Here is a 41,936-nt window from a genome sequence, read left to right as displayed (position 1 = left end):
CCATGCCGAACTCAGAAGTGAAACGCAATCGCGCCGATGGTAGTGTGGGAGTTCCCATGTGAGAGTAGGTCACCGCCAAGCGCTTATTCAGAATTGAGCCCATCCTAACGGATGGGCTTTTTTCGTTGGTGCTTGGTACCGGCACGCAATTGCACCAGCAGTGGTGGACAAGGCAAGTGCACCTTGGGCGGCGCTAAGTGGCACCGTGGTAAAGAGACTGAGATCAAGGCCCATCTTAACAGATGGGCCTTTTTCGTTGCTGGTCGACCGTGGCGATGATGTGCGCTGAGTCGTCCATCGGGCGAGCGGGCAGATGGGCTCTGTCCGCACTAGAAGTGATAGGTGATCCCAAGATTAAAGCCGCTGAGCTCGATGCCGCCCTTATCGACCATCTGCAGGTATTCGAGACTGACTTTGGTCTGTTCGTTGGCATTAAGGCTGATCCCGGCGCCGTAGCTGAAGTCACTGTCTGAGGATGAGCTGCTTTGGTTTGGGATCTTCATGGTGAGCTTGGCTGAGGTGATCCCGGCCAATGCGTAGACACGCACCCAGTCAGAGAGGGGGATCCCGGCGTTGAGGTAGGCACCGTAATGGTTTTTGACCTTGATATCGGCCTCGCCGATGCTGTCTTCATTGACGCCAGATCCGGCTCTGATCTCTGCGCCGACAAAGTCACTGAATTGGTAGCCTAGTTGGACAGCCACGGAGAGGGGTTTGGCGTCTGCGCTGCTAAAGTCGACCGTATGGTAGTTGAGTTGGCCTCCGATGTAGGCCTGTCCGGTATTGGCGCTGGCGATGGGGCAAAGCAGGGGGGCGGCGAGCGCCAGCGGTAGAATGATCCGTTTCATCACGTCCTCACTTGGTTGGCAAAAAGGGGTCCTCAGCGCTATTGTGTCCCGTGTGGCGGCGGTCGGCCAGCGTTAATGCTAAGGCGCGAAGCTGCCGCCAATAAAGAGATTAGAAATCATAACGAATGCCGATGTTCAGGCCGCTGACGTCGAAGCGGCCTTTGTCGATCCAACGGATCACTTCAAAGGTCATGCTCATCTGCTCTGTGGCATAAAGTTGGAGCCCGGCGCCGTAGCTGAAGTCGGTGGCGTTGTCGTTGCGCACTTGGCCAAATTGAGCGGGATCGAGTGGGCGATCATTGAACTCCATCGAGATATTGAGGATCCCGGCGAGGGCATAAAGCTGCACCCAGTCACTCATGGCCAATCGGCCGGTGAGGTAGAGGCCGTAATAGGTATCGAGTTGTACGGTTAACCCTTCGCTGAAACTGTCATCGTTCAGCCCGCTGCCGATCCGGCTTTCCACTCCGATGTGGTCATTAAATTGATAGCCCCCCAGAATGTGTAGGCTGGCTGGATTGGCGGTGCCGGTTTCCCCTTTGACGCGGCTGTAGCCCAGCTGCGCTCCAGCATACCAATGCCCCGTCCAGCTCTGATCCAGCTCCCAATTCGCGTGGGCATGTCCTAACCATATCAGCGGCAGTAACATCAATATACGTCGCATAGAGCGGTCCCTATCGGATGGATGTCCGTTAAGCGTGGCAGGTTTTGAGGTGAGTGCCAGTGGGGCTCTGCGGAGCTGCTTGCTTGATGTCGTTCGTCGGGCGGAGAAAAATATTGTGGTGGGGATCAAGTTTGGCCAAGGCGTGGTCGATCTAATTAACTGTATCGCGGGCCGGGCACGGAGGCTCAGCTCGATTTATCGGGCCAGTGTCCGCGATACCCTATCGGCTTGTTATTCCTGATATGATCGCCGGTCCCGTCCACGCCCTTGACCCACGAGGGCGTCTTTTGCGTTGGCTCGAGATCCCCGATCGCCATGATGATACGACGAGTCATGGCCTGAGCCCGCCGCCTGCCGACGCACTACTCCTTTGGCCCCTCGCCTAATACGTAATGCTCAAACCAAGCCAGATCCCACTGCATCTTAGTCAACTTGTGTTGGTAGCGGCTGAGGCCGTGACCTTCGTCCGGATAGATCAGCAACTCGGTGGGCACATTCAGATATTGCCGTAGTGCCCGATAGAGGCCCTTGGCGTGCGGTGCCGGTACGCGGGCATCGTTTTCTCCCATGTGGATCAAGGTCGGTGTCTGGATCTGATCGGCCCGGCTCAGGCTCGAGCCATGCTGATACGCCTCGGGCTGTTCCCAAGGGAGGCCCTGCATAAAGTTTACGACGTGACCCGGTGTATCTTCCAGCAACCATTGCAAGCGTTGATCCCAGACGCCGGCGCCGGAGCTTGCCGCGCGATATCGTGTCGTGGTGCTGATCAGCGCATTGGTTAGATAGCCGCCGTTACTCCAACCCATGACCGCTAAGCGGTCGGGATCGGCGATCCCATCGGCGATCAAGCGGTCGACGCCGGCCTCAATATCCTTTACCTCAATGTCGTGCTCGCGCCCCACCAAGTCGACTAGGAAGCGGTCGCCGTAGCCGGTGGAGCCGCGGTAGTTGGGCGAGAATAGGGCCCAGCCTTTGGCAGCAAAGGTGCTGCGGCCGTAGGTCCGGTGTTGCAGTGCGTATGGGGTGGCCGAGGTTGGGCCGCCATGCAGTTGCACGACCAAAGGCAGCGGGCCGTCACCGCGACGGTAGTCGTGGGGAAGCTCGAGGATCCCCTCGACACGCTGACCATCCGGTGCGGTCCAGTGGACGATCTCGATCTGGGGCAGCTGCCACTGGGCGGTGTGTGGATTGAGCCAGGTGCGGCGCGCCGGCGTTTTGCCGATCTTACCGCTGTAGAGCTCATCGAAATGGTCCAAGCCATTGTGGATCATGCCGATCTGCTTGCCGTTGGCGGCAAAGCTGAACTGCTTGATGACATAGTCGCCTTGAGTCAGGGCTCGGACCGAGCCGGGCTGATCGCCGCGCAACTCGGTGCAGTACACGCGGATCCGGCCGTGCTCGCTGCCGCGATAGCAGATCTCATGACTGTTGGGGCGCCAGGCCAGGTTGTCGCCATACAGGGTGACGTCCCCTTGTCGCGCCAGATCAAGCACGCTGCCGGGGCGTCCATCGTGATCAAATGGGACCGCCAGCAATTGGCCCGGATAGCCGTCGTAATCGATGCGGAAGGCCAAATGCCGACCATCCTGGCTCCAGCGGGGTTGCATGAGCCAGCCGTACGGCGACGGCGCTTCGGCTCGCCAGCGTTGATCATCGAGGATCTGATGATGATCCCGTTGGCGATCGTAGATCGCCACGTCAGACCAACCTTCGAGCTGAACCAAGCCATTCTCGGCGGTGATGATCCGGGCGATCCGCTGATCATCGGGACTGATATCAAAGGCCCAGACCACCTGATCGTCGTCGATGATGGTCTCGCGCCGGTAGGTGGCGAGATCCAGCCGATACAGCGGATTGGTTTTCACCTGACCATGGCCATATTCCGGCTTATCGTGGCGCTTGCGCAACGCCGCAAAGGGATCGTCGCTGTGATGGGTGTTGATCCCGGTATACCAAAGTGCCTGGCCATTCGCACTGAGCTGGAATGCCTTGATCCCTTCGCCTTCCCTTGTCAGCGGCACCACCTCGCCGCTGGCTAAGGTCAACCGGAAGATCTGACGTTTGCCCTTGTGGGGCGCCTGTTCATGCTTGCCTGCCGATCCCGCTTTGCTGAAATAGAGAAAGCGTCCATCTGGGCTGAATTGAGGGTGGGCTTCGTCCTCTTCGGTGAAGGTCAATCGCTCTGGTGTGCCCTTGGGCAGGGCGATCCGCCACAGATCCTTGCGCTGTTTATCCGCGGCCTTATCCCAGTATGACTGCACCCAGGCGGCTTGTTTGCCATCGTGGCTGAGGCTGAGCTGGGCGATCCCCTCTAGGGAGAAAAAGTCCTCCGGGGTGATCGGGTGGGTGCGCGGGGGCTCGCTGGCCTGAACGGCCCCGCTCAGGGCAAGCAGGAGCAAAATGGGGGCAAGGGATCTTAGGGGCATCACGAAATTCCTTCTCGTTTTGCTCAGCAGGGTAACCGATAGTCAGAGAAGGAAAAACCACACAAGAGAAAACCTGACATTGGGCTTTTAAGTCACAAGGAAGGGTTATTTATCCCTGTTGAGCTCCTGCAAGAAAGCCAATTCTTCTGAATTGAGGAGGGCTTCACTGCTGCGCCGCGGCGGGTGGATCTCTGGACTGGGTTGCTCACGCCGATACCAGGCAGCCAGGCTGATCTGACGCAGGCCGACCAGCCAACTGACGATCATCAACAGCAATACGGTGCCACGCAATGCCAGTTGCCAGGTCGCGGGTAATGGCTCGCTCAGCAAAAGCTGATAGAAGGTGTCCAGCAGTCGCAGCAGCCAGATCAGCATGGCACAGAGCGTGAGGCTGAGTAACCAGCGCAGGCGTAGATCGCGGCCACTGGCGCTGTGCTGTCGGCGCGACAGCGGGGCACTGCGCCACAGCCGAATACCGAGGCTGACGTAGCCCAGTAATTGCAGCAGGGCCAGCAGCCAGAGGATGAAGTAGATCCCGTGATGCGCTTGCTGCAATGGCAGCCAGACTGCGGCAAACGCCTGTAATGCCACTAAAGGGCAGGCCAGCAGCAGGTGGCGCCCCGGTCGAACAAAACGCTGCTCTATCTGACAGCGCAGATGCAGATACAGGCTGGGCAGTGCAAAAAAGTGGAGCGCGCTCAGTAGAGGGATCAGCCAGATCGGGAGTAACCAAGCGCTGATCTCATAGAAAAAGTAGAGTGCCATCAGCACAAACCAGAGTGCCAGATAGCGCTGTGACTGGTAGGGATCGCGGTACAGGTAGCCTAAAAAGAGGGCGAGCAGCAGGCAGTTCAAGCCACCAAACAGGGCGATGGTGAGGTGCAGCAGCGTGGTGATATCGAGCAGCTGTTGCACCATAGGCGGTTACTCCGTTTTGCTGCGGCGTCGGTTAGACCGCATCGGCGGTTTTTTCGGCACGGCTTTGCGGTCGTCGATCAGGTGCCGGATCGCTGCTATCGGATGGCGCAGCAGCATACGCGGACCGGCGTAGCGCATGGCGATGCGGACCTGCTCGCGGGGCTCGGGTTTGTAGCAGTGGATCGGGCATTTGGCGCAGGTGGGTTTCTCCTCGCCATAAGGGCAGCGATCCAGCTTCTTTTCGGCGTATTCCAGCAGCGACTGGCAATCCTTGCATAAGCCTTGCTCTCGGTGGAGCTGGCCACAATTGTCTCGACAATAGATCGCCATCATCTTGCCTAAGGTTTGGTACTCCCGGCTCAGGCGTCCGGTCAGGTGGATCCCTGTCATGTGATAACCTAGTGCATCAGTCGGATATTGTTGCCATCATAGCCAGCGATAAAGAAACGGATAAAGTGTGATCAGCAAGATCCGTGAGCGAGATCAAATGCAGTCGTCAGTGTAGATGATGGGCCAGCCATAAGGAGCGGATGTGAGTCAGAGGATAGAGCCAGGTATTGAAACCCGCTTGCCCTGGTTGGGAAGTCCGATCACGGCGCAGCCGTTAGACGCGCCGCGTTGGCTGGGCTGGAGTGCCTCGTTGGCCGAGGAGCTGGGGATCGACCGTACGCCCGAGTTGCTGGCGCTGCTGGCCGGGCAAACCCGGCAGGCGCATCCGGGGTTTGCCCAAGTGTACAGTGGCCATCAATTTGGTGGCTACACCCCAAGGTTGGGGGATGGCCGCGGCATGCTGTTGGGTCAGCTCGACGGCTGGGAGCTGTTCGTGAAGGGCAGCGGCACGACGCCATACAGTCGGGGCGGCGATGGACGGGCGGTGTTGCGCAGTGCGGTGCGCGAGTTTCTGGCCTCGGAGGCGCTACACCATCTGGGGATCGCCAGTAGCCGTGCCTTAGCCGTATTGGGCTCGGACACCCCGGTGTGGCGTGAGCAACAGGAAACCGCCGCCATCACAGTTCGCGTGACCCGCTCCCATCTGCGCTTCGGTCATTTCGAGTATTTCTTTTATAGCCAACAGCCGCAGCGGCTGGAGGCGTTGATAGCCGACTGTATCGAAACCCAATTTGCCCATCTGCATGGCTGTGCCGATCAAACCTTGGCCTGGTTTATTGAGGTGATCGAGCGGACCGCGACGACGGTGGCGGACTGGCAGGCATTTGGCTTTTGTCATGGGGTGCTCAATACCGACAACATGTCGGTCCTGGGCGAAACCTTCGACTATGGGCCGTTTGCTTTTATGAACCGGTTTGAGGCGGGCTATATCTGTAACCATTCCGATATCCATGGCCGCTATGCGTTCGATCAGCAGCCGGGGATCGGCCTATGGAACCTGAATAAGCTGGCGTTGACGCTGACGCCGTTCCTCAGCCAAGAGCAGCTGCAGATGGCTCTGGCTCGCTATGAGCCCGCTTTGGTGGCCCGCTACTTGGCGCGAATGGGCCGTCGTCTGGGGCTCGAGCACGTCGGGGAGGGAGATCTGGGGCTGATCGGCGAGTTGTTTCACCTGATGCAGCAAGCGAAGCTGGACATGCACCTGACGCTGCGTACCTTGGGCCGGTGCGATCCCAATGGCGATGATACCCCTCTACACGCGCTGTTGGGCGCACAGCCGGACTTTGCTGCCTGGTGGCAGCGCTATCGCAGCCGATTGGGCGGTGTGGCTAGGCTGGGCGCCTGGCAGGCTCTGCGGGATCAGGCCAATCCCGCCGTGGTGTTGCGTACCCATCTGGCGCAACGGGCCATCGCTGCGGCGGAGGCGGGTAACATTGCTCCGCTGATGCGCTTGCACCGAGCCCTGACTCGCCCCTATGATCCGCGGGCACAGGATCACCCCTTTATCGAGGAAGCCCCCGAATGGAGTCAGTCGCTCACGCTCTCTTGCTCAAGCTAGCGCCACCGCATCACGATCCACAACGGGCACAACTGCTCTGGTCCTGCCCACTGAGTCAGGAGCAGGTGACGGCATTGGTGCCGCTGCTGTGCGCCCGGCTGGATTGCCAGTTGGGTGGCGGTGAGATCGCCGCAGATAGGCTGTTTTGGCCGCTGCGATTCGAGGAGAGTGAATTGACCCTGCATTTTGAGGCGATGTGCGAAACCCTTTGGATCCAAGCGGAAAGCGGCGATCCGGAAGGGGCACAGGTGATCGCCTATCTCGCGACTTTGGCCCAGGAGATCTGCCCTTGAGCGCAGCCCAATTTGATTTTCAATCCCTTAGCCCAGATCTGGTGCTCGATGCTGTTGAGTCCCTCGGGGTCTATCCCGACACCGGTTTGTTGGCGCTGAACAGTTACGAGAACCGGGTCTACCAGTTTCGGGCCGAGGACGGTGGCCGTTATGTCACGAAATTTTATCGGCCGCAGCGTTGGAGCGATCGACAGATCCGTGAAGAGCATGAGTTTGCCCTGGAGTTGGCGGGCGCAGAGGTGCCCGTGGCGGCGCCCATCGTGCTGGACGGCGAGACCCTGTTTGAGCATCAGGGCTATCGTTTTGCCTTGTGGCACAGCGTCGGTGGCCGGGAATTCGAGGTCGATAACCTGGATCAGCTCGAAGGGGTGGGCCGTTTTCTTGGCCGACTGCATCAAGAGGGGCGCAAAAAGCCGTTTTTGCATCGACCTGAGCTGGGGATCCAAGAGTTTGGGTTCGAGGCGCGCGCCATTTTGCAGCAGCAGGCACAGCTCAGTGGCTACATCGAAAACAACTTTTTCCTGCTGGTGGATCAGCTGCTGGATGCCATTGCTGAGCCATTGAGGGGGAACTACCAACGACTGCGTCTGCACGGTGACATGCATCCGAGTAATATCTTATGGCGCGATGACAGTCCGAGCTTTGTTGATCTCGACGATGCGCGTTCGGGCCCTGCCATTCAAGATCTGTGGATGATGCTGAGTGGTGACCGGCCTAACCGGCTGTTGCAATTGGATGTTTTGATGGAAGGTTATGAGACCTTTGCGACGCTGGATAACAAAGAATTGGCCCTGATCGAGCCATTGCGTGCCTTACGGATGATTAATTATCTGGCATGGCTGACCAAACGTTGGCAAGATCCAGCCTTTCCAAGGAACTTTCCGTGGTTTGGTACGGACAAATTCTGGGAAGAGCAGATCCTGGCATTGAAAGAGCAACTCGCGGCTTTGGATGAAGCCCCTTTGAGTCTGATCCCGGGCGCCTTCGGGTGAGCCCAATCTGCCGCTGGGATCTTAGGCATCCATTATTCGACGAACATAAATAAATCGAGAAAATACCATGAAAAAGCTGCTGTCCATCGCTTTCGCCCTGGCTCTGGCCCCCCTCAGTGTGTTTGCTGCGGACTTCAAGGAAGGCGAGCACTACACCACATTTAATCAGGCGCCAAGCAACGGTACCCCTCAGGTTACCGAGTTTTTCTCCTTCTACTGCCCGGCTTGCTACAGCTTTGAAAACACCTTCGTTGGCCCGATCAAAGACGGCTTGGCGCAAGGGGTGAAGTTTGAGCAATACCATGTTGATTTCATGGGTGGGCCAATGGGCACTGAGATGAGCCGTGCTCTGGCCGTGGCCAAGGTGCTTAAGGTGGATGACCGCATTAAGCAGGCCATGTTCAGTGCCATTCACGATGCCAACCGCACCTTCGCCACCGCTCGCGACGTGAAGCAACTGTTTGCTGACAATGGCGTATCCGAAGTGGATTACGACAAAGCGGCCGCCAGCTTCATGGTGAACAGTCAGATGAAGCTGTGGAAGCGCGCCCAGATCGACAGCGGTGTTCGCGGTGTGCCGGCACTGATGGTGAACAACAAGTATCTGGTGGATACCAATTCCGTTGATAGCTTGGACGAGCTGCACGGTCTACTGAACTATCTGGCTGCCAAATAACATGGTTGGCGTTGCATCGACGACCCGTCGGTGCGGCGTCATCCCGAATTGATCATCGCAATGATCCCATCAAGGCTGTTACGGCGTTATGCCATCGTAGGATCGAGCGAATTGTGAGAATAACGAAAGGTGAACTATTGTGTCTGACTTCAGGGACGAAGCAGAGTTATCTAAGGATGTGGCTGTGAGAAACTTTCCGCTTTTTGCGCCGAAGATCATCGCCAAACATGCACGGATCCTGCGGGACGGTGTGGTGGAGGTGAAGGATCTCGGTCAGTTGGAGTTTCGAAACGGACGCTTCCTCATGCCGCGCCATTGCGGGCCGAATATTCGCCAAGCGATCGTCGAACTCAATGAGCTGTTGCGTCCTCCGGTGGCGCCGGTATAACGGGACATTGTTAAAAAGGTGGGCTTTGCCCACCTTTTTTGTCGCTGCTCGCCGTGAAATTACTCGGCAAGTTTACCCAACAGACCTTCCACCTTGCGGTTCCAATCGGCCAGCTGCTGCTTCAATTGCTCGTTTTCGCGGGTCAGGTTGTCGCGCTCTTGCGCCAGCTCAGTACCGCGCAGTTTTTCTTCTTCCAGCTCGAGCTGCATCAGCTCCATGGTTTCCAGGGCACCGTGTACTCGGGATTCCAGTTTTTCTAATAACTCAAGGCTCATAGGTCAGTCCTTACTTTCGTCTTTCAGCCGATTCTAGCAACCTCTTCGGGGTCAAGATATGGCTGTTGTATGCCTTTTCGCTGGATCGAACAAGCTTTCGCCAATGCGTTTGAACCGGCGCATTGGTTGGGTTTGGTTATAGTTAACCCATCCTCTCACCAGACGAGTCGTTATGACCCCGGAGATAAGTCAACGGATCGCCGCGCTGCGCTGGGTGTTGATCAGCGGATTGGTCTATGTCCATTTTGGCCGTTTGCCCGGCTCTGACGCCAACCCGTTTCGAGGCGTATCGGGTTGGGAGTCGGTGATCCCGCAGCTCGCCAACAGTGCGACCTTGTATCTATTCTTCAGTGCCGTACCCATGCTCAGCGTGCTTTCCGGCTATCTGATGTTCCAGTCTCGCCCTTGGCGGGCGGGCGCAGCGGTGAGCAAACGGCTCTCTACCGTGCTGCTGCCGTCGTTGCTCTGGTTGGCACTTTGGTGGGGCGTGGGCGCCTTACTGGTCGATGCGATGGGGGTGCCGTCCGAGCGATTTTGGGCGTTCTTTCAGGCTGATTACGATCTCAACCACGCGGTCATCGCCCTGACGGGATTTGATCTGGCCGCCGTTGGCCCCTTGCTGGCCAGCGATGGCTTGAAGGCGGCATACCATCAGGCCCAGAAGTTAACGTCGGTTCCAGTGGCCCAGCAGTTCTGGTTTATTCATGATCTGATGCTGACGGTGTTGCTTAGCCCGCTGCTGCACCGATTGATCACGCGGCTGCGTTGGGCTTGGGGGTTGCTGCTGTTGCCACTGTGGCTGTATGGCATCGTGCCCCCGGGATTTTTCCGATTGAATGTGCTGTTGTTTTTTAGTGTTGGCGCCAGCATCGCCTTGTTGGGTGCGCCCCCAGGCTGGCGGGCGCTGTTCCGATCGCCGCTGTGGTTGTGGGGTGGGATCCTCTTGGTGTTGATCGGGATCCGGGTGGTGGTGCCGGCCTTTCAGGCGCCGATCGGCGCGATGCCATGGGAGCATCAACTGGAGTGTGGGATCCGAGCGGTCGGGGTGCTCTGTTTTTGGCGTTGGAGCCATTGGGTGTGGGTGGCCCACCCAGGCCTGATCCGTCAATGGGGTCGTTGGTCGACCGGCTCCTTCTTTTTGTTTGCATTTCATTACCCCAGCGTGGTGTTGTTGAAGGGCTGGGTGGCGTCCTATGAGATCAGCCAGACGGTCTGGGGTCAGGCGGTGTGCTGGCTGCTGGTGCCGCTGCTCACCATTGGCCTGGCCTGGCAACTGGCGCTGCAGTTGGATCGCTGGGCGCCGACACTGCTGCTTTGGCTCAATGGCCAGCGACGCTTGGGGCGCGTGCCACTGGGGCGGCCGGTCACGGTCACGTCAATTTGAGGTCGGGCTAGGCATCGCTCCAGCGTCACGGTACGCTGCTGCTAGGCACCTAAGGAGGGGCGTATGGCACGAGCCCAGTTACGATTGTTGTTGATGCAGATCCGGGAAAACCCAACAACCCGAGATGAAGAGTGGCGCAGCTTCGCCCGTTTTTGTGGCTTGCAGCCGGAGCAGATCGAGATCCTTAATCTGTTTGATACGCCGGAATTCGGCCCGCACGTGCTCGACGGTTTTGATGCGATGCTGGTGGGCGGCTCCTCTGAGGCGAGCGTGTTGGAGCCTGAGCGTTACCCCTTTATTCACCCTGCCATGGCGCTGCTGCGTCACTGTATCGCGGTTCGGCTCCCGGTTTTCTGCTCTTGCTTTGGCCATCAATTGGCGGTGAAGGCACTGGGGGGTGTGGTGATCCGCGATGAGGGCGAATTTGAGATGGGGACGCTGCCGATCTCGCTGACCGCCGCCGCGCGACAGGATCCGCTGTATCAGGATATGCCCGATGGCTTTGCCGCGGTCAGTGTGCACCGTGAGCGGGCGACGGCGGTGCCGCCCGGCTGCACCCTATTGGCCTACACTGAGCCCTGCACTCATAGCTTTAAAGTCGATGCGGCGCCGTTTTGGACCACGCAATTTCATCCCGAGGTGGATAAGCCGGTGTTGATCCAGCGGCTGACTCAGTTCGCATCGCACTACACCGATGGGGCCGAGCACCTGCACGCCGTCCTCGATAGCGCCGTGGATACGCCATGGTCGAATGCGCTGCTGCGCCGTTTTGTTGATCGGGTGCTACTGCACGGGTAAAAACCATGTTGCTACATTGTGGTGTTGCTATCGCTTTTCTGTGTTGTTGTTGAGCGCCATTTTGTGGCACCTTGAGACTCTGACAGGATTGTAATGATAGGGATGTATCGACATGAAGTTGCGCAAGTTGGGGCTGGGCCTCCTGTTTTTGTCGCTGTTTTCGGCCTCAGTGTGGGCTGAGGTTTTTGAAGAGGGTGTGCATTACACCCAATTTGCGGGGGGAGTGAAGCCGGCAGAGCCGACGGTGACCGAATTCTTCTCTTTTACCTGCCCGCATTGTTATCGGTTTGAATCCCAGGTGCCGACCCTTAAGGCGCAGTTGGCGCAGGGCGTTGCATTCGAGCAGTATCATGTCGACTTCGGCCGCCCGATCGACACCGAGTTGGCTCGCTCTTTGGTGATCGCCCAGCAATTGAATGTCTCCTCGGTGATCAAACCCGCCCTGTTTGCTGCCATTCATGAAACCAAGAGCCTGCGCCGGGCTGAGGATCTGCGTCAGTTGTTTCTCGACAACGGTGTGAGTGCTGAGCAATTTGATAAGGCCAGCAGCAGTTTTGTGGTGCAAACGACATTGGGGCGCTGGAAGCAGGCGCAGCAAGCCAGTGGCTTGCGTGGCGTGCCAGCCATAGTGGTCAATCAGCAATATCTGGTGGATCGCGGCAGTGTCAAAACAGTGGAAGAGCTTGCGGCGCTATTGAACTATCTGGCAAACAAAGGGTGAATGTGCCGTCTTAGGCTTTGATATGCAGTGTGAAAATACGCATTTTGCACGAATGGTGTTCGTGATCTAGCTTCAGGTTTTCTCCTGAAATTATTTAAGGTCGAACCATGGTTAAATCTCTTGTTATTGCGTTGTTTTGTACTGTTGCTGCGGCAGGGGCTGTGGCATCGGAATTTATCGAAGGCCAACATTATCATCAGTATCACGATGAGATGGTGGCGGTTGCCCCGTCGGTGACCGAGTTCTTCTCGTTCACCTGTGGCCATTGTTATCGGTTTGAACAGGTGCTGCCTGAGTTGCGTCAGGGCTTGGGTGAGCAGGTTGGGTTTCGGCAGGTACATGTCGACTTTGGCCGTGCTTTTGACCCCGAGTTGTCTCGTACGTTATTGATTGCTGATGTGTTGTCGATCAAAGAAGAGATCAAACAAGCCGTGTTTGAGGGGATCCACGAGACCGGCAGTGTTAGCGGCATCGACGATCTGCATCAGTTGTTTTTGGATCGCGGGATCAGCGCCGGTGAATTGGCTCAGCTGACTCAAGAGCACAAAGTGGACGAGACCATCAGTCAATGGAAGGCCTATCAGGAGCAAACGGGTCTGAACTGGGTGCCGGCCCTGGTGGTGAACGACAAATACCTTGTGGATCATACGTCAGTGACGGATCAGCAAGAACTGATGTCTTTGCTCAATTATTTGCTGAATAAGGATGTCCTCTGAGGAGTGCGACGGTAGGTAGCGCCGTCCATCATACGGGCAGTCCGGAACGATAGGTAATGAAAGGATGACGCTCGCGAAACGTATCGTTTGGGTATTACTCTTGATGGCCATTGCGGCGACGTTGGTGGATTGGTCACGCCAGGATTGGCCGGGACTGACGGCGCATTTTGCCCTGTTTTTGATCCTCTATTGGTTTGCCCATAATCTGGACTGGCTGCTGATGGATGAAGAGCGTGGGGCAAAAGACTGGCTCAACTCCGAGCAACGCTGGGTTGGGGCGATGGGTCTGGTGATGTTGGTCGGCAGTCTGGGGATCAGCTTGCCCTAGTGGCATGAATACCCAGGCAGCGCCTCGGCGCACTCGAGGCCTCTGACCCTGTTATTCACAACGCCGCCATTCGGGCGGCGTTGTAGTGCTTAATGGAAACGGCAATGCGCTTACTCGAGTGAGCATACACGGATGACAGAGAAGGGAATGGTATCGCATGACGAACATCCGGCAGGTTGGTGATATTCAGGTTCACCTGGACGGCGAGGGGGCGGAAACCATCGTGATGATCCACGGCTGGCCGGATACCCACCGGTTGTGGGATCCGCAAGTGGTTTTATTGAAGGATCGCTATCGCTGTGCCCGTTTTTCGCTGCCGGGTTTTGAGTTAGGCGACCGACGGCAGGGACGCGATCTGGCTCAGATGATCGAGGTGATCGATCAGGTGGTGACAGTGGTGAGCGATGGCAAGCCGGTGATCTTGATGCTGCATGATTGGGGCAGCTTTTATGGCTATCAATACTACATGCGGCACAAGGCTTCGGTGAGCCGGATCGTCAGTGTCGATATTGGCTGCACCGATCCGCGTCATTACACACTCAGTGCAAAGGCGATGGCCTTCGGTTGGTTCTACCAGAACTGGTTGATGTGGGCCTGGATGATCGGCGGCTCCGTCGGCGATAGGATGACCCGATTTATGGCCCGGCGGGTGCATGCCCCGGCGGCGACAGAGACGATCCACGCGGGCATGAACTACCCCTATCACTGGCTGTGGAGCCACCGTTATCGCCGACGTTCGACCGGCATGAAGCGCTTGGATATCACCTGTCCCTTGCTGTTTATCTATGGCAGCGACAAGCCCTTTCTGTTTCATAGCCAGGTCTGGGCGCAGCAGATGGCCAGCAAAGACGGCAATCAAGTGGTCGCCCTGCCCACCGGACATTGGGTGATGTTGGAGCAGCCGGACGCGTTCAATCAAACCGTGAAGACCTGGTTGGCGTCTGCCACCTAATGCTCGGTGGGTTGCTGTCTCCTGACCAGAGGCCTAGGTATCATTTGTTACAACTTGGCTGGCGCCTGCAGTGGATTTCCGCTTGGCGCAGTGGATGGCTATCGATACGCTGGTGAGGGTATTACGCAGCAGACAGGGATGTTCCGCATGATGGTGATCCGTTGTGAAGGGCTAGAAAAGTACTACGGTGGGGCGTTGAGGCTGAAAGCGGATCTCACCATTAACGCCAAGCGTACCTATTTGACCGGGGAAAATGGCAGCGGGAAATCGACGCTATTGCGCTTGCTCGCCGGGATCGAGCAACCGGATCGTGGCGTCAGTCACCACTCTCAGGCGTCGGCCCGGATCGTGCTGTCGTCGGATTCCGTGGTGATCCCCGAGGTGCTCAACGGTTGGGAATTGGTGGAGTTATTTGAACGGCATCGCCAGCTGGATAGATTGGGCTTTGAGCGCCATGCCGACGCCTTGGGGTTGAAGGAGCATTTAAGCAAACCTTTTGGCGCGTTATCGACCGGCAACCAACGTAAACTCAATGTCTTGCTGGCACTGTGTTGCCCGGCGGATCTGTATGCACTGGATGAACCTTTTAATGGGCTGGATAGCGCCAGTTTGGATTATATAAAGGGGTTACTCTTTGGGTTGGAGGCGCCGCTGTTATTGGTGGATCACACCCGAGCGTTAGCGGCGGAGTGCGATGAGATCCAGTTGGAGACCGTGGGTGCATGAAGGCGGTGGTGAGCACCCTGATCCAGCGCCGGATGCTGGCTGTTAAGCAAGCCAATCTTGGACTCTATAAACTGCTGACGGCGCTGTTTTTCCTCCTGTCGCCGATCTTCGTGATATTTCTACCTCTACCCGGCTATCTGTTGATCGACAGTCCATTGTTGTCCCAAGGGCAGGTGATCGGCGGGGCCACGTTTCTGCTGCTGGCTTGTTTGACCGGGTGGCTATTCCAGGCACTCATTACCCGCAATGACCGGCTTTGGCTGACATACGTCAATGGCGGCAAATACCCCTGGCAGGCGCTGTCGTTCCATTTAGGGCAATTCGCCAGCGGGTATCTGCTGCTGGCGGTCGGCCCGGGATTACGCTGGCAAAATTGGTCCTTGTCGGCGGTCGTGCTCTATGTCGTCGGGTTGATAGTTTTGTTTGCGGCCGGACTTTGGCTCTCGTTGTGGTTGAACCACTGCCGAGCCCAGCTGAGTAACTATTGGCAGCGACGCGCCACCGCATCCGAGAAGCTTGGCTTGGCTGTGTTGCAAAACAGTTGGAAGCAAGTCTCGGTAACCTTAGTGTTCTTCCTGATCGCCTTGGCGTTTGCTTTAGCGCCCGTTTCTGGCGCGGTCTTTAGTGGGTATTTTGTGTTGTTGGCGCTGTTGTTTGGCTATGGACTCCGTACCGTATGGCAGGCGTTACAGGCCCACTTGGCGCAGCATCAACGCTTCTTTAGCTGGGTATCTCCGCAATGGAATGTTTCGCTGCAGATACGTTTGCGACGCGGCCTGATGGCAGCCATCGTCGCGTTCGCTCTGTTGCCGCTGGTGTGGTTGGGCGCATCGGCCCGTCACCCACAACGGGCGCTACCCGTTGCTGTATTTGATGACGCGGTTTTCGCTGGAGCGGGGCAAACGCCGAACCCAGACAAACAAGCCCAAAATGATCACTTTAGTCACGCCACTGACGGTGGCGAGCACCGCGAGCGGCCAGCCGGTTTGCCAGCCCATGGCGCAAACGAACAGCAGGGTGGAGCCGTCCATCGCCAGAATGAGTTGGCTTATGCGAATGTTGATGGCGCCGGTGCTGCGGGCGCGGAGGATCAACAGAATTTGATGGGCGTAACCTTGCGCCAGCAAAGCGGTGATCACCGAGATCAATCCCGTTGAGAGCAGGCGGCCTTGGTCGCTAGGCAGCGCGAGGTGCTAAGAGCAGGGCGTAATACTCTCCGCGAGGGCTGAGCTTATTGTTTGAATGCTTTAACCGGTGATGCCGGTAGGTTACGCCGCTGCGGGGCTAACCAACCCTACGAAGTGCAATATGTCCCACGGCTTTGGCTTTTGAACTTGGGCCGACTCTGAGGCGCCGAACGAAGTGGATTGAAGCAAGGCCGAGGGCATGGATGTCCGAGAGGCCCACGGAGGCAGGATGCCGACTTGGGCCGCTGCGGCAGCGCAGATCCGCGAGAGTGAGGAAACGCGCCGAAGCCGGAGGCATTGGGGGAGTGGGGAGGGGCAACGCCCCTCTCCTTGCCGTCGCCAGCGCGACCAAATGCTTATGCGGGCACCCGCACAAACCCTTCCATCAAGACTCGCGCACTGCGACTCATGATGGCTTTCTTGGCGAGCCACTGGCCATCTATTTGCTCCGCTTCGGCGCCCACTTTCAGCGTGCCGGAGGGGTGACCGAAGCGCACCTCTTGGCGAGTGCCACCCCCCGCTGCAAGGTTCACCAAGGTGCCGGGAATGGCGGCAGCGGTGGCGATGGCCACGGCGGCGGTGCCCATCATGGCGTGGTGCAGTTTGCCCATGGAGAGGGCGCGCACGTTGAGATCGATCTCGCTGGCGGCAATGGTTTTGCCGCTGGAGGCGGTGTAGTCCTGCGCTTTGCTGACAAAGGCGATCTTCGGGGTGTGACCCCGGGTGGCGGCCTCGCTGATGTCTGAGATCAGCCCCATCTTTAACGCGCCATAGGCACGGATGGTTTCCAGTTTGGCCAGCGCGGCTTCGTCGTTATTGATCTCGTCCTGCAGCTCGGTGCCTGAGTAACCCAGCTCCTCGGCATTGACGAAGACGGTGGGAATGCCGGCGTTGATCAGGGTGGCATTGAGGGTGCCGCTTTCGACAACGTCGGTGGGAACGTCGAGATCGTCCACCAGATTGCCGGTGGGGAACATGGCGGCATCGCCGGCAGCGGGATCGAGAAATTCGATCTTCACTTCGGCGGCGGGGAAGGTGACGCCATCGAGCTCAAAGTCGCCGGTTTCCTGCACTTCGCCGTTGGTGATGGGCACGTGGGCGATGATGGTCTTGTGGATGTTGGCTTGCCAAATGCGCACCACGCAGACGCCGTTGTCGGGAATGCGGGACGGATCGACCAGGCCATTGCTGATGGCGAACGCGCCGACGGCGGCGGTTTGGTTGCCGCAGTTGCCGCTCCAGTCGACTACCGGCTTGTCGATGGCGACTTGGCCGAACAGGTAGTCGACGTCGTGATCGGGCTCGGTGCTTTTGCTGAGGATCACCGCCTTGCTGGTGCTGGAGGTGGCGCTGCCCATGCCGTCGGTGTGCTTGCCGTAGGGATCCGGACTGCCGATCACCCGCAGCAGCAGGTTATCGCGGGCCGGGCCGGGGACTTGGGCGGCGACCGGTAAGTCGGTCAGATTGAAGAACACGCCCTTGCTGGTGCCGCCACGCATGTAGGTGGCGGGGACCCGGATCTGGGGTTTGAAAGTCATAGAAAACTCCGTTTTCAGGTGACTAGGTGCTAGGGCGGGCTGCGCCCTGCTAGGTACTAGGAAAAGCACGCACTACTCTCCCTAGTACCTAGGCTCTTCCTAGAACCTAGAACCTAGAACCTAGTTACCTTAATTCTGCGCCAAGAAGTCCTTGGCGAAGCGCTGCAATACGCCACCGGCTTCGTACACCAAGACTTCATCGGCGGTGTCGAGACGGCAGGTGACCGGCACATCCAGGGTTTCGCCATTGGCGCGATGGATGATCAGGGTCAGCGTCGCCCGAGGGGTGCGCTCACCGATCACGTCATAGGTCTCGGTGCCATCCAGCCCCAGCGTCTTGCGGGTGGTGCCGGGCTTAAACTCCAGCGGCAGCGTGCCCATGCCGACCAAATTGGTGCGGTGGATGCGCTCAAAGCCTTCGGCCACGATCGCTTCCACCCCGGCCAGACGCACGCCTTTGGCGGCCCAGTCACGGGAGCTGCCCTGGCCGTAATCGGCACCGGCGATGATTATCAGCGGTTGCTTGCGATCCATGTAGGTCTCGATCGCTTCCCACATGCGGATCACCTTGCCTTCCGGCTCAAGCCGCGCCAGTGAGCCTTGCTTCACCTCGCCGTTGTCATCCAACACCATTTCGTTGAACAGCTTGGGGTTGGCAAAGGTCGCCCGTTGGGCAGTCAGGTGATCGCCGCGATGGGTGGCGTAGGAGTTGAAGTCCACTTCCGGCACGCCCATCTTGGCCAGGTATTCGCCGGCGGCAGAGCTGGCCAGGATGGCGTTGGAGGGCGACAGGTGGTCGGTGGTGATGTTGTCACCCAATACTGCCAGCGGACGCATCCCCTTGAGCGTGCGCTCGCCCGCCAATGCCCCTTCCCAGTAGGGGGGGCGGCGGATGTAGGTGGTTTGTGGACGCCAGTCGTACAAGGGGCTGATGTCGTCCCCGTAGTCGACGGAGAGATCAAACATCGGCGTGTACACGCTGCGGAACTGCTCTGGCTTGACGCTTTGGGCGATCACCGCATCGATGGCTTCATCGGAGGGCCACAGATCTTTCAGGGTGACGTCGTTGCCGCTGTGATCCTGCCCCAGCACGTCCTGCTCGATATCAAAGCGCATGGTGCCCGCTAAGGCATAGGCCACCACCAGCGGCGGCGAGGCCAAAAACGCCTGTTTGGCGTAGGGGTGGATCCGGCCATCGAAGTTACGGTTACCGGACAGCACGGCGGTGCTGTACAGATCGCGGTCGATGATCTCCTGCTGGATCTTGGGATCCAGCGCGCCGCTCATGCCGTTACAGGTGGTACAGGCAAAGCCGACGATGCCAAAGCCCAGTTGCTCCAGCTCCGGCAGCAGGTTGGACTCTTCCAGATACAGCTGTGCCACTTTCGAGCCGGGGGCGAAGGAGGTTTTGACCCAGGGCTTGCGCGCCAAACCCAGTTCATTGGCTTTCTTGGCCAGCAATGCCGCCGCGATGACGTTGCGTGGGTTACTGGTGTTGGTGCAGCTGGTGATGGCGGCAATAATGACGGCGCCGTCGGGCATTTGCCCGTCCGCTTCCTGCGCCTTGGCGTTGTCCAGATCTTTGGCGATGCCGCGCTCGGCCAACGCTGAGGTGGGCAGGCGACGGTGCGGATTGGAGGGACCGGCCATGTTACGACCGACGCTGGACAGATCAAACCTCAGGGTGCGCTCGTACTGCGCCTCGGCCAGATCGTCGGCCCACAGGCCGGTGGTCTTGGCGTAGTTCTCCACCAGGGCGATCTGCTCGGGCTCGCGGCCGGTGATCTTCAGGTACTCGATGGTCTGCTCATCGATGTAGAACATGCCCGCCGAGGCGCCGTACTCCGGCGTCATGTTGGCGATGGTGGCGCGGTCGCCGATGGACAGGCTGCGGGCACCTTCGCCGAAAAACTCCAGATAGGCGGAGACCACTTTCTCGTTGCGCAGGAATTCGGTGATGGCCAGGACGATGTCGGTGGCAGTAATGCCCGGTTGGCGCTGGCCCACCAGCTCGACACCGACGATGTCCGGCAGGCGCATCATGGAGGGGCGGCCCAGCATTACGGTTTCCGCTTCCAGGCCACCGACGCCGATGGCGATCACGCCCAGCGCATCCACGTGCGGGGTGTGGCTGTCGGTGCCGACACAGGTGTCCGGGAAGGCCACACCCTTGCCATTCTCATCTGGGCGGGCCTGAATGACCGGTGACATCTTCTCCAGGTTGATCTGGTGCATGATGCCGTTGCCAGCGGGAATGACGTCGACGTTCTTAAACGCGGTTTTGGTCCACTCGATAAAGTGGAAGCGATCCTCGTTGCGACGATCCTCGATGGCGCGGTTTTTTTCAAACGCGTCGGGATCGAAGCCGCCGTGCTCGACGGCCAGGGAGTGATCGACGATCAGCTGGGTGGGGACGACCGGATTCACTTTGGACGGATCGCCGCCTTGCTCGGCGATGGCGTCCCGCAGACCGGCCAGATCCACCAGGGCGGTCTGGCCGAGGATGTCGTGGCAGACCACGCGGGCGGGATACCAGGGGAAATCCAGATCGCGCTTGCGCTCGATCAACTGTTTGAGCGAAGCGGTCAGCGTCTCGGGATCGCAGCGGCGGACCAGCTGCTCGGCTAGGACGCGGGCCGTGTAGGGCAGGGTGGCGTAGCTGCCGGGCTGGATCGCTTCCACCGCGGCGCGGGTGTCGAAGTAGTCCAGGGTGGTGCCGGCGAGGGCTTTGCGGTATTGCGTGTTCATAACTTCAGAACCCATCAGTTGGGGCGAAGCGGGGCGGGGTGGCCGCGACGGGAAGGTGTCGCGGCCTGCGCCCCGGTTCAGCGAGGCTTAACGCTCTTGCAGAGCGGTCACGGTGCGTGGCTCAGGACCGGTGTAATCCGCGCTGGGGCGGATAATGCGGTTGTTGGCACGCTGCTCGAAGACGTGTGCGGCCCAGCCGGTGAGGCGGGAGCAGACGAAGATCGGCGTGAACAACTTGGTCGGAATGCCCATGTAGTGATAGGTCGAGGCGTGGAAGAAGTCGGCGTTACAGAACAGCTTCTTCTCTTCCCACATCAGCGTCTCACACGCCACGGAGACCTTGTACAAACGGTCGTCGCCGTATTCGGCGGCCAGCTTCTCGGACCAGCCCTTGATCACCACGTTACGCGGATCGGACTCGCGGTAGATGGCGTGGCCGAAGCCCATGATCTTGTCTTTGTTGGCCAGTTTCTGCTTCAGGGTCGCGACCGCATCGGCTTCGTCCTTCATGTCCTGAATAAGCTCCATCGCCGCTTCGTTGGCGCCGCCATGCAGCGGGCCCCGCAGGGAGCCGATGGCGCCGGTGACGCAGGAGTGCAGATCACTCAGGGTGGAGGCACAGACCCGGGCGGTGAAGGTGGAGGCGTTAAACTCATGCTCGGCGTAGAGAATGAGGGAGACGTCCATCACCTTGGCGTGCAGCTCGGACGGCGCCTTGTCGTGCAGCAGGTGGAGAAAGTGGGCGCCGATCTGTTCATCTTCGGTTTCGGTGTGAATGCGCACGCCGTCGTGGCTGTAGCGATACCAGTAACAGATGATGGAGGGGAAAGCGGCCAGCAGGCGATCGGTTTTTTCACCCTGCTCGGCGAAATCCGCTTCGGTTTCCAGGTTGCCCAGCATGGAGCAACCGGTGCGCATCACATCCATCGGATGGGCGTCGGCGGGGATCTGCTCCAGCACGGTCTTCAGCGCCTGGGGCAGGCCGCGCATGCTCTTGAGTTTGGTGCGATAGGCAATCAGTTGCGCCTCATTGGGCAGTTCGCCCTTGAGCAGCAGGTAGGCCACTTCCTCGAAGGTCACCTTCTCCGCCAGCTCGGCGACGTCGTAGCCGCGATAGGTCAGGCCGGAGCCGGATTTGCCGACGGTACACAGGGCGGTTTCACCGGCGCTTTGACCCCGTAGGCCGGCGCCACCAATAGGCTTAGTCATCAGATCTTCCTTATCCAAAGTTAATGCGATTTAGTTTTTGCTTTGGGCAAACAGGGTGTCCAGCTTGTCTTCATAGCTGTGGTAGTTGAGGAAGTCATACAGCTCCTTACGGGTCTGCATGTTGTCCACTTGGGCGCGCTGATGACCGTCGGTCATCATCGCTTGATACACCTTCAATGCAGCGGCGTTGGCGGCGCGGAAGGCACCCAGCGGGTACAGCACCATGTCGGCACCGGCCTCAAACAGCGCTTCCTTATCGAACAGCTCGGTCTTGCCGAATTCGGTCATGTTGGCCAGGATCGGCGCGTTGACTTTGGCCTTGAACTGACGGTAGTGATCCAGCTCGGTCAGGGCTTCGGCGAAGATCATATCGGCCCCGGCTTCCAGATAGGCCTGTGAGCGCTCGATGCCGGACTCAATGCCTTCACCGGCCACCGCATCGGTGCGGGCCATGATCACGAAGCTCTCATCGGTGCGGGCGTCGACGGCGGCCTTGATCCGATCGCACATCTCCTCAATCGACACCACGGCCTTATTGGGGCGGTGACCACAGCGTTTCTGCGCCACCTGATCTTCCATGTGCACCGCAGCCACACCGGCTTTTTCCATCTCCTTGATGGTGCGGGCGATGTTAAAGGCGCCGCCCCAACCGGTATCGATGTCCACCAGCAGCGGCACGTCGGTGGCCGAGGTGATGCGACCGGCGTCGATCAGCACGTCATTCAATGAGGTCATGCCCAGATCGGGCAGGCCGTAGGAGGCGTTCGCGACGCCCGCTCCGGACAGATAGAGGGCGCGGTGGCCGACGCGTTCGGCCATCAAGGCAAAGTAGGCGTTGACGGTACCGACAATTTGCAGCGGCTGGCTTTCGGCCAGCGCGGTGCGGAAACGTTGACCTGCGGTTGTGTGACTCATCCTGAATACTCCTCCATTTTTTGCCGAAGCACCCGCTGGGTATGGCGGGCTCCGGCTTCGATATGACGCCGCATCAGCAAGGCGGCCAGTTCACCGTCGCCATTTTGGATGGCGGCGAGGATCTGGCGGTGTTGGGCCAACGCCTCAAGGGGGCGGCGACCGCTGCTGCACTGATAGCGATACATCTGTAACTGGTGATAAAGATCGCCGGTGAGGGTGGCGATCAGGGTTTGGTTGTTGCTGGCTTGAATAATGCCGAAGTGGAAGTCGATGTCGCCCTGAAACTCGGTGATGGGCTGCTGCGAGAACACCGCTTGTTGGCGATCGAGCAGTTGATGCAGGGCGTCGAGCTGGTCCGGCTTGATCTGGACGGCGGCCAGACGGCAGGCCATCGCTTCCAACTCGGCGCGAACTTGATAGAGATCCGCCAGCTTGGCTTCGGTTAAACTCACCACCCGGGCGCCGACATGGGGAATGCGCTCGACCAACTTGCGCTGCTCTAAGCGTTGCAGGGCTTCACGCAGCGGGCCGCGGCTGATCCCGAAACGGGCTGCGATGGCCTGTTCATTGATCTTGCTGCCGGGCTCCAGCTCGCCGCCGATAATGGCGTGCTGCAGCTGGATCAGCGTGCGGTCGGCGAGGGTGGCTTGCTTGGCTTCCATGGGATGGTTTACACCAATTGGTTAATGATCGAACATTTGCTGAATAATGTGCGCGCCATCACACCCATTGTCAACAAAATGTTAACGCAAACGTTGGTCGTAAAAACTCGCAAGTTGCGCTGAAACTGCCGGCTGGTGGGTTTTTGATGGTATTTTAGGAAACTTGATTCAGATCAAAAAAGAGGTAATTTTGACCGATTGTCGACAATACAAGCGTGTTCGCGTCCTCGTCAGTGCCTGCTTACTGGGGGATCCCGTGCGCTATGATGGGGCAACAAAGGGGCTGGCGGATCACCGGATCGGACTATGGCAGCAGCGCGGTTGGCTGCTAGGGAGCTGTCCCGAAGTGTCCGGTGGCTTGTCGGTGCCCCGGCCCCCGGCAGAGCTGCGCCAGGGTAAGGTGATCACGGCGGCGGGAGAGGACGTCAGTCTGGCGTTTTACCGGGGCGCAGAAACGGCGCTGGCGCTGGTGCAACGCTACGACTTGAAATTTGCCCTGCTTAAGGCCAACAGCCCCAGCTGTGGCAACGAACGTGTCTACAACGGTCGTTTCGAGGGCAAACTGGTGACCGGCGAAGGCGTGACCGCGTCCTTGCTGCGCCAGCACGGCGTGCAGGTATTTAATGAAAATCAGCTGGATGAGTTAGAGCAGGTGCTGGCGGCCGAGGGATAGGGGCCAAGGTGCCTGCAAAGGCACAAAGCCAGATCAGCCGGCTTGTGAGAAGCGCGCTCTAGGTACGTGCTTCTCGCGCCGAGAGCTGAGCGCTAAGCGATCCGAACAGGGTCGGCGAGTTTGTCGTACACCGGCGCAGGATGGGATTGCTCGGCCAAGATGGCGGCGATGGTGTCATCCTTCTCGCGCCACAGGCCGTTGAGCCACTGCTGAAACTCAACCCGAAACGCCTTATCCGAGTCGTAATTGCCCTGGGGCACCTCACGGATGGGCAGGGTGCGCACCGCCACTTCGATGCTGCTGAGTTGGCCGGATAGGACACCGTACATGATGTTCTGTGGTGCATCCGGGTAGACGATGGTGACGTCCAGCAGTTGGTCAAACTGGCTGCCGAGGGTATTGAGCGCAAAGGCGATGCCGCCAGCTTTGGGTTTCATCAGGTAGCGATAAGGGCTGCGTTGGCGTTGGTGCTTGGCCAGGGTCAGGCGCGAGCCTTCGACGAAGTTGATGACGCAGGTGGGCAGATCCTTGAATTTCTCGCAGCTGCGGCGGGTGGTTTCGATGTCTTTGCCTTTGAGCTTGGGGTTGTTGACGATCTGGCTCTTGGTAAAGCGGCGCATAAAGGGCATGTCCAGCGCCCAGCAGGCCAGACCCATCACAGGAACGTAGAGCAGTTGCTGTTTCATGAAGAACTTAAGCATGGGGACCTGATCGCGCAGCACGGCGGTCACCACAAAGATATCGGCCCAACTGAGGTGATTGGCCAGCACCAGATACCAGCCTTGGCGATCCAACTGGGCTTGCTCCAAGCCGCGCACGTTCCAGCGAGTGCCTGTGGTGAGTTGCAGGATCCAGCGATTGAGTGCCACCCAGCCCGACATACAAGCGTTGCAGGCTGCGCTGAGCTTGAGGCGGACTTTCCGGAAGGGGAGCAGTGCCTTAAACAGGGCCAGGATCAGGATCAGGCAGCCCCAGAACAGAATATTCAGGCTGGCCAGCAGGCCATTGATAACGGCCTTCAGCGGCTTGGGCACAAATGACATGTTATTGAGGTCTCACTAAATCTCAGGTGTCTGTTTTACGGTGAAGCGATCCTAGCTGCGCAAGCTTACCCGCTTTATGGTGCCAGATCTGGTTTAACCAGCTCTGATAGGCGGTTTTGCCATCACGATCCTGATAATTGAGCTGATTGACCGCTTCGAGACAATGTTGCTCGACGTGCAGTTCAACCCGATCGACCCGACCGCACAGGAAGTCCCAGAATGAGGGGATCCCGCCGGGGTAGTAGATGGTGACGTCCAACAGGGTGTTCAGCTTGCCGTCCATGGCGTCCAATGACAGGGCTACCCCACCCACCTTGGGCTTAAGTAGTTGTTTATATGGGCTTTTTTGCCGCTGTTGCTTGTCGATGGTAAAGCGCGTGCCCTCGACGAAATTCATCACGCTGACTGGCTTATTGTGGAATTTGGCGCAGGCCTTACGAGTGGTTTCCTGATCTTTGCCCTTGAGGTGTGGGTGTTTCTTCAAGAAGCTTTTGCTGTAGCGGCGCATAAAGGGAAAATCCAGCGCCCACCAAGCAAGGCCCAGGAACGGCACGTAGATCAGCTCCCACTTCAGAAAGAACTTGAGGAAGGGGATCTTGCGATTGAACAGATGCTGCAGCATCAGGATATCGACCCAAGACTGGTGATTTGCGACCACCAGATACCATTGTTGAGCGCTCAGTTGTGGCAATGAATGGGTGATCATCTTGGTCCGACTGAACAGCCGTTGGTTGGCATTGTTGATGCTGATCCACCAGGTGGCGATGGTATCGATCAACACAGTGCAGCCGTGTTGGAGTGGGGCAAACGGGAGCAGCTTGACCAATCCCAACAGCATGACCAGTGGCGTCCACAGCAGGGTATTGATCAGATAGCCACTGAACGACAGGGCGCCTCGCAACCTCGATAGCATGAAAGTTCCTTTTTCTAGAGTGATGGCTCAATAGGGTAATCAGCCCTTTGGGGTGGTGGCAAGTTCGGGGTGAACATGACTTGGGATCCCGCCGGGCAGGCGCTTGGGGGAGGCAGGCGGGTTAAAAGGTCCAGCCCAGCGCCAGGACCATGCGCGAATCGCTGAACCCATCGTGACCGGTGCGGCTGTTCTGTTGGTAGCCTGCCCGGATCAGGCCGCCGTGATCGGAGCGCCATTGCCAGCCGCCGCCAAAGGTTAAGGCCAGGCCGTCCTCTTCCCGGTGCCAATACCAGTGGTTACCGGCTTGCAGGTAGAGAGTGTGCGCGCCCCGCAGGCCCAGCCGGCGCTCCAACAGCAGCGGCAATTCGCGCAGCGCGCCGCTGTCCAATTCGCCAGTAAAGTAGCCGGTGATCAGGGACCAATGGCGATGCAGCTGGTAGTGGTATTGCAGGCCGGTGATCGCCCCTTGATGTGCCAGAGCAACATCGTCATTGCTTTGCCAGCTGGCGCCGCCGCTGAGCAGCAATCTGTGCTCCTGTGCCTGCAGCGGCAAGGTGCAGGCGAATAGAAGTAACGCGCGGATAAACAAGGGGAACTCCGTTGATGAGCGGGTCTTAAACAGGGCGACCCGCCGTGCGCCAAGCTTAACCTGAGCGGGCCAGTTGGGCCAGCAGTCGATCCATCGCTCGATAGCCAAGTGCCTCTGCGATATGGGCTTTTTCGACCGTGTCGCCGGCGGCCAGATCGGCGATGGTGCGACCGACCCGCAGGATCCGATGGTAGGCCCGCACGGACAGATCCAGCTTGGTCACAGCCTGCTCGGTAAAGGCCAGAATGGGCTGAGGGATCCCGATCTGCGGCGTGAGCTGATGACCGCCCAGCTGCTGATTGAGGCAGCCTTGGCGCTGCAGGGCGCGCTGACGTGCGGCCTCTATCTGCTGACGCGCTTGAGCACTGCTGGGGCCCGTGGGCGTGGTGCGATCGGGTGTCTGACTCAGGCTACCCGGGGGCAGTCTGGGCACGTCGATGCTCAGATCAAACCGATCCAGCAATGGGCCGGACAAACGGGACAGATAGCGCCGGATCTGATCTGGCGTGTCTCGGCTGCGCGCGCCGATCTCGCCACTGGGGCTGGGGTTCATGGCGGCGATCAACTGAAAGTTGGCGGGGAAACGCAGCTTGGCGTTGGCGCGGGAGATCACCACTTGGCCGCTCTCCAGCGGCTCGCGCAGGTTATCCAGCACCGAGCGGGGAAACTCCGAAAGCTCATCGAGAAACAGCACGCCATGATGGGCCAGGCTGATCTCACCGGGCTTGGGGATGGAGCCGCCCCCGACCAGTGACGCGGCGGAGCTGGAGTGATGGGGCGCGCGAAAGCTGCGCTGCACCAGCTCGCTGGCCTCGCGCTGCATGCCAGCGACCGAGTGGATGGCGGCGACCTCCAGTGCCTGACTGAGGCTCAGCGGTGGCAGCAGATCGGCCAGTCGGCTGGCGAGCATGGTTTTACCGGTTCCCGGCGGGCCAACAAACAGCAGATGGTGGCCACCGCTGGCGGCGATGATCAGCGCCCGTTTGGCGTGATCCTGGCCGATGATCTGGCTGAGATCGCGACTCGGTGGTGGCTCCAGCGGCGCGGCGGGAGGGGCAGGCTCAGTCAGGGCCATTTGACCGTGCAGGGCGGCGGTTAACGCCGCCAGATCCGCCGCCATGGCGATCTCGGCGCCGGGCACCAGCTGGGCATCGGCCTCATTGGCTTGGGGGATAAACAGCCGGTGGTCGCAGCCCTTGCCCGCCACCAGCGCGGGCAACAGTCCGCTGACGGGACGCAACTCGCCAGCCAGGCCTAACTCACCATAAAATTCGCGTTTATGCAGGGATGTTGGCGGTATCTGTCCGGAAGCGGCGAGGATCCCCAGGGCAATGGGCAGATCAAAGCGGCCGCCTTGCTTGGGCAGATCCGCCGGCGCGAGATTGACGGTGATCCGTCGCTGCGGAAACTCAAACCCGGCGGTCTGCAGCGCGGCCCGCACCCGCTCGCGGGACTCGCGCACCGAGGCTTCGGGTAAGCCAACCACAGTGAAGCTGGGCAGGCCACCGCCTAAGTGGGTTTCGACGGTGACTTGAGGGGCGTCGATCCCCAGTTGACCTCGGCTTAAGATCCGCGATACCGCCATTGGCACTCCATTGCTGGGAAAGAACGATCGGATCAGCGTGCCGTAGGCGGGCGATCCTTGCGAGGCGGATTGAGTGACTGGGTTCGCTTCAGGGGCGGGAGCGTGTTGGCTCGGGGCAAACTGACGTGATAAGCCTCACTGTTCAGACCAGCTTGTGAACCGCCTGTCGGCATTGGTTATACACATTTAGTTACATTTGGGTTTTCCTACAACTGCAAATAAAACTTTGCAGACAAAAAAGCGCTGTGTTACTCCTAATAACGCTTGAACGATAAGCACCCTATTTTTGTTCGTTGTTAGCCCAATTGGTGTCGAGGTTCCAACATGACCCGCTTTGCTGAATCGCTAGTGCTCGTCCTGATTACCGTGGTGATGATTATCACCGGCGGGGGTCGGACTGTGGCACGGAGCAAAGCGAACAGCTAGCAACGAAACACACAGACAGCCCCCCGCACCAAACCGGTTCGGGGGGTTTTTTGTTTTTAAAGGATCGAAGGAGTGAGCGGGAATGATCAGTGGGGCAGAGGCCGTAGTACGGGCGATGGCGGATCACGGGGTTGAGACCCTGTTTGGTTATCCGGGGGGTGCCATTATGCCGGTCTATGATGCGCTGTATGACAGCCCGGTTGAGCACTTGCTGTGCCGCCATGAGCAGGGGGCCGGGTTTGCTGCGGTCGGTTTTGCCCGTGCCTCTGGCCGCGTCGGGGTGTGTTTGGCCACCTCCGGCCCTGGCGCGACCAACCTGATCACCGCCCTGGCAGATGCCATGATGGACTCGGTGCCTGTAGTGGCCATCACCGGCCAGGTGCCGCGTGCCGCCATGGGGACCGATGCGTTTCAGGAGATTGATCTGCTCGGTATGTCGCTGTCCTGCACCAAGCACAGTTTTTTGGTCACCGATCCGGCCGAGCTGTGCGACACCCTGCATCGGGCGTTTGCTCTGGCCGCCGAAGGCCGCCCGGGTCCGGTGTTGGTGGATATCCCCAAAGACGTCCAACTGGCGCAACTGGATTACGTCCCGCCGTTTCGCGCTGTTGCCGAGGCCGCCAATGACACCTTCGAGTTGGAGCGGGCCCACGCCCTATTGCGGGCGGCGAAGAAGCCGCTGCTCTACGCCGGCGGCGGGGTGGGCATGGCCGATGCGGTGTCCCAGTTGCGTGAATTTATCCAGATCACCGGCATGCCGTCGGTCACCACGCTGAAGGGGATCGGCTCGGTCGCCCCGGGTACGCCGGGCCATCTGGGCATGTTGGGCATGCACGGCACCAAGGCCGCTAACCTGGCGGTGCAGCAGTGCGATCTGTTGGTGGTGGTTGGGGCGCGGTTTGATGATCGGGTCACCGGCAAGCTGGATACGTTTGCCCCTCACGCCAAGGTGATCCACCTGGATATCGATCCCGCCGAGATCGACAAGCTGCGCGTGGCGATGCTGTCCTATTGCGGTGATCTGCGTCGAGTCCTGCCCGAGATGGCGATCCCTTTGCATGTTGAGTCGTGGCGCGAGCAGTGCGATGCCAGCGCGCAGCAGACGGCGCCGAGCTATGAGCATGCTGGCCCGTTGATCTACGCCCCTGCCTTGCTTAATCAGCTGTCGCAACGCTTGCCGGAGCGCGCCATCGTATCCTGCGATGTGGGCCAACATCAGATGTGGGTGGCGCAGCATATGACGTTTGCTTCGCCTGCCGATCACCTGTCCAGTGCCGGATTGGGCACCATGGGCTTTGGCCTGCCCGTGGCCATCGGCGCGCAGATCGCTCGGCCGGAGCATATGTCGGTGCTGGTGTCCGGCGACGGCTCTTTCATGATGAACGTGCAGGAGCTGACCACCATCAAGCGGGCCCGCTTGCCGGTGAAGATCGTCATTTTGGACAACCAGCGCTTGGGCATGGTCAAGCAGTGGCAGGAGCTGTTTTTCGAGCAGCGCTACAGCGAAACCAATCTGTCTGATAACCCCGATTTTGTCACCATGGCGTCCGCCTTCGACATTCCTGGCCGCCAGATCTGGCGCAAGGATCAGATCCAGGACGCGATGCAGGAGATGTTGAGCTCGGAGGGGCCCTACCTGCTCCACGTGTCGATCTCCGAGCAGGAAAACGTTTGGCCTCTGGTCCCGCCGGGCGCCGCCAATGATCAAATGATGGAGCCGCAAGCATGACTCAGCACACCCTGTTTATCGAAATGAACCCAACCGCCGACGTGTTGGAGCGGATCCTGCGGATCACCCGTCATCGTGGTTTTACCGTGGCGAATATGCAGATGTCCTGCGCCTCGGCCATGCAGGTCACCGTCACCAGCGAGCGCCCTATCGCTCTGCTGACCCGGCAGTTGGATAAGCTGTATGACGTGCAGCAGTGTCGATTGGCTCCGGCGCTGGAACGTGCCGTGGCGGCGCGGGCGTAACCCAAGGACAAGAGGGGCAGGACGATGAAGCAAGCTCAATACCTCTGGTTTGACGGTGAGATGGTGCCTTTTATGGAGGCCAAGGTGCATGTGCTCAGTCATGCGCTGCATTACGGCTCCTCGGTGTTTGAGGGGATCCGCGCCTACCAGACCCACAGGGGCACGGCGGTGTTCCGTTTGGAGGAACACATCCAGCGGCTGTTCGATTCCGCCAAGATCTACCGCATGCCGATCCCGTTCAGCCAAGACACGCTCAAGCAGGCGTGCCGCGATGCAATAAGCGTCAACGGCCTGAGCTCGGCCTACATTCGACCATTGGCGTTTTACGGCCATGTCGGTGTCGGCATCAATGTGCCGCCGGGTAGTCAGGCCCAGGTGATGATCGCGGCGTTTCCCTGGGAGGCGTATCTGGGGGCCGAAGCGCTGGAGCAGGGGATCGATGCCTGTGTGTCGAGTTGGCACCGGATGGCGGCCAATACCGTGCCGACCGGGGCCAAGGCGGGGGGGAACTATCTGTCGTCTCAGTTGATCGGCGGGGAAGCCCGGCGCCACGGCTATGCCGAGGGGATCGCGCTGGATGTGCATGGTCAGATCTCGGAAGGCGCCGGTGAGAATTTGTTCATCGTCAAAAACAATGTGTTGATAACCCCGCCAGCGACTGCGGCCATCTTGCCGGGGATCACCCGTGATAGCATCCTGACACTGGCCCGTGATGCCGGCTTCGCGGTGCAGGAAGCGTCGTTAGCGCGGGAGGCCCTGTATCTGGCCGACGAAGTATTCATGACCGGCACGGCCGCGGAGATCGTACCGGTCCGCTCGGTGGATGGGATCGTCGTCGGCAACGGCCGTCGCGGTCCCGTGACCGCCGCACTGCAACAGGCGTTCTTTGGCCTGTTTGATGGCACCACCCAAGATAAGTGGGGCTGGCTGGATGTGATCAGCCCCGAACGTGACTTAAGTTTTCAAGCCCACACTCAGGCTCGTGTGTTGTAAGGATCTGACATGCCAAAGTACCGCTCTGCTACCTCCACCTCCGGCCGCAATATGGCTGGCGCCCGCGCCCTGTGGCGTGCCACTGGCATGACCGACGGCGATTTCGGCAAGCCCATCATCGCCATTGCCAACTCCTACACCCAGTTTGTGCCGGGCCATGTCCATCTCAAAGACATGGGCGATCTGGTGGCGGGGGCCATCGCTGAGGCGGGCGGCGTGTCCAAGGAGTTCAACACCATTGCGGTGGACGATGGGATCGCCATGGGCCACGGCGGCATGCTTTACTCCTTGCCGAGCCGTGAGCTGATCGCCGATTCGGTCGAGTATATGGTCAACGCCCACTGCGCCGACGCGCTGGTGTGTATCTCCAACTGCGACAAGATCACCCCGGGCATGCTGATGGCCGCCTTGCGCCTCAATATTCCGGTGATCTTCGTCTCCGGCGGGCCGATGGAGGCGGGCAAGACCAAGCTGTCGGATCAGCTGATCAAGCTCGATCTGGTGGACGCCATGGTGCAGGGCGCCGATCCCACCGTATCGGACGAGCAGGTCGAGCAGGTCGAGCGCAGTGCGTGCCCAACCTGCGGCTCCTGCTCCGGCATGTTCACCGCCAACTCGATGAACTGCCTGACCGAAGCGTTGGGCCTGTCGTTGCCGGGCAATGGCTCCATGTTAGCGACCCACGCCGATCGGGAGCAATTGTTCTTGGAGGCGGGTCAGCGCATCGTCGATCTGACCCGTCGCTATTATCAGGACGAGGACGAGAGCGCGTTGCCGCGCAGCATTGCCAACCGTCAGGCGTTCCAGAACGCCATGTCGTTGGACATCGCCATGGGCGGCTCTACCAACACCATTTTGCACCTGCTGGCGGCGGCCCAGGAAGCGGAAGTGGACTTCACCATGGCGGACATCGATGCGCTGTCGCGCGAGGTGCCGAACTTGTGCAAGGTGGCCCCGGCCACGCCGAAATACCATATGGAAGATGTGCACCGCGCCGGTGGCGTGATGGCGCTACTGGGCCAGCTGGCTAAAGGCGGCCTGGTGCACACCGATGTGCCCCACGTTGCCGGTGAGTCACTGGGTGAGGTGTTGTCGCGCTGGGATATCAGTGCCAGTGAGCAGGCGCACGAATTCTTCCGCGCCGGCCCGGCGGGCATTCGCACCACCAAGGCGTTCTCGCAGGATTGCCGCTGGGACAGTCTGGATCTGGATCGTCAGGACGGTTGTATCCGCGATATCGCGCATGCCTACAGCACCGACGGCGGCCTGGCGGTGCTCTCCGGCAACCTGGCACCGGACGGCTGTGTGGTGAAAACCGCCGGGGTGCCGGACAACTGCCTGACTTTCCGTGGCCCGGCGCGGGTTTTCGATGCGCAGGATGCGGCGGTTGAGGGCATTCTCGGCGGCGCAGTGAAAGCCGGTGACGTGGTGGTGATCCGCTATGAAGGGCCCAAGGGCGGGCCGGGCATGCAGGAGATGTTGTACCCCACCACCTACCTCAAATCCATGGGGCTGGGTCAGGCTTGTGCCTTGATCACCGATGGCCGCTTCTCCGGCGGTACCTCGGGCCTGTCGATCGGCCACGTGTCGCCGGAAGCGGCGTCCGGTGGCGACATCGCGCTGATCGAAAATGGCGACATCATCGACATCGATATCCCGGGTCGTAGCATTCGGTTTGAAATGGACGCCGAGACGCTGGCGGCCCGTAAGGCCCAATGCAGCTACAAGCCGGTGCGTGAGCGCTCGGTGTCGCTGGCGCTGAAGGCCTACGCCCACCTGGCCACCAGCGCCGATAAAGGGGCGGTGCGCAATAAGGCGCTGTTGGAGGAGTGAGTATGGGTTCTGATCTCAAGCCGGCTGACACAGCGGCGCCGTCCGAGTCGGGGTTGATCCAACAGACTTTGCGTCAGATCTTGCTGGCGCCGGTCTATGACGTGGCTAAGCAGACCGAGCTGTCCGGCCTGAAAAAACTGTCGGCCCGGCTTGGCGTGAACGTCTGGCTCAAGCGGGAAGATCAGCAGCCGGTGCATTCGTTCAAGCTGCGCGGCGCGTACAACAAGATCCACAGCCTGACGCCGGCGCAGCGCAGCGCCGGTGTGGTGGCGGCGTCGGCGGGCAACCACGCCCAAGGCGTCGCATTGTCGGCGACTCGGGCGGGGATCCGCTCGGTGATCGTGATGCCGACCACCACGCCGGAGATCAAGGTCAGCGCGGTGCGCGGCCATGGCGGCGAGGTGGTGCTGCACGGCACCAGCTTCGACGAGGCCTATGCCGAGGCGATGCGGCTGTCGGAGCAGGACGGCTTGACCCTGGTGGCGCCGTTTGACGATGCCGCGGTGATCGCCGGTCAGGGCACCGTCGGGCAGGAACTGCTGCAGCAAAAGCGCGATCTGGATGTGGTGTTTGTGCCGGTCGGTGGCGGCGGCTTGATCGCCGGCGTGGCGGCGTATCTGAAAGCGTTGGCGCCACACATCAAGGTGGTTGGGGTGGAGCCGGTGGATTCCGCCTGCCTGCAAGCGGCGCTGGCGGCCGGGGAGCCGGTGGATCTGGCTCGGGTCGGCTTGTTTGCCGACGGGGTGGCGGTGAAGCGGATCGGCAAGGCCTGCTTTGATCTGGCCCGCTTGTGCGTCGATGAAGTGATCACCGTCTCGTCCGATGAGATCTGCGCGGCGGTGCAGGATATCTATGAAGACACCCGGGCGATCGCCGAGCCCGCCGGTGCCTTGTCGCTGGCGGGATTGAAGCGCTATTGCCAGCGTGAGTCGGTGGCGGAGCAGACCCAGATGGCGGCCATCCTGTCCGGCGCCAACATCAATTTCCATACCCTGCGCTACGTCTCCGAACGCTGCGAGTTGGGGGAGGGCAAAGAAGCGGTGTTGGCGGTGACCATCCCGGAGCGGCAGGGGGCATTTTTGCAGTTCTGTCGCATTCTGGGCCAGCGTCAGATCACCGAGTTTAACTACCGGCTCAGCGGCCGCGACCGGGCCAATGTGTTTGTCGGCATTCGTTTGAAGAGCCACGATGAGTTGGCCCAGATCAGCGCGGCGTTAACGGCGCAGGGCTACGCTCATCAGGATCTGTCTTGCGATGAAACCGCCAAGCTGCACGTGCGCTATATGGTCGGCGGCGTGCCGCCGGAGCCGTTGGCGGAGCGTTTGTATCAGTTGGTGTTCCCGGAGCGGCCCGGCGCGCTGGAGCAGTTTTTGACTGAGCTGGGGGATCGCTGGAACATCTCGCTGTTCCACTACCGCAACCATGGCGCCGCCAGTGGCCGCGTTTTGTTGGGGATGGAGGTGACGGCGCAGGAGCGGCCCGAGCTGGCGCAGCGCTTAGCGGCGTTGGATATGGACTATCGCGATGTGACCGACAGCCCGGCTTACCGCTTTTTCCTGCGGGGCTAGGGGGCGCTCAGCACCGGTTGGCGGCGCTGGAGGTGGCAGAGCGGCTTAAAGCGTTCGCGACGCGGATGGCGAGCATGGCCAGCGAGGTTTGATGGCCATGCTCGCCGTTGAGCCTGCGCCGTTCAAAGTCCCCCTTTGGTGTCGTCGGGTAAGGCACTGCACCGATTGAGGGCGCAGTTCCCGCCTTTCCCTCTCGACACTGGCCCGAGCTCGCCGCTAAGTTAGGCTTTCCGCTTTCTTTAAAACAAGATCAACGACTAAGCCGATATGAAAAAACTGCTTCCCTTACTGCTGATCCCTGCGCTGAGCGCCTGTCAGCCCACCTTGGATACCCCCTTACCCGCCAGCGATCTGAATGTCGATCAGTGCTTTACCCTCAGCACCCGCCTCGGCGAGATCTTGCTGGCGGTCGACACCACCCAGACGCCAGAAACCGGCGCCAACTTTATCCGTTACGCCGACGAAGGCTATTACGACGGCACCCTGTTCCACCGGGTGATCGACGGCTTTATGGTGCAAGCTGGCGGCTTCAGCAGCGGTCTGGAGCGCAAAGAGACCCACGCCCCTATCGTTAACGAAGGGCAAGCGCAGCTGCACAATGTTCGCGGGACCCTCGCCATGGCGCGCACCAACCATCCTGACTCCGCCACCGCCCAGTTCTTTATTAATTCAGTGGATAATCAGAGCCTGAATACCTTCGGTAGCCGAGCGGGATACGCCGTGTTTGGCCAAGTGCTCGCCGGCATGGCGGTGGTGGATGCGATCTCCAGCGTCGACACGCATCGCCAGGGCATGCATGGCGATGTGCCGGTTGAGGAGATCGCCATCGACGCCCTGCGTCCCACCCGCTGCCCGAAGATCTGATCCCACCTTCCTGCCTGTCCGAGGCTGCGCGCGTGCGCCAAGCCTCGGACAACCCATAGAGGCCTTGGCCTCTATTTTTTTGTCTGTTTGTTCGGCGCTATGGCCGCGGCGGGTAAGTCGGATTCGAAAATACATTTTTTCTTGCCTGAAAAAACCGAAGGATGGTGATCCGGTTCAGGTTTCTCACAGCATTAACATGATTTACTGATGGTGGTGAATATCACAAATTAATCTTAACAATTCAGATGGGTGGGGCGACAGAGTTCGCAACATGATCTGGATGGATCACGAAGGAATGGGACGTCTCGGATGTTGAAACGCAGTATGTGGGTGGTTGGGGGTCTTTTGCTTCTGTTGGCAGGGTTGGCGGGGCTGAAGTTCCAGCAGATCAGCGCGGCAATGGATAGTTTGGCCAGCTTTGCGCCCCCGCCAGCCACGGTATCGGCTCAGAGTGCCGAGCGGGTCAATTGGCGGCCTCAGATCGCCGCAGTGGGTACGCTGACCGCCAAGTCTGGCACCGCCCTGTCCACTGAGGTGGCGGGGATCATCACTACCATCGGTTTTAAAAGCGGCCAGGTGGTGAGCCAGGGAGAGTTGCTGCTGCAGCTGGATGATCGGGTCGAGCAGGCCAATCTCCAGAGTCTGCAGGCTCAGGTGGAGTTGGCGCAGATCAAACACGATCGCAACAAGATGCTGTTTGAACGCAGCAATATCTCCGAAATTGAATTTGATGAGTCCAGCGCTAACCTGAAAGTGGCGCAAGCCTCGGTGGCTCAGACGCTGGCCGGCATCGCCAAGAAGCAGCTGCGAGCGCCCTTTGCCGGCACCTTAGGTATTCGTCAGGTGGATCCGGGTCAGTACCTCAAGGCGGGCGATCCCATCGTGACCCTGCAGGATATCTCCCGCTTGTACGCGGATTTTTCGGTGCCGGAGCAATATCTGCCCCAACTGTATGTGGGACAGGAGGTGCTGTTTCGAAACAACGCCTACCCGGGTACGGATTTTCACGGCAAGGTGATCGCGCTGGAAGCCAAGGTGGATGAAGCCACCCGTAATCTGGCGATCCGGGCAGAAGTGCCCAATGGCGACGGTCGATTGCACCCGGGCATGTATGCCGAGATCCAGTTGTTGATGCGTAATGCGATACAACCTGTGGTGGTGTCGTCCACGGCGATCACCTATAGCCCGTTTGGCGATGCGGTGTTTGTCTTGCGCGAAGACGACAGCGGGCAGCTGCGGGCCTATCGCCAGTACGTCAAGCTGGGTGAGCAGCGCGGTGATCTCGTCGCCATCTTGTCGGGGATCGAGGCGGGCGATCGCGTGGTCGATGCCGGTGCGATGAAGCTAGAGCATGAGGCGACGGTGCAGTTGGCACCGACCATTCAGTTGTAGGGCGGGCGTTATGTTTACCGATATCTTTATTCGCCGCCCGGTACTGGCGGTGGTGCTCAACATCTTGCTGTTGGTGTTTGGGGTGCGCGCGCTGCTGGATCTGCAGGTACGGCAATATCCGGACATGGAGATCGGCCAGATCAACGTGACCACCAGCTACCCTGGGGCCAATGCGGAGCTGGTGCAAGGCTTTGTCACCACGCCGATCCAGGAGGCGGTCGCCTCGACCGAGGGGATCGACTACATCAAGGCCACCTCCCGAGCGGGCTTGAGCCAGCTGGAGGTGTATCTGCAGCTGGGCTATGACGCCAACGCGGCAATGGCGGAGATGTTGACCAAGCTGAACAAGGTGCAGGGCCAACTGCCCTCCGACATCAATGATCCCATCATCGCCAAGGCCACCGCCGGCGGCGGTGCAATCATATATCTGGCGTACGTCAACCCGGATATGAGCGGCGTGCAGATCACCGACTATTTGCGACGGGTGGTACAACCCAAGTTGACCGAAGCGGAGGGTGTGGCGGAGGCGGAGATCATGGGCGAGCAGCAGTTTGCCATGCGGATCTGGCTGGATCCGGTGCGGATGCGCGCCAATGGCATTAGTACTGATGAGATCAATCAGGCGCTGGCGGCCAACAACTTCCAATCCGCCGCCGGTGAGGTGCGTGACAGCCTGACTGTGACCTCAGTACGGGCGTCCACCTCGCTGCAGGATGAGCAGGCGTTCGCCAATATCACGGTGAAGAGCGATGGCTTGCGGGTGGTGCGTTTGGGTGATGTGGCGCGCATTGAGCTTGGGGCGCAGTCCGATAAGGTCCGGGTGATCTACACCGGTCAGCAGGCGATCTACATCGGCATCAAGACGACGCCGGATGCGAACCCGCTGGATGTGTCCAAGTCGGTGCGCGATATATTGCCGGAGATCGAGCGGGATCTGCCGCCGGGCATGAATCAAATTGTGGCGCACGACTCCACCGAGTACATCGAGGAGTCGATCAGCGAGGTGGTGACCACTCTGGTCGAGGCGGTGGTGATCGTGATTTTGGTGGTGTTCCTGTTCCTCGGCTCGCTGCGCTCGGTGCTCATTCCCATCGTCACTGTGCCCCTCTCCCTGCTGGGAGTCTGCCTGTTTATGCTGGGGCTGGGGTTCTCGCTCAACCTGCTGACCCTACTGGCGATGGTGATGGCCATCTCCTTGGTGGTGGATGACGCCATTGTGGTGGTGGAGAACGTCCACCGCCACTTGGAAGAGGGTCTGTCGCCGGTGCGAGCAGCAGTGGTGGGCGCACGGGAGATCGCCATGCCGGTGATCGCCATGACCATTACCCTGGCGGCAGTGTACGCACCGATCGGCTTTATGGGGGGGCTGACCGGAACGCTGTTTACTGAATTCGCCTTTACCTTGGCGGGGGCAGTGTTGATCTCCGGCTTCATCGCCCTGACCCTGTCGCCGATGATGTGTTCCAAGCTGCTCAATAAGCAGGCGTTGGAGGGCAATTTTGTGCTCTGGTTGGAGCATCATTTTGGTCGACTCAAGGACGGATACCAGGCGATCTTGGTGCATGTGGTGCGGGACTACCGCGCACCGATCATGGCCGCCGCGGTGCTGTTGATGGTAGCTATTGCCGCCATGTTTATGCTGACCCGATCAGAGTTGGCGCCGAACGAGGATCAGGGCTTTATCTTCAACATTGCCACCGGGCCCGATAACGCTGGAGTGAACTACAGCTTTGAATACGCCAAGCAGTTTCAGGCCATGGTCGAGACCCTGCCAGAATACGAGCAGACCTTTATGTTTGCTGGTTATCCGGCGGAAAATCAATTTATGTCCGGCCTTGTTTTGAAGCCTTGGAGTGAGCGTGAGCGGACCCAGATGGAGGTACAGCCGCAGTTGCAGGCGATGGTGAAATCCATCGCCGGCATGGATGTGTTTTCGGTCAACCCGCCGGCTCTGCCGGGTTCGCCGTCCGGCTTGCCGGTGGCCTTCGTGGTGACCTCCACCGCGGATCACGCCAGCTTGTATGAAGTGGCGGATCAGTTGACCCAGAAAGCGCGCGACTCCGGTTTGTTTTTGGTGGTGAACAACACCCTGAAGATGAACAAACCGCAGGTGCACCTGCAGATCGATCGGGAAAAAGCCGGTCAGCTGGGGGTTTCCATGCAGGCGATTGGATCCGTGTTGGCGACGCAACTGGGAGAGTTTCGTACCAACTACTTTGATATCCAGGGGCGCAGCTATGAGGTGATCGCCCAGGCGGATGCCAGTTTCCGCATGAGTCGGGATAAGATCGCCGAGTTGTATGTGCGCACCGGCTCAGGCGCGCAGGTGCCGTTGTCGACCTTGGTGACGGTGTCGGAGGAGGTGATCCCTAATGCACTGACCCAGTTCCAGCAGCTCAACTCGGCCACCATCGAGGCGATGCCGATGCCGGGGGCAACCACGGTCGCGGATGCCCACGCCTTTATGCGCGATGCCCTGGCGGAGATCGCCCCCTCGGGCTTTGCCTATGACTATGCCGGTCAAAGCCGTCAGTTTGAACAGGAGGGCACGGCGCTGTATGTCACCTTTGTGCTGGCGTTGGTGGTTATCTTCTTGGTGTTGGCGGCGCAGTTCGAAAGCTGGCGCGATCCCATGGTGGTGCTGATCACCGTGCCGCTGTCGATCTTCGGTGCCATGATCCCGCTGTTTTTGGGGGTGGCGACCCTCAATATCTACACCCAGGTGGGACTCATTACCCTGGTGGGCCTGATCTCCAAACACGGCATTTTGATTGTTGAATTTGCCAATCAGCTGCAAAGGCAGGGGCGCAGTCGGGCCGAAGCGGTGATCGAATCCGCCGCGTTGCGTCTGCGGCCGATCTTGATGACTACTGCCGCTATGGTGTTGGGCGTCATGCCGCTGGTACTTGCGGACGGCGCCGGTGCGGTGTCGCGCTTTAACATCGGCTTGGTGATCACCGTGGGTCTGTCGGTGGGCACCCTGTTTACCCTGTTTGTGGTGCCGGTGATGTACAGCTTGTTTGCCAAAACCGTTGATAATGCGGAGGAGGCCCAGATCCTGGAAGCGACCACGGCGTGAAGTCAAAGGCTGGTGGTGTCTTCTCCGACTGCTTTGTCAGGGGGAGACTTCCACTTTGCCCGGTCGTCCGGTTGAACCCAAAGTGGAAGTCAAATTTTGGCAGTCACCAACCGGAATCAGCGACTGCCGTGATGCAAACTTCAAACAAGGAAAGTATCTGCATCGGCTGCAGGTTGCCGGATTTAAATGACACTTTCCGAACAAAAACATTATATAAACAAGCATTTATGCATTGTTCTGATTGCAGCACAATGAATGGCGCTACAGGGCTGATTGGGTCTGGGTTAAGAGCATTATTTCCGAGATCAGTGTTTCTCATTGTCTATTCTTCTTTTCAGTCTCAACTTTATGATTTGTGATATCTTTTTTGCAGTCACTGTCACCTTTATCTGCCTAGGAGCTGTTATGACCCTCGCCCCCTTTAATCCCACGCCGCGTACCCTGATGGGCCCCGGTCCTTCCGATGTGCATCCGCAAGTCTTGCAGGCGCTGGGTAAGCCGACTATCGGCCACCTGGATCCGCAGTTTGTCGCCATGATGGATGAGGTCAAGGCGTTGATCCAATACGCCTTCCAGACCGAGAACCCGTTCACCATCGCCGTTTCTGCGCCGGGCAGTGCGGGCATGGAGACCTGTTTCGTCAATTTGGTGGAGCCGGGTGAGAAGGTGATCGTCTGCCGCAACGGCGTGTTTGGCGAGCGGATGCGCCAGAACGTGGTCCGTGTCGGTGGCGAGGCCGTGATGGTGGATGACGAATGGGGCACGCCGGTGTCGGTCGATAAGGTGGCGCAGGCACTGGCCGATCACCCGGACGCCAAGTTTCTCGCCTTTGTCCATGCGGAAACCAGTACCGGTGCCCTGTCCGATGCCAAGGCGCTGTGTGCGCTGGCGCAGCAGCATGAGGTACTGTCTATTGTCGATGCGGTGACCTCGCTGGGCGGCAATGAGCTGCGGGTCGACGAGTGGGGGATCGACGCCATCTACTCCGGCAGCCAGAAGTGCCTGTCCTGTGTGCCGGGCCTGTCGCCGGTGTCCTTCTCAGCCAAGGCGGTGGCCAAGCTGGAAGCGCGCACCACGCCGGTACCCAGCTGGTTCCTCGACCAGACTCTGGTGATGGGGTACTGGGGAGGCGGCAAGCGCAGCTACCACCATACTGCGCCAGTAAACAGCCTGTATGCCTTGCATGAGTCGCTGCGTCTGCTGCAGCAGGAAGGACTGGAAAACGCCTGGGCACGGCATCGTGCGATGCACGAGAAGCTCAAGGCTGGCTTGGAAAAACTGGGCCTGAGCTTTGTCGTTGACGAGGCTTCTCGTTTGCCACAGCTGAATGCTGTGTACATCCCTGAGGGGGCTGATGACGGCGCGGTACGCAGCGCTCTGTTGGAACGCTTTAACCTGGAGATCGGGGCCGGTCTGGGCGATCTGGCCGGTAAGGCCTGGCGTATTGGCCTGATGGGTTATGCGGCGCGGGAAGAGAATGTGGTGCTGTGTCTGGCGGCGCTGGATGAGGTGCTCAACTGATCAAGCTGCGCGAATCAATGAAAGCCCCTGCCATTCGGCAGGGGCTTTTTGTTGGGTGTGCCAGGCATGGCACGCAGTGCCTTGACGGGCACTGTTCCGGTTCGCGTGGTGGCGATCGGATGACTTGGTGGTGAAAGTCCACTGCTGGCCCGGTAAGGGGAACAGCTAGCT

General features: G+C 59.5%; 38 protein-coding genes and 1 rRNA gene. 24 read left to right on the top strand and 15 right to left on the bottom strand.

Going from position 1 to position 41,936, the window contains the following annotated elements:
• Window positions 1-81, top strand: a 5S ribosomal RNA gene (rrf, locus tag ABEA08_RS22045); the annotation flags it as partial.
• Window positions 82-329: 248 nt separating this feature from the next.
• Here rrf and ABEA08_RS12335 read toward each other — a convergent pair.
• From ABEA08_RS12335 to ABEA08_RS12315, 5 genes are all read right to left on the bottom strand, one after another.
• Complete coding sequence (locus ABEA08_RS12335; RefSeq protein ID WP_345335625.1) at window positions 330-848, bottom strand: porin family protein; 519 nt, start codon at window positions 846-848, stop codon at window positions 330-332.
• 109 nt (window positions 849-957) lie between these two features.
• Window positions 958-1,512, bottom strand: a complete 555-nt coding sequence (locus ABEA08_RS12330) for a porin family protein (protein ID WP_345335624.1) — start codon at window positions 1,510-1,512, stop codon at window positions 958-960.
• A 362-nt stretch (window positions 1,513-1,874) separates the two neighbouring features.
• On the bottom strand, window positions 1,875-3,938 hold the full coding sequence (locus tag ABEA08_RS12325; protein ID WP_345335623.1) for a S9 family peptidase: 2,064 nt from the start codon (window positions 3,936-3,938) through the stop codon (window positions 1,875-1,877).
• A gap of 105 nt (window positions 3,939-4,043) precedes the next feature.
• Entirely contained in the window at window positions 4,044-4,856 is an 813-nt protein-coding gene (locus tag ABEA08_RS12320) for a hypothetical protein (RefSeq protein WP_345335622.1), read from the bottom strand.
• A gap of 6 nt (window positions 4,857-4,862) precedes the next feature.
• Window positions 4,863-5,246, bottom strand: coding sequence for a nitrous oxide-stimulated promoter family protein (locus ABEA08_RS12315; RefSeq protein ID WP_345335621.1), 384 nt, complete (start codon window positions 5,244-5,246; stop codon window positions 4,863-4,865).
• A 142-nt stretch (window positions 5,247-5,388) separates the two neighbouring features.
• Between ABEA08_RS12315 and ABEA08_RS12310 the strand changes: the two genes are divergently transcribed.
• The 5 genes from ABEA08_RS12310 to ABEA08_RS12290 all read left to right on the top strand — a co-directional run bounded on the left by ABEA08_RS12310 (window position 5,389) and on the right by ABEA08_RS12290 (window position 9,153).
• Window positions 5,389-6,804 carry a protein adenylyltransferase SelO gene (locus ABEA08_RS12310; RefSeq protein WP_345335620.1) on the top strand — a complete coding sequence of 472 codons (1,416 nt, stop codon included), beginning with the start codon at window positions 5,389-5,391 and terminating at the stop codon, window positions 6,802-6,804.
• Window positions 6,768-7,097 carry a DUF3630 family protein gene (locus ABEA08_RS12305; protein ID WP_345335619.1) on the top strand — a complete coding sequence of 110 codons (330 nt, stop codon included), beginning with the start codon at window positions 6,768-6,770 and terminating at the stop codon, window positions 7,095-7,097. The genes ABEA08_RS12310 and ABEA08_RS12305 overlap by 37 nt, the downstream gene beginning before the upstream one ends.
• Complete coding sequence (locus ABEA08_RS12300; protein WP_345335618.1) at window positions 7,094-8,089, top strand: serine/threonine protein kinase; 996 nt, start codon at window positions 7,094-7,096, stop codon at window positions 8,087-8,089. Before ABEA08_RS12305 ends, ABEA08_RS12300 begins: the two co-directional genes overlap by 4 nt.
• Window positions 8,090-8,156: 67 nt before the next feature.
• Entirely contained in the window at window positions 8,157-8,765 is a 609-nt protein-coding gene (locus ABEA08_RS12295) for a thiol:disulfide interchange protein DsbA/DsbL (protein WP_345335617.1), read from the top strand.
• A 184-nt stretch (window positions 8,766-8,949) separates the two neighbouring features.
• On the top strand, window positions 8,950-9,153 hold the full coding sequence (locus ABEA08_RS12290) for a DUF1107 family protein (protein ID WP_345335616.1): 204 nt from the start codon (window positions 8,950-8,952) through the stop codon (window positions 9,151-9,153).
• Between the two features lie 59 nt (window positions 9,154-9,212).
• Here ABEA08_RS12290 and ABEA08_RS12285 read toward each other — a convergent pair whose 3' ends face one another.
• Window positions 9,213-9,428 carry a cell division protein ZapB gene (locus ABEA08_RS12285; RefSeq protein WP_345335615.1) on the bottom strand — a complete coding sequence of 72 codons (216 nt, stop codon included), beginning with the start codon at window positions 9,426-9,428 and terminating at the stop codon, window positions 9,213-9,215.
• Between the two features lie 172 nt (window positions 9,429-9,600).
• On the opposite strand from ABEA08_RS12285, the gene ABEA08_RS12280 reads away from it, so the two are divergent.
• From ABEA08_RS12280 to ABEA08_RS12245, 8 genes are all read left to right on the top strand, one after another.
• Window positions 9,601-10,812 (top strand): acyltransferase family protein, encoded by a 1,212-nt coding sequence (locus ABEA08_RS12280; protein WP_345335614.1) that lies wholly within the window; start codon window positions 9,601-9,603, stop codon window positions 10,810-10,812.
• A 63-nt stretch (window positions 10,813-10,875) separates the two neighbouring features.
• Entirely contained in the window at window positions 10,876-11,610 is a 735-nt protein-coding gene (locus ABEA08_RS12275) for a glutamine amidotransferase-related protein (RefSeq protein ID WP_345335613.1), read from the top strand.
• Window positions 11,611-11,722: 112 nt separating this feature from the next.
• A complete protein-coding gene (locus ABEA08_RS12270) occupies window positions 11,723-12,331 on the top strand; it encodes a thiol:disulfide interchange protein DsbA/DsbL (protein ID WP_345335612.1) in 609 nt (202 codons plus the stop codon).
• 107 nt (window positions 12,332-12,438) lie between these two features.
• The gene (locus ABEA08_RS12265) at window positions 12,439-13,047 is read left to right on the top strand and encodes a thiol:disulfide interchange protein DsbA/DsbL (protein ID WP_345335611.1); all 609 of its coding nucleotides are present in this window, start codon (window positions 12,439-12,441) and stop codon (window positions 13,045-13,047) included.
• A gap of 64 nt (window positions 13,048-13,111) precedes the next feature.
• Window positions 13,112-13,375: a hypothetical protein gene (locus tag ABEA08_RS12260; RefSeq protein WP_345335610.1), complete on the top strand. Its 264-nt coding sequence runs from the start codon at window positions 13,112-13,114 to the stop codon at window positions 13,373-13,375.
• A gap of 157 nt (window positions 13,376-13,532) precedes the next feature.
• Window positions 13,533-14,327: an alpha/beta fold hydrolase gene (locus tag ABEA08_RS12255; RefSeq protein ID WP_345335609.1), complete on the top strand. Its 795-nt coding sequence runs from the start codon at window positions 13,533-13,535 to the stop codon at window positions 14,325-14,327.
• Window positions 14,328-14,474: 147 nt separating this feature from the next.
• A complete protein-coding gene (locus ABEA08_RS12250) occupies window positions 14,475-15,053 on the top strand; it encodes an ATP-binding cassette domain-containing protein (protein ID WP_345335608.1) in 579 nt (192 codons plus the stop codon).
• Window positions 15,050-16,210 carry a hypothetical protein gene (locus tag ABEA08_RS12245; RefSeq protein ID WP_345335607.1) on the top strand — a complete coding sequence of 387 codons (1,161 nt, stop codon included), beginning with the start codon at window positions 15,050-15,052 and terminating at the stop codon, window positions 16,208-16,210. Before ABEA08_RS12250 ends, ABEA08_RS12245 begins: the two co-directional genes overlap by 4 nt.
• Before the next feature lie 386 nt (window positions 16,211-16,596).
• Here ABEA08_RS12245 and prpF read toward each other — a convergent pair whose 3' ends face one another.
• The 5 genes from prpF to ABEA08_RS12220 all read right to left on the bottom strand — a co-directional run bounded on the left by prpF (window position 16,597) and on the right by ABEA08_RS12220 (window position 23,312).
• Window positions 16,597-17,778, bottom strand: coding sequence for a 2-methylaconitate cis-trans isomerase PrpF (prpF, locus tag ABEA08_RS12240; protein WP_345335606.1), 1,182 nt, complete (start codon window positions 17,776-17,778; stop codon window positions 16,597-16,599).
• Between the two features lie 129 nt (window positions 17,779-17,907).
• Window positions 17,908-20,526: a Fe/S-dependent 2-methylisocitrate dehydratase AcnD gene (gene acnD / locus ABEA08_RS12235; protein WP_345335605.1), complete on the bottom strand. Its 2,619-nt coding sequence runs from the start codon at window positions 20,524-20,526 to the stop codon at window positions 17,908-17,910.
• Window positions 20,527-20,613: 87 nt separating this feature from the next.
• Complete coding sequence (gene prpC / locus ABEA08_RS12230) at window positions 20,614-21,735, bottom strand: bifunctional 2-methylcitrate synthase/citrate synthase (protein ID WP_345335604.1); 1,122 nt, start codon at window positions 21,733-21,735, stop codon at window positions 20,614-20,616.
• A 30-nt stretch (window positions 21,736-21,765) separates the two neighbouring features.
• The gene (gene prpB / locus ABEA08_RS12225; RefSeq protein WP_345335603.1) at window positions 21,766-22,650 is read right to left on the bottom strand and encodes a methylisocitrate lyase; all 885 of its coding nucleotides are present in this window, start codon (window positions 22,648-22,650) and stop codon (window positions 21,766-21,768) included.
• Window positions 22,647-23,312, bottom strand: coding sequence for a GntR family transcriptional regulator (locus ABEA08_RS12220; RefSeq protein WP_345335602.1), 666 nt, complete (start codon window positions 23,310-23,312; stop codon window positions 22,647-22,649). Before ABEA08_RS12220 ends, prpB begins: the two co-directional genes overlap by 4 nt.
• 190 nt (window positions 23,313-23,502) lie before the next feature.
• On the opposite strand from ABEA08_RS12220, the gene ABEA08_RS12215 reads away from it, so the two are divergent.
• Complete coding sequence (locus ABEA08_RS12215; RefSeq protein ID WP_345335601.1) at window positions 23,503-23,985, top strand: 2-thiouracil desulfurase family protein; 483 nt, start codon at window positions 23,503-23,505, stop codon at window positions 23,983-23,985.
• Window positions 23,986-24,077: 92 nt separating this feature from the next.
• Here the strand turns inward: ABEA08_RS12215 and ABEA08_RS12210 are convergent, their stop codons facing one another.
• From ABEA08_RS12210 to ABEA08_RS12195, 4 genes are all read right to left on the bottom strand, one after another.
• Window positions 24,078-25,028, bottom strand: a complete 951-nt coding sequence (locus ABEA08_RS12210; protein ID WP_345335600.1) for a 1-acylglycerol-3-phosphate O-acyltransferase, YihG family — start codon at window positions 25,026-25,028, stop codon at window positions 24,078-24,080.
• A gap of 22 nt (window positions 25,029-25,050) precedes the next feature.
• Window positions 25,051-25,941, bottom strand: coding sequence for a 1-acylglycerol-3-phosphate O-acyltransferase, YihG family (locus ABEA08_RS12205; RefSeq protein WP_345335599.1), 891 nt, complete (start codon window positions 25,939-25,941; stop codon window positions 25,051-25,053).
• 121 nt (window positions 25,942-26,062) lie between these two features.
• Window positions 26,063-26,638: a hypothetical protein gene (locus ABEA08_RS12200; RefSeq protein ID WP_345335598.1), complete on the bottom strand. Its 576-nt coding sequence runs from the start codon at window positions 26,636-26,638 to the stop codon at window positions 26,063-26,065.
• Window positions 26,586-28,115 (bottom strand): YifB family Mg chelatase-like AAA ATPase, encoded by a 1,530-nt coding sequence (locus ABEA08_RS12195; RefSeq protein WP_345335597.1) that lies wholly within the window; start codon window positions 28,113-28,115, stop codon window positions 26,586-26,588. Before ABEA08_RS12195 ends, ABEA08_RS12200 begins: the two co-directional genes overlap by 53 nt.
• Before the next feature lie 508 nt (window positions 28,116-28,623).
• On the opposite strand from ABEA08_RS12195, the gene ilvG reads away from it, so the two are divergent.
• From ilvG to ABEA08_RS12150, 9 genes are all read left to right on the top strand, one after another.
• Entirely contained in the window at window positions 28,624-30,270 is a 1,647-nt protein-coding gene (gene ilvG, locus ABEA08_RS12190) for an acetolactate synthase 2 catalytic subunit (protein ID WP_345335596.1), read from the top strand.
• Entirely contained in the window at window positions 30,267-30,515 is a 249-nt protein-coding gene (ilvM, locus tag ABEA08_RS12185) for an acetolactate synthase 2 small subunit (RefSeq protein WP_345335595.1), read from the top strand. Before ilvG ends, ilvM begins: the two co-directional genes overlap by 4 nt.
• A gap of 24 nt (window positions 30,516-30,539) precedes the next feature.
• Window positions 30,540-31,508, top strand: a complete 969-nt coding sequence (locus tag ABEA08_RS12180) for a branched-chain amino acid transaminase (protein WP_345335594.1) — start codon at window positions 30,540-30,542, stop codon at window positions 31,506-31,508.
• Between the two features lie 9 nt (window positions 31,509-31,517).
• The gene (gene ilvD, locus ABEA08_RS12175) at window positions 31,518-33,341 is read left to right on the top strand and encodes a dihydroxy-acid dehydratase (protein WP_345335593.1); all 1,824 of its coding nucleotides are present in this window, start codon (window positions 31,518-31,520) and stop codon (window positions 33,339-33,341) included.
• A 2-nt stretch (window positions 33,342-33,343) separates the two neighbouring features.
• A complete protein-coding gene (gene ilvA / locus ABEA08_RS12170; protein WP_345335592.1) occupies window positions 33,344-34,909 on the top strand; it encodes a threonine ammonia-lyase, biosynthetic in 1,566 nt (521 codons plus the stop codon).
• 267 nt (window positions 34,910-35,176) lie between these two features.
• Window positions 35,177-35,773: a peptidylprolyl isomerase gene (locus ABEA08_RS12165; RefSeq protein ID WP_345335591.1), complete on the top strand. Its 597-nt coding sequence runs from the start codon at window positions 35,177-35,179 to the stop codon at window positions 35,771-35,773.
• Between the two features lie 309 nt (window positions 35,774-36,082).
• A complete protein-coding gene (locus ABEA08_RS12160) occupies window positions 36,083-37,165 on the top strand; it encodes an efflux RND transporter periplasmic adaptor subunit (RefSeq protein ID WP_345335590.1) in 1,083 nt (360 codons plus the stop codon).
• Window positions 37,166-37,175: 10 nt separating this feature from the next.
• On the top strand, window positions 37,176-40,244 hold the full coding sequence (locus tag ABEA08_RS12155) for an efflux RND transporter permease subunit (protein WP_345335589.1): 3,069 nt from the start codon (window positions 37,176-37,178) through the stop codon (window positions 40,242-40,244).
• A 405-nt stretch (window positions 40,245-40,649) separates the two neighbouring features.
• A complete protein-coding gene (locus ABEA08_RS12150) occupies window positions 40,650-41,765 on the top strand; it encodes a pyridoxal-phosphate-dependent aminotransferase family protein (protein ID WP_345335588.1) in 1,116 nt (371 codons plus the stop codon).
• The last annotated feature ends 171 nt before the right edge of the window (window positions 41,766-41,936 follow it).

Origin of the sequence: Ferrimonas pelagia (genome assembly GCF_039543565.1) — a bacterium.
In the GTDB taxonomy this organism is placed as follows: Bacteria; Pseudomonadota; Gammaproteobacteria; order Enterobacterales; family Shewanellaceae; genus Ferrimonas; species Ferrimonas pelagia.
This window is presented reverse-complemented; position numbering and strand designations above follow the sequence as displayed.

What these genes read in the sequence shown, in the direction of transcription:
- ilvG (WP_345335596.1), top strand. Translation starts at nt 28,624, where the DNA reads ATGATCAGTGGGGCAGAGGCCGTAGTACGGGCGATGGCGGATCACGGG.
- ABEA08_RS12205 (WP_345335599.1), bottom strand. Translation starts at nt 25,941, where the DNA reads ATGCTATCGAGGTTGCGAGGCGCCCTGTCGTTCAGTGGCTATCTGATC.
- ABEA08_RS12280 (WP_345335614.1), top strand. Translation starts at nt 9,601, where the DNA reads ATGACCCCGGAGATAAGTCAACGGATCGCCGCGCTGCGCTGGGTGTTG.
- ABEA08_RS12220 (WP_345335602.1), bottom strand. Translation starts at nt 23,312, where the DNA reads ATGGAAGCCAAGCAAGCCACCCTCGCCGACCGCACGCTGATCCAGCTG.
- ilvD (WP_345335593.1), top strand. Translation starts at nt 31,518, where the DNA reads ATGCCAAAGTACCGCTCTGCTACCTCCACCTCCGGCCGCAATATGGCT.
- ABEA08_RS12320 (WP_345335622.1), bottom strand. Translation starts at nt 4,856, where the DNA reads ATGGTGCAACAGCTGCTCGATATCACCACGCTGCTGCACCTCACCATC.
- ABEA08_RS12245 (WP_345335607.1), top strand. Translation starts at nt 15,050, where the DNA reads ATGAAGGCGGTGGTGAGCACCCTGATCCAGCGCCGGATGCTGGCTGTT.
- ABEA08_RS12155 (WP_345335589.1), top strand. Translation starts at nt 37,176, where the DNA reads ATGTTTACCGATATCTTTATTCGCCGCCCGGTACTGGCGGTGGTGCTC.
- ABEA08_RS12335 (WP_345335625.1), bottom strand. Translation starts at nt 848, where the DNA reads ATGAAACGGATCATTCTACCGCTGGCGCTCGCCGCCCCCCTGCTTTGC.
- prpC (WP_345335604.1), bottom strand. Translation starts at nt 21,735, where the DNA reads ATGACTAAGCCTATTGGTGGCGCCGGCCTACGGGGTCAAAGCGCCGGT.
- ABEA08_RS12150 (WP_345335588.1), top strand. Translation starts at nt 40,650, where the DNA reads ATGACCCTCGCCCCCTTTAATCCCACGCCGCGTACCCTGATGGGCCCC.
- ABEA08_RS12180 (WP_345335594.1), top strand. Translation starts at nt 30,540, where the DNA reads ATGAAGCAAGCTCAATACCTCTGGTTTGACGGTGAGATGGTGCCTTTT.
- acnD (WP_345335605.1), bottom strand. Translation starts at nt 20,526, where the DNA reads ATGAACACGCAATACCGCAAAGCCCTCGCCGGCACCACCCTGGACTAC.
- ilvM (WP_345335595.1), top strand. Translation starts at nt 30,267, where the DNA reads ATGACTCAGCACACCCTGTTTATCGAAATGAACCCAACCGCCGACGTG.
- ABEA08_RS12315 (WP_345335621.1), bottom strand. Translation starts at nt 5,246, where the DNA reads ATGACAGGGATCCACCTGACCGGACGCCTGAGCCGGGAGTACCAAACC.
- ABEA08_RS12295 (WP_345335617.1), top strand. Translation starts at nt 8,157, where the DNA reads ATGAAAAAGCTGCTGTCCATCGCTTTCGCCCTGGCTCTGGCCCCCCTC.
- ABEA08_RS12270 (WP_345335612.1), top strand. Translation starts at nt 11,723, where the DNA reads ATGAAGTTGCGCAAGTTGGGGCTGGGCCTCCTGTTTTTGTCGCTGTTT.
- ABEA08_RS12260 (WP_345335610.1), top strand. Translation starts at nt 13,112, where the DNA reads ATGACGCTCGCGAAACGTATCGTTTGGGTATTACTCTTGATGGCCATT.
- ilvA (WP_345335592.1), top strand. Translation starts at nt 33,344, where the DNA reads ATGGGTTCTGATCTCAAGCCGGCTGACACAGCGGCGCCGTCCGAGTCG.
- ABEA08_RS12165 (WP_345335591.1), top strand. Translation starts at nt 35,177, where the DNA reads ATGAAAAAACTGCTTCCCTTACTGCTGATCCCTGCGCTGAGCGCCTGT.
- prpB (WP_345335603.1), bottom strand. Translation starts at nt 22,650, where the DNA reads ATGAGTCACACAACCGCAGGTCAACGTTTCCGCACCGCGCTGGCCGAA.
- ABEA08_RS12285 (WP_345335615.1), bottom strand. Translation starts at nt 9,428, where the DNA reads ATGAGCCTTGAGTTATTAGAAAAACTGGAATCCCGAGTACACGGTGCC.
- ABEA08_RS12160 (WP_345335590.1), top strand. Translation starts at nt 36,083, where the DNA reads ATGTTGAAACGCAGTATGTGGGTGGTTGGGGGTCTTTTGCTTCTGTTG.
- prpF (WP_345335606.1), bottom strand. Translation starts at nt 17,778, where the DNA reads ATGACTTTCAAACCCCAGATCCGGGTCCCCGCCACCTACATGCGTGGC.
- ABEA08_RS12265 (WP_345335611.1), top strand. Translation starts at nt 12,439, where the DNA reads ATGGTTAAATCTCTTGTTATTGCGTTGTTTTGTACTGTTGCTGCGGCA.
- ABEA08_RS12275 (WP_345335613.1), top strand. Translation starts at nt 10,876, where the DNA reads ATGGCACGAGCCCAGTTACGATTGTTGTTGATGCAGATCCGGGAAAAC.
- ABEA08_RS12210 (WP_345335600.1), bottom strand. Translation starts at nt 25,028, where the DNA reads ATGTCATTTGTGCCCAAGCCGCTGAAGGCCGTTATCAATGGCCTGCTG.
- ABEA08_RS12330 (WP_345335624.1), bottom strand. Translation starts at nt 1,512, where the DNA reads ATGCGACGTATATTGATGTTACTGCCGCTGATATGGTTAGGACATGCC.
- ABEA08_RS12305 (WP_345335619.1), top strand. Translation starts at nt 6,768, where the DNA reads ATGGAGTCAGTCGCTCACGCTCTCTTGCTCAAGCTAGCGCCACCGCAT.
- ABEA08_RS12325 (WP_345335623.1), bottom strand. Translation starts at nt 3,938, where the DNA reads ATGCCCCTAAGATCCCTTGCCCCCATTTTGCTCCTGCTTGCCCTGAGC.
- ABEA08_RS12255 (WP_345335609.1), top strand. Translation starts at nt 13,533, where the DNA reads ATGACGAACATCCGGCAGGTTGGTGATATTCAGGTTCACCTGGACGGC.
- ABEA08_RS12195 (WP_345335597.1), bottom strand. Translation starts at nt 28,115, where the DNA reads ATGGCGGTATCGCGGATCTTAAGCCGAGGTCAACTGGGGATCGACGCC.
- ABEA08_RS12250 (WP_345335608.1), top strand. Translation starts at nt 14,475, where the DNA reads ATGATGGTGATCCGTTGTGAAGGGCTAGAAAAGTACTACGGTGGGGCG.